Consider the following 57,671-nt stretch of genomic DNA (forward strand, 5'->3'; position numbering starts at 1 on the left):
TTTACGTCATCTTTGTTTGGTAAGCCTAAATGCTCTTTTGGTGTAACATAACATAACATGGCACAACCATACCAGCCTATTTGTGCAGCACCAATTGCACTTGTAATGTGATCATAGCCAGGGGCAAAATCTGTAGTCAGTGGTCCTAATGTATAAAAAGGAGCTTCGTGGCAATGTTTGAGTTGCATATCCATATTTTCTTGAATTAAATGCATTGGGATGTGGCCAGGTCCTTCAACCATCGTCTGCACATCAAATGACCAAGCTTGTTTAGTGAGCTCTCCCAAAGTTTTTAATTCTGCAAATTGTGCTTCGTCGTTAGCATCTGCTATTGAACCAGGGCGCAGTGCATCTCCTAATGAAAATGAAATGTCGTAATATCTCATAATTTCACATAATTCATTGAAATGGGTATATAAGAAATTTTCTTTATGATGTTTTGTCATCCATCTAGCCATAATTGCTCCGCCTCGAGAAACAATTCCTGTCATTCTATTTTTAGTTAAGGAAACATAGGGGAGTAATATTCCTGCGTGAATCGTAAAATAATCTACACCTTGCTCAGCTTGTTCAAGAATTGTTTCTTTAAATACTTCCCAGTTTAAATCTTCTACAATTCCTCCAACTTTTTCTAAAGCTTGATATAAAGGAACAGTACCAATAGGAACTGGTGAATTTCGTAAAATCCATTCTCTAGTTTCTTTAATATTTTTACCTGTTGAAAGATCCATTACTGTATCAGCACCCCAACGTAACGACCAAAGTAACTTTTCAATTTCTCCTTCTATAGAAGATTGAATAGCGGAATTTCCAATATTAGCATTTACTTTTGTATAAAAAGATCTTCCTATTATCATAGGTTCTAGTTCTGGATGATTGATATTCGCAGGAATAATTGCTCTACCTTTTGCTATTTCATCTCGTACAAATTCTGGAGTAATTTTTTTAGGTAAAGGTGAATTTGCTAAATTTTTATTTAATCTATTTTCTCTTTCCAAATTTTCTTCTCTTAAATGCAAATTTTGATTGGATTCACGAATTGCAACAAATTCCATTTCTTCAGTTATAATTCCTTTTTTTGCATAAGCCATTTGTGTAGAACATTGCTGCAAAGGTTTTCTATTTAATAACCATTGCTTTCTAATTGGTAAAAGACCTTCTGAAATATTAATGTTAATATCTTTGTCAGAGTAAGCTCCTGCTGAGTCATAAACAAATAAATGTTGTGGTTTATCTTTTTGTTTATTACCTGTTAAAGAAATTTCACGAAATGGAACTTTAACATCTGAAAATAAATTACTTCTTATATATTCTTTTTTACTTTGGGGTCTATCTTTAAAAAGATCATTAGTGTTAATATTTGCAAATAATTCCATACTAGGATTCCTCTAAAATAAAAAATATTTTGAAATCCAGCAGTAGTAATAGATTTTGAGTGAAAAAAATGTTTAATTAAAAAATTGAACGAGGACATATTCCATAAATAGGTGTGTGCATACATTATGGAATTTTGGAAAAATACGTGTGTTAACAATTCTTATCACTCTTCCTACGCTGGTATAATCCAGATCAGGTTCCAAGAGTCTAGCTCATAAAAGCAATCTCAGTCCGTAAAGGACTCCCCTGGTGATCTCCGATGCACGTATAACTGTTCCTTAGAAGGATGTCCAGATGCGAGAAAAAAATTTTACATTTAAACAATACAAGCGTTTATTAACAATTGCAGGTTCTGATTGTAGCGGAGGTGCAGGAATTCAAGCAGATCTAAAAACATTTCAAAACTTTGAATGCTATGGCATGAGCATTCTTACTGCATTAACAGCGCAAAATACTTTAGGTGTGAGATCAATATATGAAATTCCTCCTGAGTTTATTACTGAACAATTTCATTCAATTTTTAATGATATTGGAACAGATGCAATAAAAATTGGAATGCTTTTTTCAGAAGAAATTATTGAGAGTGTTGCTAAATGCCTTAAAAAATACAAATGTCTAAATGTTATTTTAGATCCAGTAATGTTATCAAAAAATAATTACGAATTAATTTCACCTAAAGCTATTGAAAGTATGAAAAAAAACTTATTTCCTATAGTAAATATTATTACCCCTAATATTCCAGAAGCTGAATATTTATTAGGTTATTCAATTTCAACAAAAAATGATATGGAAAAAGCAGGGGAAGATCTTTTAAGTTTTGGTATGCAAGCTGTGATAATCAAGGGGGGGCATTTTTCTTCAGAATTTTATAGTTCTGATTGTTTAGTTATGAAGGAAAAAAATGTAATTAAAAAGGTTTGGCTTGAAACAGAAAGAATTAAAAGTCAAAATACACATGGTACAGGTTGCACTTTTTCGGCCGCATTAGCTGTTCAATTAGCTAATGAAGCAAATATTGAAAAAGCGTTTATCTTTGCAAAAGAGTATATTTTTCAATGTATAAAAAAAGGCGCTTTATTCCAAATTGGCAATGGAATTGGACCAGTTTGTCATTTTTAATTATTGTTACTTAATTTGTGAGGAATTTATGAGTTTTATATTTAAACAATTTAAAGATGAAGTAAGTTCAACGTATACGTATTTGACCGGAGATAAAAATGAAGTTGCTATTATAGATTCTGTTCGTGAAAATGTAGATGAATATATTCAGTTTATCGAGAAAAATAACTTAATTCTTAAATATATTATAGAAACTCATGTTCACGCTGATCATATCACAGGAATTTATTTACTTCAAAAAAAATACCCAGCAGCGATTGCTGTCATAAGCAATAAAGCTGAGATTCAATATAAAGCTAAAAAAATGCAGGATAATGAAATAATAATGGTGGGAAATACATCAATAAAAATTATTCATACTCCGGGGCATACTAATGATTCTATGTCTTTATTAATTGATGAGAATAGATTGTGTACTGGAGATTGTTTATTTATAGGCTCATGCGGACGTACTGATTTTCAGCAAGGAAGTAATCAAGATATGTTTGATTCGTTAACTAAAATTAGCAAATTATCATTGGATACTTTACTTTATCCTGGACATGATTATAATAATAGGTTTGTATCAAATATAAGAGAAGAATTAATAAGTAATAAAGTTCTAAAGTTACTTCCAGATTTTTCAAAGTTTTGTGCAGAACTTAATTCTTGGAATCTACCCCCTCCTAAAAAAATAAAAGAGTCTGTTCCTGCAAACATAATTGGAGGATATTTGTAATTTTGAAATAAATTAAACAGAATAATATTAATATAAAAATTCATATTTAAAGTTAAAGGTATATTGAAAATTATTTAAAAATGTTAATTTTACGCTTTTTTTCTGGAATAAAATTTATATGATTTTGTTTTTGTCTATCTAGTAATTTGTTTGTTGTTCTTAGAACTAATCCCCTATCAGGAATTGGATTCCAATCTTTTAAGTAATTTAGATTAAAATATTTTTCATTTTTTTCTATTAATTTTGCTATTTTGTATTTATAAATAGTGTTATAAAGATTTTTATTTTCAACAAATATTTTTGGAAGAGAATAAATTACAATTTTTCTTTCTTGCTGAATTTCATAAAAAGTTTTTATTTCATAGATATTAGAATCAAAAAATGTACTCATTATTTTGTAGTTCCAAAGATAACTAGCAAATAATTTATTAAAAACTAAAAAAGTTAAATTTTTTCTTGCATCTGGATAATTTATAATAGTATCATAAAAACCTTTGTATGCTAAATTAGAATTCTTGGGAAGAGATATGGGGTCTTCTAATTTTATTTTTTTATTTAAATTGAAATCATCATTTATTTTTAATGCTTTACTTTCTTTTAATTCATCAAAAAGAAGTTTGATTATTTTTAACTTACTATTGTTAACATTAATTCCAAAAAACGTGTTTTCTAGTATATATCTATCAAAGTTAAATTGCATGTCTATTCCATGAATAGAGCCGCAAATAATAAATACCTTTTTATAATTTCTATTTGATAAAACCTGATTTATACTTACTGAAAAATCATTACTTTTTAGGATTCTTTTAGTCATTATGCTTCTTTTAGTGAATTCATCATCCCTATCATTTAAAACTTGGTTAAAATTTCGATTTGTATTAATAGATTTTTTATGTAACACGGCTTTTTTAGCGGTTTCAATTCTTTCTTTGAGATGATTTTCATGCTCTAATCCATGAATATTTATTCCAAAGTAATAAAATATCCATGAAAAAAATTGATGCGAAGAAATAATTTCAGGCAATTGATTTGGTTTGTTATAATATCTAGGTAAACCTTCTAAAAAAATACAATATTCACTGAAATCAATATTTTCATTTTTTGAAAAAAGATATGAAAAATAATCTATAAGTATATTAAAAGCAGGTGAACTTTCAGAATGATTTTCTCCTAGAATGATAATATCATTATTATTTACATAATGACAAAAATTTGTAAATGATAAATTTCTTTTGATATCAATATTTTTAGTCAAAATAGCCTCCAAAAGTATCATTTTATTTATATTAAAGTATTGAAATTTTCTAGGATTATTTTGCGGAAAAAAATATCAAATTTTATGTAACTATATAGTTGAATTTAGTAGAGACTTAATCTTTTAAGTTAATAGTTAATATAAACCTACTTCATTAATTTGGAAATACTTCGTTCATAATTGGCGCTTTTTTAATAACTCTTTCTCTATCTATCATAGTATGTAATAAAGTAACTGCAGCAGGGGTTATACCACTAATTCTTGAAGCTTGACCTAGAGTGCTAGGGTTATGCTTTTTCAATTTTTCAACAACTTCTCTAGATAATCCGCTTACGGAATGATAGTTGAATTCTTTAGGAATCCAAACATGATCAAAAGTTTTTAATTTATCACTTAAAACTTCTTCCCGTTTAATATAACCATCATATTTAACTTCTATTTCAAGGCATCTAAGTATTCTTAAATCAAAATTAGATACAAGACCTGCTTCTCTTAAGTTACGAATATTTGTTTCTGGACGCTTTAAATAAGCTTCTAAAGTAACATTATTAGATAATTCTGGTAGACCAAATTCTGCTAATTTAGAATTGAATTCAGGTGTGGGATTTAACCAAATATTTTTAATTCGTGTTTTTTCAAATTCAATTTTGTCAATTCTCTCTTTAAATTCAGCATAGATTGAATCAGAAATAAGCCCAAGTTCTTTTCCGTAATTTGTTAGACGTGCTTCTGCATTATCTTCTCTTAATTTTAATCTATTTTCAGCTCGGCTTGTGAACATACGGTATGGTTCGTTTGTGCCTAAAGTAGTAAGGTCATCTATCAAAACTCCAATATAGCTTTCTGCCCGACTTAGTATAAAAGGTTGTTTATTTTGTGCTTTTAACGCAGCATTAATACCAGCAATTAATCCTTGTGCAGCAGCTTCTTCATAGCCTGTCGTACCATTTAATTGTCCAGCAAAATACAAATTACTAATTTTTTTAGTCTCTAATGTAGGATGCAATTCAGTGGGTTGAACATAATCATATTCAATAGCATAACCAGGCTTCATAATGACAACATTTTCAAAACCACGAATGGTTTTCAAAAAAGCTTCCTGAACATGAATTGGAAGACTTGTACTGATTCCATTTGGATATATTTCATGTGTTTGATATCCTTCTGGCTCAATAAAAATTTGATGACTTAATCTATCTGGGAATTTAACTACTTTATCTTCAATACTTGGGCAATAACGTGGTCCAATGCCTGTAATAATTCCACTATATAGTGGAGATAAATGCATATGGTTTTTAATAACTTCATGAGTTTTTTCATTTGTGTGAGTAATGTAACAAGGTACTAATTCTTGCGGCATACTTTTAGTACGCATGCTAAATGGTACAAAATCAGGGTCGCTATCTTGTCTTTCTAGTTTGCTAAAATCAATAGAGCGCGCATCTAGTCTAGGAGTTGTACCAGTTTTCATTCTTCCAACTTGAAAACCATAGTTTTTTAGAGCTTCTGCAAGTTCTATACTGGCAGGTTCACCTGCTCTTCCTGCAGTAATTCTTCTTTCGCCGATGTGAATTAGCCCATTTAGAAAAGTTCCAGTTGTTAATACTACACAATTTGAATGGATAAGTTGGTCTAGATTTGTTTTTACACCTTGAACTTGATCGTTTTCAATAAGTAAAGACGCAACAGTATCTTGTAAAATATCAAGATTATCAGTATCTTCTAAGGTTTTGCGCATATAACTGCGGTATAAATCCATGTCTGCTTGTGCGCGGCTAGACCAAATAGCAGGACCTTTGCTTTTATTTAAAATACGAAATTGGATACCTGTTTTATCAATAGCAGCCCCCATTTCTCCACCTAACGCATCGATTTCTTTAACTAAATGACCTTTTGCTGTACCACCTATAGCGGGATTGCAAGACATTTGGCCAATGCGATCGATACTCATTGTTATGAGAAGTGTTTTTTGCTGCATACGGGCAGCTGCCAAAGCTGCTTCACAGCCAGCATGACCACCACCAACAACGACAACATCATATTTTAATGAACGCATTTTATGAACCTCTTACCAATCATTTGAATAGCTTGTTTCTTAAAAACAGGAAAATGCCTGAGCAGCTCCTTTTCTTACCCGTAAATCTGTTACCGTACAAGGGTTATTCAAAAGAGGGAAAAAGAAATAAAAAAGATTTAATCATATTGAGAAATAAAATAGAAAAAATGAAGAGTAAGAGGGATTGGAGAAATTAATCCATATATTACTTATACTTATCATACACCTTATTTACAAATCCTTCTTTTTTCATTTTATCAAGAGTGTCGTTTAATTTTTTAATTAAAGCAGCGTCAAAATCCTTGTTAAAAGCTGCGTACATTTCAGTCTTTTTGAATGTATAAAGTGGAACAACTTTTCCAGTCTTTTCAGTTTTGGCAATCCAAGGTCCGAGTTGTGAACCAGTGGCCCAAAGATCTATTCTACCAGCTTCAAGTTTTAATGCATTCTGCTTATCATTTGTTGCGAGCTGAAGATTTTTTCCTTTTTCAAACTTTTCTTTTAGTAAAAACTCAGAAGTTGCATCACCATTGTATCCTCCTACAGAATACTTTCTGGCATCATCTAAGCTATTAATTTTTATAGAGCTTCCTTTTTTTGCAAAAAATACCCAGTCATTAGAAACTAAGGGGCCAACCCATTTGAAAAGAGCTTCTCTTTCCGGTGTTCTTGTAGTTGAATAAACAACAGTATCTTTTTCTTCCATGCCCATTTTATATGAACGTGCCCAGGGGAAAAGTTCTAAGCTATATTCAATATTTTCTCTTTTTAACAGTTCTTTTAGAATATCAGTGGACATGCCAACTATTTTTCCACTTTCTTCCATATTGAATGGGGGATAGTTTTCTGTGACTAATTTAATTTTGGTTGCTGCAAAAGTCACAGAATTAATAACCAAAGCTAAAAGAAAACTTAGTGGATAAAAAACAAATTTAGATATCTTCATACCTGTCCTTTCTCTTACTTAAAATTCAGTTTCAACTATTCTATCATTTTTATTTTGAGAATCATGTATGAAAAAAAAATGACAGTTATTTATATTTCTAATATTTAAAACTACAAACTCTGTACTTTTCTTAAATTTAGATTAAAATACGCTTAAACTAAGAAAATTTACTTTTAAATTTATAAATTTATTGTAGCAAGGAATTGCAGTCTTCTAGCAAAGGAAAAATATGTATTTTTACCTTTTCAAATATTTACCAATTGTTCTTGCCTTGAGTGCTAATACTCTAGATATAGATTATTTTTTATTCATGTAATGATACCAAACGAATTGATGTTCCTGTAGAATTAGACGATTTTAGAGGTAAAACTAAAGTTTTTGCCTTTGCGAGTGAGCGAAATTGTTCTCAGATTGGTATATAGACAACGCCATTCACCTTTCTTCCATTCTCCATTACAAACTAATGTATTGCCAATATTAAAATTATGCTATAGGTGTGCTTTCACTTGAATTCTATCTCTAATTCTTCAAACAACTACAAAAGAATGTTACTCTATTCTCACTAAAACTGTTTTTGCAACAGAACCTATCAATCATTTAAAATTAAATGTCTCATTTCAGTACAAAGTGGATGATGTATTTAGATGAAGAAAAATATATATCTCAAGTTACCATTCCTGGCTCTCATGATAGTGCTGCCTTTTTTAAAAAAAGGTATTTTTGTTAAATGGATTACTATCAAAATCTATTCAAACGCAAATTGACATAATTAATTATGAAGAATTAAAAATTAAAAATCTAACAGAATTAAGCGAAAATAAAAAAATGTCGTTATTGAAAAGAAACTTTGAATTACAACTTCGAATTGGAATTAGATATTTTAATATTCGAATAGATTTTCCTACAAATGTTGAACCAACATTGACTCATGGAGCGTTTGATCTCTGAGGTTATTCAGATTTTTAAGGAATTTTTAAATGAATTTATATCTTTAAAATCGATAATCCTCTAGGTTTTAAAACGAAAGATAACCCATCAGTATTTGCTAAAAAATTTAGCGATTATAATCATCCTTTAGGTTGGGTCGAAGATAATGCTCAAAAAATCCTTAATGGAATATAAGAATATTTAACATTTGCAAATAATGCTTTAAAAGCTAATAATCATTTTATATTACTTCGACTAATGGAACAGGTGCTATAAATTTTAGTAAGACTTCTTTACAATTTGCTGAACAGCTTCCTCTATTGATTCATATTTATTTAACATCAATCCAAGATGAAGAAGGACCCTATGGTATTGTAGTATTTGATTTTGTTTTAGGAAAATTATTTTCCAATGAGATTACAACATTATTAATTAATTCAAATTTTAATAATAAAAAAGCTAGCAAAAGAAAATTACTTTTAGATGAAGATTATCAGGAAAATGAAAATCCACTGAAAAGGAAAAAATCCTCAGATGAGGATATTTTAGGAAAAAGTATTAAAACCTCACAAATCAGAGTAAATTATATCCAGAATATAAGATCTTTACCAATATTAAAAGAAAATAATTCAATACCCATGTTTGAACGCTCTATTTCAACAGGAAGCGATGAAGGTAGATTATATCGAAGTAAAAGTTATATTGAAAATATAACTCAAGTATCAAATTATACTGAAAAAATTGATATTTCTATTTTTCAAAAGGAGCACGATATTTAAATATTTTTTCCTTTAATATATTAATAGAACCACAAAAAGTAATATTTTTATCCGTCGTACTAAATGTTTTTGTAAGAAATAGATTATCATTTTTATAAATTTTAAGCTTAAAATAAAGTTCTATTGCAAAATAAAGTTACTTTACTCGCACTATTTTATTACTAGCAGTAAAATAAAATTCTGCGATTCATATTTATTGAAAAAAAAAGAAGCCAAGTTTAACTAATCAACAAAAGTCGTTTCGTCTAATATTTCTTTCGGCAGGTTAATGTTTTTAGCTTTAACTTCAGCTTTACTAAAAATAAATTTTCCTTCTTGTAAAAACAATGGATATATTGAATTAGGTAATTTTTTTGGATCATTTAGCAATTGTAAAGCAATTTCTGCAGCAGCTTTTCCTTGACCAGCACCAGTAAGCACCAAACCTCCAATAGCTTTTTCTTTTCCAACTGCAAAATCCCAAAATGCAAAAATTGGTTTTTTCGAGTTTTTTTCCGACCATTTAATTAATTGTTCATGATCAACATATTTTTTGTTTTCAAAAACTGAGTAATAAATACCAATTATTATTGCATCATATTCGTTATTAACTTTATTAATAATTTTTTTCCATTCACTATATTGATCAATAAGTGCAATATCATATGTAATATCTGATATTGAAATAGATTTTTGATTATTAAAGAAATCTTTATCTATAATTTGAGATGTTCTTGATTTATCAAATAATATTAGCATTTTTTTTGCATTGGGTAATATTTTTTTTATATAAGCGGCTGATCTTTTTATCAACGGTCTTTCAAGCACTCCTGTGACAAATTTAGGTTCTTGGGAAAAGTAAATTCTTGGATTATCATTTATTCCTAAATAAACAGTTCTTATTTGATGTTGTTCTAAAGGGGGACCAACATATTTCAAAGCAGGATCGTCACCAACAATAACTAAAGTAGGCTTAATTTTTTCTATTAATGCCCAAGCTTTGTTTCCCATAGATTCGTGTTCTGTTGGTGGAAGTACTTTAGTATTCATTTCAAAAAAAGTTAACTTGTACTCTTTTCCTAAAATTTTCTTTATCTCATTTGCATAGTCAACATCCCATTTTATATTTTGTGAATAACTTTCCACGATAACAATATCTTTATCACCAGCATAAGCTTTTATATTAATGAAGAAGAGAAAAAAAAGAATAAATAAAAATTTACGCATTCTTAATCCTTAATTAAGTTAAAAGTTTCATTTGCCCATAAATAAAAAGCATGACTCCATGCTAAGGGAACTATCCAAATAGGTTTACCTGTTATTGAATCAACTTGCTCTGGAAAAAAACCAGCTTCATTACAAAGTGCTATTGATTTTTTAAATATTTCTTCTGCTAATTCTTGCATAGAAGGCTGAAGTTTAGTTAATTCAGAAGCAGCAAGAGACATCCAAAAACCAGCTAAAACCCAACTATTGCCCCCCATATAATGATCATTTTCATATCTTAAGGTACCAGCTTTAGTAGTTAGTTTATCATAACAAAATTCGAAAATAGAAAATTTTATGTCATCTTCAATAGGAAAATCATGAAACGGAAATATACAAGATAACAAAGATATATCAGCCTGTAGATCTCTGTTGTTATGAGGATCTACAGTACGGGCAAACCTTTTTTGTTTAGAGACATAGAGATAGTGGTAACAAAAGTTTTTACATATTTTTAAAGATTGTTGAATTTGTTCTGCGAGTTCAGGGAGTAATAAAGTAGATCTGGCTAAGGCGGAATATGCTGCTGTGTGAGCATAAAAATGTAAGCCATAACATTCTTCCCACAAATCAAAGCTATTTTGTAAAGAACCTTTTTCGGAAAAATCATGAATTAATTTTTGAGTTCCTTTTTTAACTAATTCATGAAGTTGTGAATTATTTTCATATTTCAAATATTCTAAAGCAGCACATATTACAAGACCTAATTGATCAGCTTGCAACTCACACCAGCTAGGAGCTTTGTTTCCTTGGATATCATATCTTTGAAAATAGTCAGAATGATGATTTTGTATTTTTGCTAAAAATAAAAGAATATTTTTTGCTAATTCAAATTGTTTACACTTAATTAAAGATAACGCACAAAAAGCAGCATCCCTTGGCCATACAAATCCATAGCCACCGCTATGTTTAAAATCGGGATCACATTCTGGAGCTGCAATAATGCCACCGCTAATATGATCTGTTAATGATTTCAGGACATAAATAGAAATTGATTTAAGATAACTTCTTTTATCATTAAAGCTAAAATTTTTTAATTTTATATCAGTATTTCTTTTTAGCTTTTCAATAGTTTCGTTAACTTCTTTTTCTAAAGCATTATTATCGAAGTATAAGGAAAGTTTATATTCTAATTCTTCTTGGTTTTTCCCAAATCCATAAAAAATTGTTACTTTTCCTTCAAAAAAATTATCGTTTAATTTTGTAAAAATAAATGGTTGTGTACAAGCTGTTGCATAGACATTTCCCATTTCAATTCGGCGAAACTTATTGGGCTCTTGTAAGAAATGTTCTACAATTTCACCGAGTGTTGAAAAAGCACTACTTTGAATAGCTCTGACTGCTTGGAAGTGCGAATAAAAAGAACCATTGCAAGCACCTATTCCAACCCAAATATCTTTTGAATAGGCAAAAATCATATCTTCGCCTGTTTCTGTATACACCGATTGAAATCTTTTTTCTGAACAAATATTCCAAGAAGAAAGTAACCATAAATTAATTTTTGAACTACTCAACTCTTTTGGTACTATCAATTCCCATTTTTCAACAACAGATTCGTGCATAGCTAAAGTTTTTTTCTTAACTATTGCACCAAAAAATTTTGGATGTTTAACTTCCCAACTAGAAATGATAACTTTTTCATTTGGACAAAATTGAATTTGGAGCTGATCTCTTGCTGGATCTAGCCAAATACTTTCACCATTAATAGCAAATCCACAAATTGCAAATTCTAGATGAGAGTGTCTACTATCTTTAAATGGCCAAAAAAGACCTTTTAATTGGCCGTCTTCTCCAAGACAGGCAAGAAGTTTTTCTGAGGCTGTGATACTGGAGTAGTTTTCTCGCATACAGTAATCTCTCCCGCATCATTTCGCTGTTTATTTCTTTCAAAGCTTTTCGTATTGGATTGGAAAAGTTTGTTACATTTGCATTCTAAATCTTCTAATATATTTACATAATCAAGGTAGGCTTCATATGGACTGTCAAAAGGACTGAAGTATTTATGAACATCTCCATCATTCGACCATTTGATACACATGTAATAGAAGTGATCGCTTGTTAAAAGTTTTCTCCATTCTTCCAAAATTTGGGAATCATTAAGCCTATAAACAAGTGTTTTAAGTTTATAAGCTTTCTGAATTGCATCTTCTTGTATTCTGTTACCTAACCAAGCTGAAATATCTCTTTCTGTATCAGCCCAACTTAAAGGTCTATCAACACTCATAGGTGCTCTTGATTGAAATTTAGCAGAAACCTCAGAAACAGTTAAAAATTCAAATCTTTTATCCTGAGTCATATTTGAAATAAAGTGTTCTAAAAATTCAAATATTCCAGTTTCTGCCCATTGATGTTCACCAAATGTTTCATAATCCATAAATAAACCAACAAATTCATGACTACCATCAAGTAATTTTTCAAACCAATTTTTATATTTTTCAGATGTCAAAGGCCACTCAGCCCAAGCTCTATTAGAAAATCGAAAAGCAAGATCGTCAGAAAGTTTGTAACTTTTTGGGAGTAATTTTAAATTATGATTTTCTGGGTGATGAAAAACATGGTGCGGCCCCCAGCCAGCAGGAATAAATGGATCCCAACCTTCTAATAGACAAGTATTAAAACCAGAATTAGATACTAAATCTCCAATTCTATTGGAATAAATTAATTCTGTATTTCTAAAAGTAGTTGGTACTTTAGAAAATAGTTCAAATATTTTTTGTTTTTGTTTGTCTATTTGAGCATAAAATTCTTCTTCATCATATAATGAAGCTAAACTATGATGTGAAGTTTCGCAAATAATTTCAGTATTAGGTAGGCTTAAAATATCCTGATATAATTCAAGTAGTTTTTTATCATATAACTCACATTGTTCAAGAAATGTTCCTGACATAGAAAATGAAATTTTAAAATTTTCAGGAAAGTTTTTTAATAAAGAAGCAAATAATAATCCAGCAGGCCAATAGCATTTTTTTGCAACTTTATGAAAAATTTGTTCATTTGATTCAGAATTAAAATATGCTTTGTGTTTATTAATTTCTTTTATTCTGTAATGATTTATTCTAAAAGGCTGATGTATTTCAAAATAAAAGCAAATTGCAACCATTTAATATTCCTTTCAATTAATTTCTTTATAAGCTTCAAGCAATATTTTTGCAGAATTTAACCAAGTTCTATTATCTAGGTCTTTTAACGAATTTTCTATCATTTCAGATCTAACAGGTTGGTACTTTAGTAAACTAATTATTCTATCAGCAATTAAATCAGTATCCCAAAAATCAACTTTTAAAGCATGATTTAATACCTCTGAAACACCAGATTGTTTTGATATGACTACTGGAATATTTTGAGCAATTGCTTCAAGAGCGACTATTCCAAATGGCTCTGAAACACTTGGCATAATAAAAATATCTGAATCTTGGAGGGTTTTTTGAACACCTTGTGCATTTAAGAAACCTTCAAACTGAAAATGTTTATCTATGCCTAACTCCCAAGTTAGTTGTTTCATTGCTGGCAATAAGTCTCCAGTTCCTACTACTTTAAATATGACATTGGGATTGTGTTTTAAGACTTTTTCTGCAGCAAATACAAAGTAAGAAGGGCCTTTTTGAAAAGTAATTCTTCCAACAAAAGTAACTACAGATAATTTTGTATTTGGCTTTAAATGCAAGTTTTGTTCAGAAAAATTTACTAAACTAAGATGTTGACTATTACTCGCGTTATAAACTACCTTAATCTTATTTGCAGGAGTTTGAAATTTATCAACTATTAAATTTTTAGTAAATTCTGAAACTGTAATTACTAAATCAGATAATTGAATGCCAGTTTGTTCTATTTGTAAAATTTCTTTGTTATTTTCAACTTCACCTGAGCGATCTAATTCAGTTGAATGAATATGGACGACAAGAGGAATATTATATATTTCTTTGATCATTTTTGCAGCAGTAAATGACATCCAGTCATGTGCATGTATGACTTGATAATCAGGATCATTTTCTAAAATATTAATTGCAAGTATACCTAAAATATAACATTTTTCATTTATGGTACAATTAGCAGAAAAGTTAAATGTATTTTTTTCGTTGTTGAAATTGTGGCTAGATTTTCTTGACTTTATTTCTTGAATATAATTCTGGTACTCACTTAGTTTAATTTTTATTATGTTTTTTTCTTTTGTTGTAAGCTCTTTTTTGTTTATTGCGTAATTATAGTGTGAATTAAGGGTCTCAATAGATTTTTTTTCTATAATTTCTGATATTTCTTTGTATGTTTCATTAAGAGAATTTTCTAAATTTATTTGTTGTTCTATTTGGGAATAGTTTATATTATTAAATTCATCTTTTTTTTCAATATCAAAAGGGTTTTCTGGACTAACTATTGTTAGATTTTTTGTATGCAACTGATATGGATAATTTGGTAACACTAAAGTTACTTTATGCCCCATTGATATGAGTGCTTTAATTAAACCTTCAGTTGCAGTTCCTAAACCACCAGAAATTACGGGAGGATATTCCCAACCTAACATTAATATTTTCATAATTCACCACTAATTTTGTCTAAATAAGATATTTGCTTTTACCTTGCGACTAAATCCAAATCAAGATGTTCCGGAAATATTATAGGATTTGGACAAATTCTAATTGTATAAGTTCTTATTTCAGGATTCATAGTTTCTAAATCAATATTGTAAAGAAAATGCTGATTTTTAGGATCACTTTCTATACATTTTAATTTTAAGTCTTTATTATTATGAAATATATGAAAATTATCAGAATTTTCTAAAACTAAATTAACTTCTAACCAATTTTCAGGAAAAGGTGAAAATAGTTCTGCAATTAAAGTAACAGGTTCTCCAACAATAACTGTATCTGATGGTTTTAATTCAATTTTTGAAACAGCAACTTTTTTCCAATTATCTTTTAATAATTGCACATTATTTAAATGCTGCTTAAGAGACTCAATTTGGTCATTAGAATGAATTGACCATTTTTCATGGAATAATGATGCTGGTTTATAAGATTTTTTAATATAATCATTTAACATGCGGTGAGTGCTAAATTTTGGAGTCAAAATAGCAATTGATTTTTTCATTTTATCAATCCATTCAATTGGTATTTTACTACTGTAATATAATGGAGCAATCTCGTTCTCTAATTTATCATACAAACTTTCAGCATCTTTATCATCACGTTGAAATTCATCTTGAATTTCTTCTCTACTTCCAATGCTCCAACCTAATTCAGGTTCATATGCTTCGTCCCACCAACCATCTAAAATTGAAAAATTTAAACCACCATTTATTGCCACTTTTATGCCGCTAGTTCCAGAAGCTTCTAGAGGTCTTATAGGATTATTTAGCCAAATATCAACTCCTCGGACTAATTTTTGGGCGATATGCATATCATAATTTTCAAGAAAAATAATATTTGCTGATAAATTTTCTTTTTGAATTGATTGAACAACTTTTTGAATTATTTCTTTTCCTAAATGATCTGCAGGATGTGCTTTTCCTGAGATGATCAATTGGATAGGGCGTTCAGGATTTTGCAGAATCTTTTTTAGTCTAGTAATATTTCGGAAAATCAGGTGTCCTCTTTTGTAACTGGCAAATCTTCTCGCAAAGCCAATTGTTAAGTATTCACTAGAAAAATTGCAATTTGGAATGTTTGAAAGCAGTCTACTTTTTCTGTTCAAATGTACATTCCAAAGTTCTGTACTTGGAATATTTTCTACTCTTTTCCAAATAACCGGATCTGAAAGTTTAGCATCCCAACCTTTGCCTAAATAAAAGTCAAATAAATCTACTAATTCGTTACAAATCCAAGTTCGAATATGTACACCATTTGTAATGCCTTGGATTGGAACTTCATTTTCTAGCAAACTGGGCCAAAGTTGTTTCCAAATTTTTTTTGATATTTTTTTGTGAAGTTGGCTAACACCGTTACGATATCCGCTAGTTTTTAAAGCAAAAACAGGCATAGAAAATTCAGCAAAATTTTCTGGAAGCCTGCCTAACTGATAGAAGTCTTCATCTGGAATTCCATAAGTTTCTTTTATATTTCCAAGATATTTTGCAAGCAAAGGAATTGGAAAAGCATCATTACCTGCTGGGACAGGAGTATGAATAGTAAATACCTGTGTTCCTTTAGTTGCTAATAATGCTTCCTGCCAGGTGAGACCTTTTTGGGTAAATTGTGCCACTCTTTCTAAAGTTAAAAATGCTGAATGCCCTTCATTTAAATGATAAACGGCTGGATTAATATTTAATTTATTCAAAATTTTGATACCACCAATTCCAAGAACCAGTTCCTGTTGGATTCTAAGATCCTGTCCACCAGAATATAGTCTGGAAGTAATTTGTCTAAATTCAGGAGAGTTTTCTCTTATATTAGTATCAAGTAAATATAACGGAATTCTTCCAACATTTAGTTTCCAAATTTGTGCATAAACTTTCTGTTGATTAATTTGAATATCAATTAATAAAGGATTATTTGAAGATTCAGTAACAATTTGCATCGGTAAATAAAAAGGGTCATTGATATCATATTTTTCTGTTTGCCAACCATCTTTATTTAGGTTTTGGCGAAAATAACCTTCAGAATAAAATAGTCCTACTCCAACTAAAGGCAAGCATAAATCACTCGCTGTTTTTAAATGATCTCCTGATAATATTCCGAGTCCACCTGAGTAAAGCAAAATACTTTCATGCAAACCAAATTCCATTGAAAAATATGCAATTGTGTTTTTCTCATGAAAATCTTGGACTTTAGATACTCCATTTTCTAAGTATTCTTTAAATTCATTATAAACTTCATTTAAATGTTCTAAAAATCCATTGTCATCTTTCAAATTATCCCATGTTGCAGAGGGTAAAGTATTTAAAAGTTTTAAAGGACATGGGCCACTTAATTCATATTCTTGCGGATCTATTCTTCTAAATAAATTAATGGCATTACTATTCCAAGACCACCAGACATTCCTAGCAAGTTCCCAAAGAGCTTCTAGATTTTTAGGTAAAGAAGAACGTATATGTAGTTGTATAGTACGCATGAATATTCCCCTAAGTTTTTGTCCTCTGAATACTTGCTTGAATTTAGGAGAATTGCAACTCTGTTAATTTATTTTGTGGCCTAAAAAAATTCTTGTTAACCATAAATATGTCGATGGATTAAGGTTTTCCGCTTGTTTCCATTCTGTTACATTGGCTAAAATGGATTTGGCTATCATGAGGAAACTATGGTCTTTTTTTAAATTTTCATTTGTAGCTAGCACAATTATATCTTGAATTGTTTGTGGAGAATATTCTTTAGCTATTTTTTCACATAAATCGAGCACATTTTTTAATTCTGAAGCTTGCAAATTTTTGGTAGGTTTTTCGAAAAGTGATTTTGGAAGATTAGGAAAATAATTCTTAAAACTACTAATTAAATTTTTAATTAAATTAAAATCTTCAATATTAATTGTATTTAGAATATTATTTTGTGAAAAGTTATGAAAAGAAATAAAAACTTTTTGACAACGACTAGCAATAGTTGGAATGACTGTATTAATATTTTTGGTTGTTAAAATAAAAACTGTTTTTGCTTGCGGTTCTTCTAGTGCTTTAAGTAAAGCATTTGCAGAATTTAAATTCATTCTATCACAGTTTTCTATATAGATAACTCTTCTTTTTCCTTCAGATGGTTGGTATAAAATTAATTCTTTTATTTTACTTAAATCTTCAAGTCTTAAAATTTTTCTTGTTCTATCGGCAACAAAAATGTCATTATGATGCGCCGCTATTTCAAAAATATTTCCATCTTTTGTGTTTATTAATTCAATGCCAGCCAAATGCTTCAGCAACAAACGAAAATCATTTTCTGGTAATCCATGTGTTTCAAAATGTTTAGACACAAACAAAAAGGCATGATGTCTATAATAAATTGTGTTTTGAATAAACTCTTCAAACGAGATCATATAGAAATACCCAAGTGTTTTTCTAATGCATACTTGATTTGTGAATGTATTAGTTCTTTGCTTTGATTGGCATCAATTAATATTCGGTTTGGTACTTTGCCATTTGGGTACTGATACTGTTCTTGATAAATTTTTGTATATCCTTCTTTTATAATTTGGTGAATTTCTTTTTCTTGGGTATCCATTCTATCTGAGGCGCGTTTTTTTTCTTTTGCTATGCGCTGCAAGGCAACATCAAGGTCTGCAGTAAAAATAAAAGTGAGATCAGGGAGAAGATCTTCTAAAAAAATATGTGAAATTATATCAATTGTTTGTTTTGGAATTTTTCCTAATATGCTTTGATAAACATAAGTACTATCTAGAAAACGATCGCATAAAATTATTTTTTCTTCACAAAGTTCAGGACGAATGACCTTTGCAATATGTTGGGCGCGTGAAGCTGAAACTAATAAAAGCTCTGTTAAAGGAATTGGGGATTCTATACTAGGATCAACTTGTTTGAACAAAGAGCGTATTTGTTCAGCAAATGGAGTTCCTCCAGGTTCTCTAGTTAGAAGGCAATTTCTTCCTTGTTTTTTTAAGGCCTTATGTAGAAACTCTAATTGTGTAGTTTTTCCAACACCTTCTCCGCCTTCAAATACAATAAAAGCCATTTTTGTCAGTCCTAAATTTGTGCAATATGGTTTTTGCCATGGGTAAAAAACCCCTCATCTTAGCTAACATAAAACATGACCGAAAGAGAAAGAAGTGGAAATAAGAAATTCGCAGGAGGATTTCCTATGGAAAAGCTTGAATTAGATTTAACAGGCGTTTCAGCTTATTCCGACCCTTCCCATGCGAGAGATAGGGAGCTTTGGCGCGGGTTTTTGAGCTATGCCCTACCAGTCATAATGGCTAATGAAGTTGAGAACTTAGAGCAACAATTGGCAGATGCTGTAGTCTATTCTTTTGAAGAACTTACCACAAGTGTAGGAGAATCTGCTTCAAAAGAGGAGATCATTAGAAATATTTCAACTTTACTAGCGAAAGAAATTGGTGTTCCCCCTGAATTTGCTTTAGCCTCGTTTTATGAAGGAGAAGTGCCTACAAAACTTTATAAAGTGAAATATAGAACAATGAAAAAAAGTGCAAAAGTTCATCAGGAAGATAAAATGATTGGTACTTGGTTAGCTGACTTGGCTAAAGTTCAAGAAGATAAAAAATTTATTAAAATGGTAGAAAATTGGAAGAAATGGTTGCAGGAAAGCAATCCGTTACCGAACGTAGGGTAACAAAAAAGCAGTAGTTTAAAGGAGTTAAACTACTGCTTCGTTTTTAGTAACGCGTAGGGCGGCCTTGGCGGTCACCACGTGGGCCTCCATTGAAGCCTCCACGGTGATTGCGAGGTTCTGGTGGACGTGCTGGATTAACAACCATAGGGCGATTATTTAATTCACTTCCATTAAACATTTCAATTGCTTTGTCAGCATCTTCTTTTGTTTGCATTTCTACGAAACAAAACCCTTTAAAACGTCCTGTTTCACGATCCATAACTGCTCTTACAGATTCAACTTTCCCAGCTTTTTCAAAAAGGCTAGCAATATCATTCTCTGTAGCAGAAAAAGGCAAATTGCCTACATATAACTTGGTACCCACAGGATCTCCTGATGAATTCTACGTGCCGACCAAACACAAAAGCCCCATGCCACGCGTTGTATCGTACATTATAAAACTTGAGACTTCGGTGGCTCTGAATATTTTCATGACGCACGCACTATTCTCATGGGATAGTGTTTCATGGAACGTGTTTACTTGCAAGAGAAAAATGTTCCTGTAAAAAAATTGGTGAGTCATGGGGGTTAAAAAATTTGAAAAGTTGTTTCTAAACCATAGGCCCACTTAAATCTGTAGTCATTTTGAACCATTACAAATCTTCCAAATGGTTCAATGACAATAAAACCACTCATGATAGGAAATCCAATCCCTAGTTGAAGGTGTGAATAAAAGATATTTTCAGAGCCAGAAACACTATCGTTTACTGATACAATAGGATAATTGGTAACTAAAGTGGTATTTCTATAGGTATAGCCAAAGGCATAAGTAAGGCTAGGGAGAATGACCCAATCAAAAACAAGGCCAGTTTCAAGCATATATCTTAAGTCTGTTTCTTTTATTTGAAAAGCCTGTGGCATGTCAGGCTGAAGCCAAGAATAATTTATTCTAAACCCAGGGCGAAACCAGAAGTGGTGAAAAATTGGGAGATATCCGTATACTACGGCTTCAGGTGCAAATTGAGAAAAAGTTGATTCTCCATAATCTTGTCTAATATAAAATACTCCAGCACCTCCTGCGGCAAGATGAAAACTTGTACCATCAACAGCTAATATTTGAGACTCCGAACAAAAAAAAGTCATCAGAATGAATAAAAACTTTGTGTTTTGTATTATGGACATGTAAAACCTGTTCTATAATTACTTGGGAAACCATAAGTTCCAAAATTATTTTTTAATTGTGAACAAATTTGTGTTTGTGAACTTCCTGTTCCTATTTGGGTTAAAAGAGATTGAAAAAACGAACCTAAAACCTGACCATTATAAGTAGTATTATTACTGTCTCCGTTACTCGGACTACAATAATCTGAAAAATTTGCTGTTGGTAAATTTAACATATTACTTTTTGTTGTTTTTAATGCATTTACAATTAAATTCATCATGATACTTCTACCAGATAGTGTAGTTTGATCTTGTCCTAAATTTGCTTGTGCTTTAAAAATTGCATTTGCAAATAAGGTACCAATACAATAAAAGCTTTGTTGGCATACTGAATTACTTGAATCTGCTACACCATTCGAAATTTGATCATAATTAAAAGTAATAGTAGAGAAGTTTCTTTGTCCACTTGTTCCATTAATATCAATACTATTTTTTAAAATATTTGTACTTCCTGTCATTGTATAGCTTAACAAGTCAGCAAATCCTTCATTTAATCCTCTGATAACATACTCTTGATTGATACGATCACAATCAGGTGAACTTCCATTATCAAATGCCAGTTCCCAAATGGAGTGTCCGGATTCGTGTGCAATAACTTGCAAATTACTTGATAAAGGTATGTTTTCTAAGCTCGATCTTTGGTATAATAAAAATTGATGGGCTCCTGGCATATAGGCTGCATTTAATTTACCGGAAGCTTCTATTGTCGAACCATCTCCAGAAAGTACAATGGATGGTTCAAAGAAAACTTTAATTGTACCGTACTTAGAGTTGATAAAACTTGGGCTATAACCAGTCATTGTTTGAATATTATTCATTACTGTATCAAACTGATAATATGCTGATAACATAGCCGCTGTAGAGTAATCTTTTGGTGATGCAGCGCCATTTACTACTTTGTATCTTAAATTAACATTTTTTGTTTGCTCAAAACTCTTGGCAAAAACAATTGAGCCAGTAACATACTTTGCTGTTAACTTTCCACCTTGAAACATTTGATAATAAGTGCCAGATAAATTATTTAAATTTTGTAAGCTTGGATAAGTTCCAATATCATATTTATAAGTTGGAGCTTCCGATCTTTGTTGTGAACTTATTAATGGAATAAGTTGCAAAACATAAGCTGAATAAGGAGGTCCAGAAATAGAGTCTTGGTTTTGACAACTCATAAAAAAATAAGCAGAAACAAGAACAGATATTATGAAATGTTTATTTAATATCATATTTTTCTCCAGCATATTTCTTAAAACAAAACTTGCCAACCAATCCATGGTCCATAAATAAGATCACTTAAATTAAAAAAACCAAAATTAAGATTTGATTCTTTACCTGTTTTTACATTCATTAAGAACCTTGCAAAATATGGGATAGAATTACTTCCTGCAGTATAATCGAGAGATGTTTGTTGCCCAGGATCATCATAACCAATACGGAAAAAGGGAGCATAGAGAAATTGGCCTTCAATACCCACATAATCATTAAAAAAAAGTTGATAACCAACTCCAAATGCGACAGTGCTTACTGAGAGCTTGAAGTATTTTAAATCTTGTGGTTCACCGGATTGTAAATTTAAATTAAGGGCTGTTAAATGAAATGTAATAATATTATATGAATTAATAAAATAGGAAGTATTATTTGTAAAATTGTAATAGCTTACAGTGGTTTTTAAATTATTTCCTTGGGGAGAGAGATAGACATAACCAGCATAACCTGTAATCACTGAACTAATATCTTTATTACTAAAAAAACGATATCTTGCTTTTAAGTATAAAAAAGGCTGAAAAGTAAATAAAGTCAATACACTTAAAGCTGAATTTGCACCAATTGTAAGGTTCTCACTCACGCCATAATCTAATCCAGTTAAAGGCAGATCAAAAGATAATCGATTTTTCGGAACCATTCCTGTGTCAAAATAACCAGCAAACATACTTAAAGGGGTTGTTGTAGGAGCAGTTTGTTGAATTGAATCTTTCCCTCTTTGAGCATATGCAGAATATGATATAAGGAGAATAAAGAAACAAAGCCAATTTAGTTGTTTCAATTGTTAGCCCTTTATCTGGTTTAAAGATTATTTTACTGAATGAGGAGAATTTAAGAAATGAATTCAAATAGATTTTTTATCATGATTCTGACGTTATTTTGTTCAGTTATGACCACAGCTTGTCTCACTGTAGGGAATCAATTTCCAAGTACAGTGGTTTGGATAAAAGCCAATGAAACAACACGCACTGAAATTGAAAAAGCATATGGCCCACCATTTCGGGTGGGATACGATTCTGGTATGAAAACATATTCTTATGGATATTACAAATATTCAGCTTTTTCGGAAAGTCAAACAAAAGATTTAACAATTCGATTTAATTCTAATGATACTGTTTATAATTATACTTTTAGCAGTTCTTTTCCTGAAGATAAAAAATAGTATTATTTATTTTCTTTGCTAATTCCAGAAAATATAATTATTTTCATCTATTAATTTAAGCCGCAACATTTTGTTTCATATTGGATATTGAGAAAAAACAGGAACAAAATATTTCTAATTTTGTTGTGAAATATTATTTTTACTCAAAGTTAGGAATTTATACGTGAAATTTTCAAAATTATCTTTAACATCTGGGTTAGCTACTTTATCTTTATTGTCATCTTATGCCTATGCATGTTCATCTTGTGGTTCTAGTGCAACTACTCCTTTAGTTTTAAATCCTAATGAAAATTTAAAGGCTTATCTGGGCATTTCACAAAATTTTGGATACATGAACTATAAAAATAGTGATTCACAAGGAGCAATACGAACTACAAATCCAAAATTAATTACAAGAAGAACTTTAACTCTCGCAGTTGGTTATAGATTAACTGATGATGCTTTTGTAACATTAACAGGGACGCTAAATCAGAGTGAAGGACCAATAAATATAAACGATTTAACTCAAGGTAATAAAGTTAAATATGTTTTAGGAGATCCTATTTTATCTGGTCGTTATAATCTGGTAAATATGGGTATAGACAATGTTTACCGGCCACAAGTGCAATTAGTAGCAAGTTATAAACCAAAATTAGCAAAAAATATGGTTGATTTAGATGGTGATGCAATAGATACTGTCGGAAATGGTTTTCATCAAGTTATGGGTGGTATTGATTTTTGGTGGGGAATGAGTTGGTTACAATTTGGAGCAAGCCAATTGCTTACTTATTCATTTGATAGAACTCCAGATAATGTGAATGCAAAAGGAGAAACACAATATAAAAGAACAAGAGATCTACAATATACAACAGTCTTAACATTAGGGCATGTATTAAAAGAATATAAATTAGCATTCCAAACAGGTGTTATCCTTGATTATATTGGTGAAGAAACTACTTATAGGAGAAATGATGCTGCGGGTTATTCAACAAAAAATGTTAACCCTACTCAGCAATCTAACTCTGTTTTCTTTTTAGTGAAGTATAATGTTACAGAACAAGACACACTTAGATTTTCTTATACAATTGGTGGTGCGTATGATGGTAATTTAGGACCTTTTACTAATTCAAATCAAACAACTTCAAACTCTGCATTAGTTGCATATGAAAAAACTTTCTTTTAAGAGTGAATAATGCGAAATATTCTAATTTTACTTTCATGTTTTATTTTACAACCTGTTTTTGCTGAATGTATGGAATTTAATGAAGAAAAATTTGAACATTATCTTAAAAGTAAAAGTAAAATAGAATTAATTTTTTTCTCATCTTGGTGCTCAGATTGTAAAGAAGATTTATTAAAAATTAGAAAAAATCAGAAAAATCTAAAAGATAAAGTGGTTATTATTAATACTTTTGATCGATTAGAAAAAGCTAATACAGCTTTAAAGGCATTAGAAATAGAATTAGATTGTTATTTTGATAGAGATAGAGTTCTTACAAAAAAATATAACATCAAAGCTGTACCTGCGCATGTTTATGTTAATCAATGAAATATTAAATCCTTTTCTTAATTTTATTATCTTCTGTTAGAAAACCTTCTAATCTTGCTAGTTGTAGTAAAGTTGAGGAAAGTAATTTATTTATATTAATGGCTGAATATTTCAGCCATTCATGAGTTGTTTTATCATTTGGGTATTTAAGAATACAATCATCTGTATATGACTCAAATTTATTAATTGATTCAATAATTTCTATTAATTTTGTTGGGCATTGACATTCTAGCATGTCAGCATTTTCTTTTAGCTTATTAATAGTGTCTAAAGTTAATTTACCGTTTTGATCTAATAAAGTATTTTCTTCAAAACTCATAAAATATCCTTTTTATCTTTACTAAAATTTGTAGGTAATAGCCAATAAAGAGTTTGCTGATTTTTTTTGCCGGTTACATGTACTTTTCCTAGTCCGAGAAAATTAAAATAATTTTCGCAGGCTGTGAATGTACTCTCAGATGATATAACATCTACCAAAAAATTCCTTGTTAAATGCTCTATTTTTGATGCGGTATTAACAACATCACCATAAATTGATGAAACTAATTTGTTTCCTACTGTAATATTACCAAATACGACTTCTCCTGTATTAATACCAATGCCAACAGAAATAATTGGTTTTTTTAGGAAATAGTAATTAGCATTAATGATAGAAATTTCTTCTAAAATTTTTAAAGCACATAAGCATGCAAATTTAGCATGTTCATTATTTGGTTCTGTAATTCCAAAATGCGCTAAAATACCATCGCCCATAATTTTATCAACTGTTCCTTTATTTTTAATAATGACTTTACTTAGACTAGATAAAACATAATTGGCAAAGGAAAATGCTTCTTCAGGTGGTTTTTCATCAAATAGAGTAGTAAATTTACGAATATCACAAAATAAAACAGTTGCATTGTATTTTTGCGGTTTACTTATCTTCATAGCAAAACCTATTCCGATATATTGAATATATTCCACTATAGTATAAATATTATATTTGTTAAAAAACAGTCCCATCACTATCAATTTTTATTGGCGGAGAACCATCTTTCCTAAGTTGGGCTGCAATTTTTCGCCCTGCCCACCATGTACCACCTTCAAGAACTCTAGCTAATGGAAATTCAGTTGACTTTTTTCCTAAATTTTCTGTTACTTTTTTAGCTATTTCATCTAATAAAACTATTGTTAATGCTCGCCATTCAACAATGATAGGTGAACCAGGGTGATGTAACTTATCTAAATCATCTTTGTTTTTTAAAGAAATCAATCCTGAGTCAAGCATTAACCCACCGTTTCTGTATTCTGCAAGACCCGTTAAATTATCGATTTGTCCTATTGTAAAACCAGCTTCCATCAAAGGCTCAAACAATGAATAAGAAAGCCATTGCGATAATTTATGAAAAGGAACTAACGATTCTATTCCATCACCTAATAAAGGGTAGCTCCAAACATCTCCTAAATTTATTTTATTAATAGAAATGCGTCCTGGCCAAATTGACCCTAATCCTCTTTGAATAGTGCGAAGAATTTGAGTTGCGGTCATATGTCCAGTAGGAAATTTTTCTTGCAAATAATCTAAAATATTTCCTATTCTTGGTTTATCAGCACCAAACATTTCTGGATCTTTGAGTAATGTTTCTCCTAAATTTTGCAATAATTTTAATCGACCATCTAAGCCAATTAAAAAATTTTTTTCAGAAACTTGCAACCCGTTTGCTAATTCTTCTAGTGTAAGCTGTCTTAATTTTTCTGCATGAACTTGATAAGGTTTATCTTGATCTAGTGAAAAAAAGCCCGAAAGAAATAAACGAAGACTTGCTACTGCTAATCCTTCAGAACGAGAGTATTCTTTCCCTGTAGATTTTTCAAAATATTTCCATCTACTTCCTGCACCTGCATCAAGTAAAACGCTGATGATAACTAAATCTATTTTTGACTTTGTTATTTGATAAGTTGTTAAATCTTTTAATACTAATTTTAGCTCAGATAAACGGTCGAAATGGCCAACATTAAAATGATTCCAGCGCGAATGAAATGGAATATTTAAATTTGGGTAGTTATCTAAAGTAACTGAAGAAACAAAAGTTGATACTTCATCCAATTTATCAGAATTTACTTGGAAAAAAGTTTTATTTGCTAAAGATAAATTAAATATTTCTAAAGCTTTTTTTCTTATAGTAAGTGGAGAAAATATATATTCTATGTCATGAATATCACCACTTAGATCTTTGAGCATATCATTCATCTAATTTGCGTCCTTTTACTTTTTTAAGTTCTGTGACACTTTTTGTTTTTCCTTCAGTATAATAACCAGCAGCTTTTTTAGCTTCCATCTCTACTTGTGCATCAGGTGGTATTAACTCATCAGGTATGGAAACTCTTCTTCCAATTTCAATTCCACTATTTACAATTGCATTGTATTTCATATCACTCATTGAAACTAAATTATCTATTCTTCGAATGCCTAACCAATGTAAAACATCAGGCATGAGTTGTTGAAAACGCATATCTTGGACACCAGCAATACATTCCGTGCGATGAAAATATGTTGCTGCACTATCTCCACCTTCTTGGCGTTTTCTTGCATTATAAACTAAAAATTTTGTTACTTCTCCAAGAGCCCTTCCTTCTTTCCGAAAATAGACAATGACTCCCGCTCCTCCTTCTTGTGCGGTACGAATTGATTCTTCTATTCCATGTGTAAGATAGGGTCTGCAAGTACAAATGTCTGATCCAAAGACATCGGATCCATTGCATTCATCGTGAATTCTTACAGTGAGTTTCTTTGATAAATCACTTACATGATTTACTTCACCAAAAATATAAATACTTGTACTGCCTATTGGTGGTAAAAGTACTTTTAAATCTCGTCTAGTAATGAGTTCTGGGAACATTCCACCTGTTTGATCGAATAAAACACGTCTGAGATCTCCCTCTGAAACTTGAAAGCGTTTTGCAATTCCAGGAAGATACCAAACAGGGTCAATTGCTGCTTTGGTAACAAGCACATCTTTATTTTTTGAAATAATTTTATCATCTATGTGAAGTCTACCAGCATCAATTGCTGAAGATATTTCTGGCATATTAATATGTGCTTTAGTAATAGCAATTGTTGGACGAATATCATATCCTTTGGTGAAAAAGCTTTGAAAAACTTCTCCAACTTTAGCTCCCCAAGGATCTAAGCTCACAATTTTTTCAGGATCTCCCCAAGAAGGAAAAGGTCCAATATCTACAACTGGTGATGTATTCGTTAAATCTGGTCGGTGTTCGACAGTTAGAGCACCTGAGGCATTTGCTAATGCTCTGTATACTGAATAACTTCCACTATGTGTACCAATTGCGTTTCTGTGTTCGCGTTTTGTTAACGAAGCTACTACAGGTCCTCTTAGTAAAGGGTCGGCTTCCCCCCAATTTAAAGGAGCAGCCTGTTTAAAAATACTTGCTGGATGTGAAGTTAACAAAACATGTCCGAAGTTAACCATAGTATTCTCCAATTTGATTTAGGACATCCAATTTTGATTTTTTAATTGAAACCATTTTGTTGTTACTTTTTTCCGGTTGCTCCAGAATTCTAAGCCTCCATCACTAGTTATATCTCCATGCCCAAATTTTGAGTGGTTTATTCCCCCAAATGAAAAAGGTTCTCTAGGTACTGGAATTCCTACATTGACTCCAATCATTCCTGCTTTGGCATTTAAGGTGACAAATTCTGCTATGTCACCTCTAGAAGTAAACACTGAGGCAGCATTTCCATAGGGATTTGCATTTTCAATGTGCATAGCTTCTTCAATACTTTTGCAGCGGATGATAGATAATACAGGGGCAAATAGTTCTTCTTTAGCAAGGATACTATTTGGCAAAACATGATCTACAATTGTTGGATTTAACCAATTACCTTGTGATATTTCTTTTTCAACTTTTGGATTTCGTCCATCAACTAATATCTGTTCTTTACTTAAGCATGCTTCAGAAATTGCTTTTTCTACTTTTTGTAAAGATTGTTTCGTTATTAATGCACCAATATCTTTTCCAGGAGCGAAATTTTTTGCTTTAGAAACAATTTCATCAATAATATTTTGTGTATTGCCAATAGCAAGTAAAACACTTGCCGCCATACATCTTTGACCACAGCAACCTGTAAAAGAAGAAAGAATTCCATCGACAGCGAGCTCACTAATAGCATCTGGCATTAAAAAAATATGATTCTTAGCTCCTCCTAATGTGAGGGCTCTTTTACCAGTTGAAGTTGCTTTTGTATAAACATGTTTCGCTACAGGTGTAGATCCGACAAAGGCTATAGCTTTAATGTCTTCGTGCTCACATAAAATATCAACAGTTTCTTTATCTCCTTGGATAATATTTAAAACACCATCCGGTAATCCTGATTCTTTAAATCCTAGTGCCAAATAATAAGATGTCATAGCTGTTTTTTCTGAGGGTTTCCAAATAAAACTATTTCCAGCCATAATCGCAATTGGAAACATCCACATTGGAACCATTGCTGGGAAATTACTAGGTGTGATGCCTGCAACCACACCCAAGGGCTCACGTCTATACTCACAATGAACACCTTTAGAAACCGTCATTCTAGCAAGTTGATCTAGGTTTTGAATTGAAATGGCATAGTCGAGAATTTCAATTCCTTTTAGTAACCCGTCTTTTGCTTCATTCTGTAACTTTCCACACTCATTACTGATTATTTTTGCTAAATCAATTAGATTTTCAAGTAACCATTTACGATAATTAAGAAATATTGCTGCACGTTCCCGGTAACTGTATTTTTCCCATTCTTGTTGACTTTTACTTGCACTAAGTACAGCTGAATTTACACTTGTTTTTTTGCTACGATAGGTATTTGCTAAAATCTGTCCTGTAAAAGGGCTTATTATTTGGCCTAATTTTTCCTCTGGGAATTCCCATTTACCTGAAATAAAATTAAGACATTCTTGAATATTCTCATTGTTATTGGGCGAGAACATAAAATCCTTATCCTTTTTCTTGGCTTTACTGAACAAAAAGAGTATGCATACTATCCCTAGACTATTGGTGAGAATTTATTGTATGTCAATTTTCCGGTGCGGTAAATTCAACCCACTAATAAAAAGGCGAATTTAGACAATTGATGTTTTAATTTGCATCCAATAAAGTCATACCAACGTTTATTTGAATTGGTATCCGTGTTGTGTAGGAGAACAGAAAACGATGCCGCCTAAAATGCCTTCTCAACCACAGGAATTGACCCGTGAAGAAGTCGGTCAATTAAAAGCACTCCTTACGAAATTGCGAGATGAACTCTACGCAAAAGAACAGGCACGTAAGAATGAAGGAGCTTATGAAATCAGTCGGGATGATATTTCAGATGAAACTGACCTTGCTTCTGTGGAAACCGATCAAGAAGTAAATATGAAACTTGCTGAAGCTGATAGAAATAAAATTGCTCTTATTGAAAAAGCTCTACGCAAGATAGATGCAAATGATGGAACTTATGGCCTTTGTGAAGGAACTGGTGATCCTATTGGTTTCAAACGTTTGCAGATTCAACCATGGGCTCTTTATTCTTTACGTCATCAAGAAGATCTTGAAAGGGGTAAACGGGCAACATAATTTATTATTTTTCTTAAAAGCCTTACTAGTTTTTTAGTAAGGCTTTTTTTTTATTCCTACTATTATGAATAAATAGCTGTTGTAATAGTAAATAATTAATTTCTTTTCTGCTTTATTTCTTTAAAAAATATTTTTCTAACTTTGATTGAATTTATATAAAAATGTATAAAATTAACTTAACTAAAAAATTATAATTCTAAATGAATTTCTATTTAGTAGATATTTTATTTTTAAAACTAGCCAAAAAATAATTTATTATGTAATTAATTTTTAAGAAATAAATTTAAATTAAATTGACAATAAATAATATTGGGAATATATAAAAGTAAACAAATAAAGAAGGTGTAATATGCAATTCATAAATTTTGAAATTTCTAAAGAAATATTTCATGAAGAATTCGATAAAATATTTACAAATCAGCCTTACACTAAAATGTTTCATGTAGGTGACGCATTTGATAAAAAGTATTATACTAGACATATGATAGAATGTGTGAATAGAATTAATTTAAATAATGAATTAGATTCTTTCGCAATTCAAAAATGTATTAATAAAGATAATATTCTTGCAAAAGAGTTTACTTATTATTTATACGATGAAATGTGCCACGATGATTTGTTTTTACATGACTTAAAAGAATTAGGATCAAATAAAGAAGATGTTTTATCTACGCCATTATTTTTTTCGACAGAGTTACTCATGGGCTATTTAAATTTCAAAGTAATGCAGAATGGAGCATTACCTGCGGTTGTTTGGGACTGGGTACTTGAATATTATGGGAAAATGTATAATGGTTTGATTACAAATAAAGCGTTGTTACATTTAGGAAAAGATAGAACTAAAGGTGCTAAAAGTCATTTAAATACTGATGAAGTCGAAGATCATCCTGCACTTATGTTTCGAATAGTTTCAAGAGCCATTAAGAGTGAAAATGATGCAAAATTATGTGAAGAAGTAATTAGAAATTCTATTTTCTTAATTGGAAAATATTTTGAAGAACTTGCCCAATCAGTAGGTTTAAAAGCATAGCGGGGTGTCCATATGAAAAATATTTTACTTGTTGAGCCTCAATCATCAGGAATTCTTTTTATTCAAGAGGCTCTAAATTGCGGATTTCATATTTGGGTTGCAACTGCTGATAAGGGTGAGAGAGTTCTAGATGAACAGATCAATAATAAGTTAAATGGAAAATTAATTTGTGAAACTGGCTCAGAAAATGCTATTCTAGAAAAAGTAAATGAGTTTACTAAAGAAACAAACAAGAAATTTGATCTCATTATACCCGGATTTGAATATTATGTTGCAATTTGTGCAAAAGTTTCAAAAATTTTAGGTTTACTTAGTATTACTCCTGAAAATGCTGAATGTTGTCGATTAAAAAATTTAATGCGATTACGTTTGCAAGAAAAAAATGTTGAAGTTCCAAAATTTCATATTATTCCAGCCACCCAAAATTTAGATACAATAGCTCTAAATTCTGAATTTCCTATCATTGTTAAAGCCGTGAATATGTCTGGCAGTATGCATGTCTATAAAGTTTCTAGTAAAGAAGAATTAAAAGAAAAAGTCTTAAATATCAGGAACACTAATGATAGTGATTTAGAAGTCTTTGTTGCAAAAGATGTTCTTCTTGAAGAATACATTGCAGGAGATGAATTTAGTGTTGAAGGAATTATAGATTATTATTCCAAAAGAATTGATTTTTGGTCAGTGACTAAAAAAATTCTAGGTGGAAAAAATGGTTTTACTGAAGTTGGTCACATTGTAGAAATGTTCCACGTAAATGATCGTGAAAAACAAATTTTTGAATATTGCACAGAAATTATTCATGCTCTTAATATTCCGTCTGGTCCTTTTCATGCAGAAATGCGCTGGTGCTCTAAAAGAAATAGGCCAATTTTAATGGAAATAGCAGCTAGATTAGCTGGTGATACTATTCCATTGTTAATTTCTGAAGCAAGAAATAAGTCTTTTGTAAAACAAGCATTACTCTCATTACTAGGGAAAGAAATTTCCCAACCACTTGAGTGGCAAGGAACATCTGCAGTTGCATTTTTACTAAATGCAAAAAATTTAGATTATTCTGAATTAAAAAGAAAATTTTCAAAAATTGACTGGCAGTGTTTAAAGCAAATGAAATGGAGTATTCCAGAAAAATATGTTGAATTTAATGACTTTCGAGACAGAATATGTACGGCACATTTTTTCTCAAGCAATCAGCAATTATTAAAGAATGAACTAAATATTTTTTATAATTTAGGGCAAAATATATAAAATTAGCTTATAAGAGAATTTTATGAAGAAAAAAATTTTAATTTTGAATAGATGGGATGATGAGTTTTCAGATTATCGTCAAGTTCTTTCAAAAAATGATTTTGAAATTCACATGATATGTAAAAAGGGATGTGAGAGAGTTATTGAGTTAAATCAGTGTGAAAGCTATGTTATAGTAGATAATTTATCATATGAAGAATGTTATTCAAAATTAGAAGAAAAATATTCAACTAAATTTCAATTTGATTTGTTAATTTCATTATCTGAATTTGATATGATAGAGTCAGCAAAATTAAGAGAAAAATTAAATATACCAGGACCTAAATTAGCAGAAGTTATTTGTTGGCGTGACAAAAATATTATGAAAAAAGTGGTTGCAGAGAATTCTTTAAAAGTTCCTGATTGGAAATTAGTTTCATCAAAACAAAATATCATTGATTTTTTTCTTAGGCATGAAAATGGAATAGTTTTAAAGCCATTAAGCGAAGCTGCAAGTAATGGTGTATTTATCTGTAAATCTTTCAAGGATATTGATGAAATTTTTTCAAAAATAGAAAATAATATAGATAACTATGAGATGGAAGAATTTTTAGCAAATAAAATAGGTCACATTGACGGAATAATGAGAAATGGCGAAATTATTTTTGGGATAGTAAGTGAATATATTGGAGATTGTCTTTCTTTTAGAGAGGGTAATTCTTTAGGATCTGTAACAATTGATAATCTAGAAGAAAAAAGTAAATATTTAAACTTTGCTCAGAGTTGTTTGAATGCTTTGAAAGTAGAAAATAGCGTTTTCCATTTGGAATTTTTCTTTGCTCAAAACCCCATATTTTTAGAAGTTGGAGTTCGAATGGGTGGAGGTGAAATTCCATTTGTTGTAAAAGAAGTATTTGGAGTTAATTTATTTACAGAATGGTTAAAATTATTAACAGGACAAGATCTCTTTTTACATGCATATCAAACTAATAAGCAAGAAAATAAAATAGCTGGATTTTTAATGTTGCCTGAAGTTATAGGAAAAAAATTAATTAAAATAAATTTTGAAAGCTATTTAATTTCGGAGTTATATTTTAAATATTATGCAAAATTAGGTCAAGTTTTTGATGGAAACGGCGGTTATGAAAAAATATTAGCAAGATTTAGATACAAAGGACAAACTTCACAGCAAATTAAAATGGCAATTCAATTAACTCAAAAACATTTTCAAGCTCAATTTGAGTTGGTTTAATTATGAAAAGTCTTTTTCCAATTTTTCTTATAAGATTTTTTAGTTCTTTAGGAGATCAATCACTTGTATATGGTATTCCTATTTTAGTATATCAAAAAACAGGAAGTATTAGTGCTTCAGGATTTGCTTTTGCAATTGAGTGGATTCCGAGATTGGTTGCTATGCCTTTTAGTGGAGTAGCAACAGATTTTTTTGGTCCTAAAAAAATGCTTATCCTTGCAGATTTTTCAAGATTTTTTATAACCATGTTAGTTGGACTACTACTGCTTTTAGAATTGAGTAATACACAAATTATTATTATATTTGGCATTCTAGGTGGTGCAATTGGTTTTTTTCACGAAATGGCTTTTGTTTCCTTTGAAACACTGGCCCCAAAAATAATTTCGCAAAATAAATTAGCTCAATTACAAAGTTATTTACAAGGAATCGATCTTGGCACACAAATTTTAGCCCCTGGATTTGCAGCAATTGTTTTAGCTAAAATGACAGCAATCCCATTTTTAGGAATATTATCATTTCTGTTTCTTTTTGGTCTACTTGGAACAGTTTTAAGTAAATTGATAGGAAGAAATATTTCTGAGATAAATAATGTACCAAAGGTATCAAAGAAAAAACTTTTTAATGACATAACTAGTCAATTCTATCTTGGAATTAAATTTGTATTAAAATCTAAAGAATTAATTTATCTTTGCGCTATTGCTATTAGTATGAATTTTAGTATTGGATTTTTACTTTCAGGAAGTGCTGGATATTTAAAAGAAGGTCTTCATAGTAGTGCTTATATGGCAGGTTATTTAGGAACCATTGCTGGATGTATAGGAGTACTTGGATTTTTGCTTATACCGTTTTTTCTGAAAATATTTACATTGCAAAAATTAGGTATGTTCGGTGTAATTTTATTTTTTATAGCTAATATAAGTATTGTTTTTTCTAAAAATTTTATTTTATTTGCAATTTTTTATGCAATAATATTTTTATCCGACGGATTTTATAGTGTATATATGCGAACTTTGCGCGCAAAAATTATACCCCAACATATATTTTCAAGTGTTATAGGAATTTTATTGTGCATTAATTTTATTTTTATGCCATTATCAGGAGTTATTTTAGGAATATTTGGAAATTCTATTGAACATTTTAAATTTGTACTATTATTAGCAAGTTTGCTATTTGGGATAATTTCATTTTTATCATTTAAATTTTTAAATAAAAATACTTAATTATACATTCTACATTTTTTAATAAATTATTTTACTATTAAATAGATTTTTTTTTAAATCAATGATACATTACTTTAGTTAATTTTTGAAAGGAAAATAAAAAATGGGTCTGAAATTCAAAGTAATACTTAAATATTTCTTGTTATTTTACACTTTTCTGTTCTCATCACAATTAATAGCTGCTGATTTAGAAAATAATCAAAAAGCTGCTAAAGTACAAAAGCTAAATATTTCTAATGGAACAGAAATTGCCACTTTAGATCCACAAAAATCTGAAGATGCTCCAACTACAAACGTTGTTCAAGATCTTTTTGAAGGACTTATACGGAATGATATTAATGGAGTTTTGCAACCAGCAGGTGCAACCAGTTGGAAAATAAGTAAAGATGGTCTTACTTATGTTTTTCATCTTAGAAAAAATGCAAAGTGGTCAAATGGTGACATCATAACAGCAGATGATTATGTCTATGGATTTCAAAGATTAGTTGATCCGAAGGTAGCTTCTTCTTATTCTTTTTTAATATTTCCGATAAAAAACAGTGAAGCAATAACACAAAATAAGTTATCTGTGGATCATTTAGGTGTTCGTGCCATTGATAAAGAAACTTTGGAAATTACTCTTACAAGCCCAGTACCTTATTTTTTAGAAATTTTAGCAATGGTGAATTGTTCGCCAGCAAAAAAAGATGTTTTAAATAAACAGAAAGATGATTTTTTCCAAGTGGGAAAAATCATCAATAATGGTCCATTTTTAATAAAGTATTGGAAAGTCGGTGATAAAATAACTTTGGTAAAAAATCCAAATTACTGGAATGCCAAAAAAACGATTTTGGAAGAGGTTAATTATTTTCCTACCCAGAGTCTAAATACTGTGATTCAAATGTATGAAACTGGACAGATTGACTTTACTAATGAAATTCCAACTGATTTATTTGAACACTTAAAGAAAAAGTTGCCGCAAGAAGTAAAAATTAATCCATATCTTGCTGCTTATTGGTTGTCATTCAATCTGAAAAAAAAGCCATTTAAAGATAATTTAAAATTAAGACAAGCTCTTTCTATGGTAGTTGATAGAGATGTTTTAACAAAACAGGTTACAAGAAGAGGTGAAATACCAACTTACGATATTGTTGCTCTTGGAACTAAAAATTATTCGCAACAAAAATACGAATGGACGAACTTGCCATTTAAAGACAGGGTAACAAAAGCTAAAAAATTATATGAAGAAGCGGGATATGGTGATAAAAATCCCTTAAAAATAAAAATAACTTATAGTACAAATGAAAATAATAAAAAACTTGTACTCGCAGTGGCTTCAATGTGGAAACAACATTTAAACATTGATGTAACTTTGGAAAATCAAGAATGGAAAGTATTTTTGGATACAAGACATAAAGGTGAGTATGAAGTCGCTTGGGACAGATGGATTGCTGATTACAATGACGCAAATACATTTCTAGATATTGTTCGTTCAGATAGTGAAATGAATAGCCCAAAATATAGTAACAAAAAATTTGATCAACTTTTGAAATTATCAGCATTTGAAACGGATTTAAAGAAAAGAAGAAAGTTGCTAGAAGACGCTTCTACTATATTCATGCAAGATTATGCTATAGTACCTTTGTATTCAGCTGTAACTACGCATTTGGTGAAAAGTTATGTAGGCGGCTATTCTGGAAAAAATCCGCAAGATTTTAATCCTAGTTTTGATTTGTATATCAAGGAACATTAATTATTGCGGTTGTTTATTTATTTTTAGTCATTTTCATGACTCTTTATTAAAATGAATACTCTCCGAAATTTAAAAGGGAGAGTGTTATGGGTGCATTACTTAAATACATATCAATTTTTTTGATCATTGGATTGGTTTGGTTTGGCATTTTTTCCATTCAAGTATCTAAAAAAACAACATTATTTGCTGCTCTCCAAAAAGAATTAAAAATTGCTCCTGAAGAAGACGATGAGAATTCAAATAAAAAACAAATTGATAGACAAAAAGTCATAGATGCTATTTCAAGAGCTTTTGATAACTAAAAATGTCGCATTACATTTTTGTATACAAAAATAGTTCTATGCACTGAAATAACATAAGGATCATCATATTTTAAATCAAATGGAATACCTAAATCATCATCAAAGCAACAGGGCATTGAGATAGCATGGATTTGTGTAGTCTCATTTTTGTTTGTAATTGCTTGAATTGAAGCTTTTAAACTAGCATGTGAATGAACAAATAATAAAACAACGGAACTAAAACTACTTAAATCTAACTTACATTCTTCTATTTTTTGAGGTAGAATACTTAAGTTTTTTTTGTCATTTATTTTGTTTATTAACTCTTCGTAATTTCTTTGCATTTCAGGATCAATAGAAAAAATATGCCATTTAGTCATGTTTGCTATATAATAACCAGTTCGTGGATTAATACCATCTCCAACTATAACAATAGCTACTTTTTCATCTGAATAATTTAGTTTTAATTTATGCCTTATCGCTTCAAAAGCGCCTTGTGTTTCTGATATTTCTTTAGCATTAGGATAAAAACCAGTACTGAGAAGTTTAGGACCCGCTTTTAATTTCAAAAAAAAGTCAACATATCTTAAACTCGGCTTTGTAATTTTTATAGTGTAATGTTCATTTGTTTCAAAGTGATCGATAACGGGTCTTGGCATTGTTGTCCTCTAATTATGGGGAAAAACCTAATTGCCCGTCAGAATAGCTATATTTTAAAATTGGTCAACATTCTGAATTAAAATTGTGTCTGTTAATACTTTATGAAATGGTTTAATAATTTTTAAACCATTATCGCTTAGACCAAAAGAATATGATTTATTTCCATTTGGTATTTTAAAAAATATGCCATTTTCAACACCAGAATTTAGTAAAAATTCTATTTCTTTTTTAATATTTTCTTGATTTTTTGGATTTAGCCAGTTTTTAATAATGTTTACTTGAAATTTATCAGATTTAAATTCTTCAGAAAAAATTCTTGCTATTTGTGAAACCGATATTGGTGAATCTGGCAGCAGCAAGTTTCCATTTTGATCTCTATGCGGAACTAACAATGAGATAATCGACATTATTTTCTTAGGATCGTTTATTCTAATTGTTTTTTCATCCTTTAACAAAAAAAGATTACTACTTTTTTGTGATACACAAACAAATGATTCCAGTCTCCAAGAAAGAAGAGAAAGTGGATCTTCTTGTAATTTATTTAAGAAATTGAAGATTGAAATTTTTAAGGTTTCAAACTCATCGAGGAAAAACTCATTTTCATCAAAAATTGAGTCATCATGATTTATATTGCTATTTAATGTAATTTTACTAATTTTATTTCTACTATAATTTCTTATGTTATCAATGAAATCACTAGGAAAAATAGACATTCCTGTTAAATAATCTTCTTCTTGTTCTGTGCAAAATATTCTTTTAATAAATTCTTGTGCAAATATTTCTTCTAATAAATTATTTGTATTATCAAATATTCTTTCTTTTTCTTCAGGCTCTAATTCTTGTAATAATAAATCTCCTACAATCATAAGCCATTTTTTAATATAAACTGGATTTATATTTGATAACCTTGATATTTCTTTAATTATAAAATTTATACTTGTTTGACAGAACAAACTAAATCCAAAATGTTTGTATGAAAATGCTATTTCTGTAATTAAAAAGTCTTTCTGTAAGCTTGAAATTTGTTCTTCTTGATTATTAATAATCGAAGCTGCAGATAGTAAATCAATCAATCTCGTATTTCTTTCTATTGATTTAAGATGATAGTGAACTTCTTTGAAAATATGCAACATAATAATTCCTGAGATTATGGTGAACTTGGGCTATTAACATTGATAGTAATATTTTTATTGATTATGTAACTTGTATTTGTCTGTATGATTTGACTTATTTGGCGATTTAGCTGAGATGTTATATCAGATATTTGTTGCAAAGAATTTTTAATTGGATCATAATCAGCGTAGCTTCTTGGGCGTAAAGAGTTATTTCCTTGTGAAACTAATAAATCATTTAATGCACTATTCGTACTTACAACTGAATTTGATCCATCAGGATTAAAAATTATTTTTCTTTGTTCAGTTACTCCACTATTAATTTCTGGAGACACATTAGCACTTTTATCGTTCCCTAACTTGTTACCCGGGGTGTTTGTAGAACCAGATTCTTTGCCTGGAGGAGTATTATTGTTTCTTTTATCATCTAGTCTAAAATTTGGATCTAGAGCCTTAGCATCTGAGTTCAATTTGTTTAAAATAGCAGGTGGTATTGCTTTTGGAAGTGTTGGTGCTTTATTGCCGACAATTTCTGTATACAAATTAGCCGCAACCACTACAGATTTACTAGGATCTGCCAAACTTGTCACTTGAACAGTCCCAGTTGTAACAATTACCTGAGTATTTCCTGGAATAGATGCGTCTATAAAACCACTTGTTCCTCTTATTCCCATGACTGAATTAGATGTTTTAAATTTTGCATCTACTTTGCCAGTTTCATTCTCACTTTCTTGAGGTTTTACAAAAAAACGAACTTTTCCTTTTACAACATCTATTGCGGATTTAACATCATTAACAGCTTCCGCCTTCTGCTTTATTTTATACTCAATTAATTTTAAATGTGCATTTTGGAAAGCCATGATATTACTTCCATCATTAAACAGAAGTTTTACCGCAGTTTTGTCATAGGTTTGAATTTCATCTGTTTCATACAAAATGGAATCTTTTTCGCCTGGCATGTTCTTGCCACTTCTGATGATATCAATTTTTCCTATAATATTTGCAATTTTTCCTATTCCAGCAGGAGCACTTTGGGATTGGGAGTATGAAAATTTTGGATTTATAAGTGTTGCAAAAGCTAGGAACAGTAATATAACCCTAATGATCTTGATGTAAATATTGTTAAGCACTGGATTATCTACATTTATGAGCATATTTTTCCTTTGCCCCAGAATCTGACTGTAATTAGAGCATAACGAGTATTGCTTCAGAGTGGTTAGTTTAGTGCCAAAAAGGACGACACTTAATAATGCAAAATCAAACAAATTTTCTTATTGAGAAAATAGAAAATTTTTCGCTTTTCTTTGAAAAAGCCAGAAAAATCAAAACAAATTCTTTCCTGTTCTATTTTCAAATCAATAATTCACCTACGCAGTGTAGTGTCTTGAAATATGCAATTATTTCATCTAAAAAGGGTGTGCATAAAAGGGCTGTAAAACGGAACAAAGCAAGAAGAAGAATTCGGCATGCATTGTTCTCTGTATTAAAAACTTTTGATTTACCTTCTGAAGTTGCCCTAGATATTGTATTTATGGCAAACAGAAGTGTTCTATCAGTAAATTGGGAGCAGTTGTTAGAAGAAATTTCATTGATACTAAAAAAATCGCTAAGAGAGAAAGATAAAGGTTTTGAAAGGGAATAGAATTTTAAGATTATTGAATGAATATACAACTTTACTTTTTGTGCTGTTGATCAAGTTTTATAAGAAGTGTATTTCTCCAGCACTTGGGTCGAATTGCCGGTTTTATCCAAGCTGTTCGCAATACAGTATTGAGGTATTTCAGAAGTACGGTGCTGTTAAAGGCCTAGGCAAAACAACTATTCGAGTATGTAAGTGTCATCCTTTTCATAAAGGCGGAGTAGATTTGCCTTAATGTTTTAACTAAATTTAGAATGGGATTTGGAAGTGAAAAAAGAATCAATTGGTTTTATGTTAGGTTTATTTTTGTTAATTGGTGGATATATTGCAATTAACCAGTATTATATCCAAAAACAACAACAAGAAATCGATGCACATCAGAAAAATTTACAGGCAGTCCAAGCAAAAAATTCTGAGTCAACTAACACAACTCAGACAACTATAAATCCTACTGCACCAGTTGAAAATCCAAAAGCAATTGATGAAAATGTAGCACCTTTAACTATAGCAAATCCTAGTGATCTCATCATTAAAAAATCTTATGCCACATTTGAATTTACCTCAATAGGTGGTTGCTTAGGAAGTAATATTTTAACTGGTGAAAAATTAGCTTACAATGACCCTACACCTGTTTCTGTAATAGAAAATTACAATATCTGTAAAGCTTTTGGCTTTCGGGTGGGTTCCTTTGATTTAAGAAAAGAACCTGCAGGAATTTCAAAAAATTCTCAAGGAGATTTGCAAATTGTTCAAAGGGTAAACGGTTTGGAAATCACTCGTGTTTTTAAATTTGCTGATGTTAATTATTCTGGTGAAATGCAAGTAATTGTGAAAAACATAGCGCAAAACGCCCAAAGTACTAGCGTTGATTTTGAAATTGGAGCGACATCGGACAATAAAAATAATGGAGGCTTTTTGTCTTCAGTTATGCCTCAGTATCATGCAACTGCTGTCCGTTTACCAGATGGAACAGTAAAAAGAGAGATGACTCCTTTTGAAGAATCAGCAGGTCAAAAGCTTTTACTGAGCGAGTCTGGCAGCTTTTTCTCATGGCTAACAGCTGATTCATTATACTGGATGAATGCAGTTATTCCGCAAAATCAATCGCCTATAGCCTTTGAAGTCGTTAGAACAGGATTTAATCTAAGTAAAGCAGTAGGTCTTCCCTATGACCAAACTGTTTATGAAGCGTGGGTAAAACAACCTGTTAATTTAGCACCTGGTCAATCAATTGCTCTAAATTACAAACTTTATATTGGTCCTAAAAAAGAAACAATTTTAAAAGACTTTGATCAATATCATTTAAGTGAAACCATTGATTATGGCTTTTTCAAAATAATTGCTCGCCCAATGTACCATATCATATTTTTTATTCATGGATTGGTGAATAATTGGGGTGTGGCAATCATTCTATTGACTATATTAATAAATATAGTTTTTTTACCGCTGCAAGTTAAAGGCTATTTGTCTGCACAAAAAATGCAGAAAATTCAGCCACAGATGAAGGCTTTGCAAGAAAAATATAAAGAAGATAAACAAGCGCTTCAAAGAGAAACTATGGCATTAATGTCTAAAAGTGGTGTCAATCCATTAAGCGGATGTCTACCTTTGTTACCTCAAATACCTGTATTTTTTGCCTTAGACTCATGTCTGAGACACACATTTGATTTACGTCAATCACCTTTCTTCTTTTGGATTAAGGATCTTACTCAACACGATCCCTATTTCATTTTGCCAATCTTAATGGCTATTTTAATGCTTGGTTATCAGAAAATGATTCCGTTGCCATCTATGGATCCAACTCAAGCTAAAATGATGAAAATATTACCATTGGTATTTTCCGTTTTTATGGTTTTTTATCCTTCAGGGTTGGCACTTTATGTAATTACAAATACTATCATTTCTATGGTTAGGCAGGCGTTCCTGACACGTCGCTATAAGAACGTTCTTGAAAAATAAAGTAAACTAATATTAGGAGTCTACCCTTAGATTCTAAAAACAGCTAAGGCATTGCAGTAGCTGTTTAAACTTTTTTAAAAATGGAGTATTCATGGACAAAAGGCAATTTACTGGAAAAACTCTTGACGATGCTTTAAGTGAAGCGGCAAGAGCATTTTCTACTGATAAAGATTTGCTTTGTTATAATGTAATCCAACAACCTACTAGCGGTATTCTATCTCGATTATTTTCTCGTACAGTGAAAATTGAAGCTTGGGTTGAAACTGTAAAACAAGATTTACAAGCTGCAGCACGTGAGGTTGTAAGGCAAACATTAGGAAAAAGCGGTACAACAAAAAATAATTTGTCACCGGTAGGGAAACCTAAAAAAGAAACAACACATATCTCAAATGAGATTAAATCTTTTGAAAGAAAACCAGAAAGACAAATTAGTCATACCACAAATCAACACGATTATCCTCCAAGAACTTTCTTGACGATGGAAAGTGAAGGAGTACAAGAGTTATTTGAAAATTATAATCAACTTTTTTTCTCTGCATTTGGTGTATCAAATGAGCAAGTAGAAATTATTATTCAAGAAAATGAAGCTGTTGTAAAAGTATTAGATACAGAAATAGAAAAATATCTTAGCAAAAGTGATAAATTATCATTGGCATTTGAACATGTCTTTAAAAGAATTGCGCAAAAAAAATTAGGTGATATTTCTTCCCGTATTTCAGTTGAAGCTGGAGATTCTTCTGAGAAAAGAGAAGAAAGACTGGTTGGAATGGCAAAATCTCTCGCTGAAAAAGTAAAAAAGACAGGAAAAAGTGTTATTTTATCTTCAAAAAGTAGTCAAGAACGTAGAATCATTCATCTTGCATTAGATGGAATGGTAGGTATAGCAACCCGCAGTGTTGGAACTGGTGATAAAAGAAGATTGGTTATTTATTCAACTGAAAAAAAACCAAGAAATAACACAAATAATCCACCAAAAAATCAAGAGAAAAATTTCCAAAACCCAAATAATCAATCTCGTTTTAAAAAGAAAATACCTAAAAAAAGAAACCCAAATTATACGCACCAAAATAAACAAAGTTCTGAAAGGGTTGGAGCTGTTTCTTCAATAGAAAATGGTAAGGATGATCAAGAAGATCTTCCACTAACGCACCAGAAACATTTGTAAATTTCAACTAATAAAATAAGCTCTTGCATTATTTTATTAAAGAAGGAAAGATGATTTGACCTCAAGTAATGATCCTATTTTTGCTCTTTCTTCAGCTAATGCAAGAAGCGCTATTCATATTCATAGAATATCTGGAATAAATTTACTGCCCTATTTCCAAGGCTATTTGTTCAAAATTAAGTCTAATGAAGTGTTAAATGTTTCAATGATACAAGAACAAATTTCATCTAAACCTTATCTTCAATATCTTTATATTAAAGATGCTGAAGGTAACATTCTTGACGACGTTTTATTTACATTTTTTAAAGCACCTAAAAGCTATACTGGTGAAGATATTATTGAGATTAGTTCGCATGGTAACCCTTTAATCAGTAGTTTATTACAAAGGTTATTTAGACATCTTGGGTTGCGTGATGCTTTACCAGGAGAATTTACTCAACGCGCTTATTTAAATGGCAAAATAGATTTGGTGCAAGCAGAAGGAATAAATCAATTAATACATGCTGAAACCATGGGCGGAATACAATTAGCTAGAGATTCTGTCGCAGGAGAATTATCTAAAGAAACAGAAGAAGTAAAAAATGTCTTAATTGAAATTATGGCTTATTTAGAAGCGCATATAGATTTTGCCCCAGATGAAGTTGGTGATTATCAACCAGAGTCCTTAATGCCTTTAATGAAACAAGCATTAGCAAAATTGCAAAACTTATTAAATTCATATTCTTCAGGATTAAGGGCTCGTGAGGGAGTAAAAATAGCATTGGTTGGTAAACCAAATGCTGGAAAATCTAGCTTATATAATGCATTATTAAAGTTTGAAAGAGCAATTGTAACACATATTCCTGGAACAACTAGAGATATTTTAGAAGATAGATTAATTATCCGAAACAAAGATTTTGTTTTGATTGATACTGCTGGTATTAGAGAAACAGAAGATACTGTTGAAAAAATTGGAGTGGAAAGAAGTATTAAAACTCTAAGTAAAGCAGATGTAATCTGTCTTATTATTAGTTTGGAGAATGTTTATATTAAAAATATAAAAAAATTTCTTGAGGAAACATTAGTTCAGTTCCTTTTACATTCAGACTTTTCTCCTGAGCAAATTATTCTTCCTGTGTTTAGTAAAATGGATTTGATGCCAAAAGAAATTTTTGAAAATATACTTAACTTTTATAGTGAAGTTATCAACGATAAAAAATTTCTTCATTTAGAGAATATTCTAAGTAAAAAATGTATATTTTGCTCGCATAATGATACTGAAAGTCTATCTTCTCAATTAGTAAAATTACATGATCAATTAACTGGTTTGTTAGGACATAAGAATAATCCTACATTAATTTCTGAAAGACAAAGAAATAAAATTGAAATTGCTGTCAAAAATTTAAAGGAAGGCATAGATTTAATCTATAAAAAAGATTATCCTGAGAAAATATCTTCTGTGATTAATCAAGGAAGACAGTCATTACAGGAAGTTGTTGGCGAAATTCAATTAGATCAGGTTTTAGAAAAAATATTTTCTACTTTTTGTATTGGAAAATAGGTTCTAGTATATATTGAATTTTAACTATTATTAGGAAATATAGTAACTTGGATTTTTATGTTTACTTACATCACTAGAAAAATCAATATCATTAGTCTAACAAAGAATGTTGTTTTTTTTAAATATATACTTTTCTTTTCTGTTTTTTTTCTTTTTGTTCAACATAATTCTTCTGCTATTGAATTAAAAATCTGCGCAAATGATATAAGACTTGAAGATCCTAGTGCACCTAATACAAATGTAAGTATAGATATTTTGAAACAAGCTGTTAGTAATATGAAAAAAAAATTAGATGTAAATCTAAAAATTGACTATATGCCTTGGAGTAGATGCTTATTTTTACTTGAAAAGGGCGAAATGGATGCCGCATTGATTGCATCATTTAAGGAAGAACGAGCAAAGTATCTAGACTATCCACCAGATGCAGGTGGAAAAGAAGGACGGCCTTGCGCATCTCTATATAAAATTGCATGCTCCGGATATGTTGTTGTGACCCTTAAATCAAATCCGTTTGAATATAAAGGAGATGTCAAGTTACTTCCTAGGCCAGTGCGAGTGGCAAGAGGTTATTCTATTGTTTCAGATCTTGAAGATATTTTTAAAAACGATTTAGAAGTTAGTAAAAGTGATATGATAAATTTACAAAAACTTCTTAGAGATAAACAAGGGAGTGTCATTACTCATTTTGCTTATATTCTTGATCTAAAAAAATTTCAAAAGCTATCTGAACAACTAAAAATACATAAGAAATTTTATGTTCAAAAATCATATTATATTCCATTTGCAAAAAAATCAGCTTTTCCTAAGCAGTATCGTTTGAGTTTATGGAATGAAATTAGAAATGTGTATAATAATAAAGAATTAATTTCAAATCTGATCTCAAAATACTACAGTAATCAATAAATTTTTTTAAATAAAAATAACTTATATATTAATAATTGAAATCATTGAATTATTTTTATTCTTATGCTAGTAACCTAAATGAATTAGTTTAGTTACAATGCAAGGAGAATTTATGAATCTAGTTGATGCTTATGCTGCAATGAAGCCAAAAGAACCTTTGCGCCATTTTCAATTTGAGTTACGGGATTTAACAGCAACTGATGTGCAAATTGAAGTGTTTTATTGTGGGATTTGTCACTCGGATATTCATCAAGTGCGTGATGAATGGAGCCCAGGTATTTTTCCTATGGTTCCAGGTCATGAAATAACTGGTAAAGTAACTAAAGTTGGTTCAGCTGTAAATAAATTTAAAGTCGGTGATACTGTCGGCGTTGGTTGTATGATAAATTCTTGTAAGGACTGTTCTTCTTGCTCGGAAAATTTAGAGCAATATTGTGAAAAAGGAGCTACATTAACTTACAATGATAAATTTAGAGATACTGGTTTACCTATTTATGGTGGCTATGCAAAGCATGTTGTAGTTAATGAAGATTTTGTGTTAAGAATTCCAAGTAACCTCCCACTTGATAAAGCAGCTCCTCTTTTATGCGCAGGAATAACAACATATTCTCCCTTAAGTAATTGGAAAGTAACAAAGGGAAATAGAGTTGGAGTGATTGGAATGGGAGGACTTGGTCACATGGCTGTTAAAATTGCAGTCGCAATGGGAGCAGATGTCTTTGTTATTAGCCATTCTGAAAATAAAAAAGAAGATGCAAAAAAATTTGGAGCGAAAGGTTATATAAATTCGACAATTTCTGAACAAATGCAAAAAGAAATGAATACATTTGATTTTATAGTCAATACTGTCTCAGCAAATCTTGATTTAACGAATTTTCTATTTTTATTGAAAAGAGATGGGACTATGGTTCAAGTTGGTGCTCCGGATAAACCTAATACTTTAAATATGTTTTCTATGATTATTAAAAGAAGACGACTTGCTGGATCTTTAATTGGAGGAATTAAAGAAACTCAAGAAATGTTAGATTTTTGTGGAAAACATAATATTACAGCAGAAGTTGAAGTGATATCAGCAGAAAAAATTAATGAAGCCTATGAAAGAGTTGTTAAGAGTGATGTTAAATATCGCTTTGTCATTGATTTAAAATCTTTCTAATCAAAAAAATCATAAAACATTAAAAAGGTTTTTGATGGAAGAAAATTTAATACCAAATATACCACCTTGCATAAAAAAAAAAGAATTAGAAAACAATTATAAAGATATTTTAAAAGAATTATATCCCAATATATTTACTAAAGAAAATGAAATTAATTATGCCTATCTGCTACAGGTTATAATAAATGAAAAAAATAATTATCAATTAAATTGGAGTGAAAAAGAAAATTGTTTGAATTCTTTAAAATTAAATATAGATAAAGTAATAATTCCAAAATTTGACTATGGCATTAATGATAATAACGCGAAACATTTTCTTATCGAAGGGGATAATTTAGAAGTTCTAAAAATACTCCAAACATCATATTCCAATAAAATTAGAGTTATTTACATAGATCCTCCTTATAATACAGGCCAGATATTTATATATAATGATAATTTTCAAGTTAAAAAGAAAAAAATATCAAAAAAAATAAATTATAAGTTTGAGAAAAATAATAAAATAAATAATTACCATGATAATTGGTTAAGTATGATATATCCTAGGTTGATACTAGCAAAAAATTTACTAACCACAGATGGTGTTATTTTTGTTTCAATTGATGACAACGAAATTCATAATTTAAGAATTTTACTTGATGAAATTTTTGGTGCTGGAAATTTTTGTGGGACAATTAAAAGAAGAGCTGCTAGAAAAAATACTTTTCTTTCAAAATGTATGTCAGATTTATTTGACTATATTGTAATTTATTCTAAAAATCCTAAACTTCCATTTTTGGGTAATCAAACAAATACTGAAGTAACTAGACCTGTTTTTAATGAAGGAAATAAAATTTCAATTCGAGAAATACAAAAAGGTACTATTGCCAAATGTGCAGATGGAATTTATAAGGCTGGGATATATAAAACTCGAAGTATTCATTTTGAATTGTTGAATGATATGATAATTAAAAAAGGCGTTTTAGATAAAGCAATCAAAGTAAAAGGACCTTGGAGAATAAATCAAAACATTTTAAATTCGTCCATTTTTATTACTAAAAATAATGGATTTAGAAGACGTGTGCTCCAAGCCGAATTATTGAAGAAATCTGTTATGAATGATTTTTTGGACAACTCTGAGTGTTATAATGAAAAAGGGTCTGAGGAATTAAAATTTCTTTTTAATAATCAAAAAGGCATTTTTAACAATCCAAAACCTACAGGACTAATAGAATATTTATTAAAATCAGTACAATTAAAAGAGAATGATTATATTTTAGATTTTTTTGCAGGGTCTGGATCAACTTTGCATTCTGTCTTAAAAATGAATGCAACTGGGAATTATAAATTGAATTCTATATCAATTCAAAATTCTGAAAAAAATGCGCAATTAAAAAGTAAATTTAATTTTAATTCTATATTTGAATTGGCTGTTGAAAGAAATAAAAGAGCTATAGAAAAAATATTAAAAGAAAATAGTAAAATTAAAAATATTGATAATTTAGGATTTAAGTGCTTTAAACTTGTGGAACAGAAATTATTTAAATTGTTTAACTACAAGGAAATCATAAATAAAAAAGGGAATTTTCAAGTTAATAAAATTTTTGATCATAAAAGATTAATCTGGGATATTGTATTTTTAGAAAAATTATCGTTAGAATTTAAAGTTTCTATGGATTCTGCTTACATAAATAATGATATTTTTTTAGTTATCGATGAATATACTAATAAAGTACTTTTAATATTTTATGGTGAAAAAATTATAGAAAATTCTCAAAAAATTATAAAAAATATTTATGAAAAATATAGTTCTTGGAATAAGGTAGTTATTTTTCCAGTACATTCTGTTAATTTACAGCAGAGCTTAATTGAAAAAATAGTTTATTTATATAATGTTAAATTTTATGAAGATTAGAATAATTGAAAATAGTTTTAATATTTAATTTTTATTTATTGAATATCCTTAAAAATTAGCAATAATAGTCAAACTAAAAAATAAGTATGTCGGTAAAAGTTTAGAAGGTGTATTTAGAAAAAGAACATGCATGTTTTTTGGTAAGAATCCCTCTTCCTAAGAAATTCAGAAAGAGCGATATAATTTTTAAAGCTAGACATTCATTTGGCAGTAAAATTGTTAATGTGGCTTAATAGGACTGATAAGGAGATTTGTTATTTATAAAAAACTTATTTTGTTCTTGTATTTTTCTTGTGGCAGGAGACAAAATAAGAATTCAATTACAAATTAAAACCCCCACCTGCTAAAAACATTTCTTGCTTGATTAGCAATGCGCTCGGTCTCTTCTTTTATGCGTTGCGCGGTACGATCAGCTTCTTCTTTTATGCGCTGTGCGGTACGATCAGCTTCTTCTTTTATGCGCTGTGCGGCACGATCTGCTTTAATTTTTTCATCAATTTGAGTAATAATTTTATTATATTCTTTATTTAGATCATTGAGTAATGGTTGTATTTTTTCAGAATCAAATTTTACTAGTTCTTTATCGCTTTTTATTTTGAATGAATTTAATTTACTAAGAAAAATTTGTAGTTGTTTTTCAGTTGTTAATGCTCTGAATTGAGAATCCAAATTAGCCAACTCTTCCCGAATTTTTGCTTCTTGAGTTGCTAATTCAGAACTAATTTCATCTAAATAATTTTTTGTTTTCCCAGAATTTTCTGCAGTTGGAGAAATTTTTACAAATTTAATTTTAGTTAATATTTGCTCTGTTCCTGGATTTTTTTCGACAATAAAACATAACTGTGGATTAAGGAAATTTTCACAAGATAAGTAGTAGCCATTTTCTTTATTTACAAGAAAATAAGTGTTGTTATTATCGTTAGTTTTAATTAAATTAAATAATGAAGGATTTAAATCAATATTATTCTCAAGAACTAAAAATTGAGTTTGAGCTCTGTTTATTAATTTTCCTAAAGAATTATTATTGTCCTTATTAAAAAACAATATTTCAAAATTATCGGAAGCTTGAAGTGATTTTTTATGCTCAGTCTGATTTTCAGTTTTAATTTCCACTGCAGCTGCTTCTATATCGTTATTTGATTTTACAATAAACCCATCTTTAGGATAGATAACAAAATCCGTCGTTGTTTTTAGAATATATTTTTCATGAGAAACAACGGGTTCTCCACTAATATCTCTTATATTTTCGGCATAAGCAGATGATGCTAATGCAAAAGTAGATGTTAAAAATATGGTTTTTTTCATTGTAAGCCCTTAATTTTGATAAGAATTCAATAAATTCTTTTTGTTCAGAAGAAAATATATTTCATTTGTAATCTATTTTGTCAAGAAAATATTAGACTAAGTGAAATTTTAAGATAAGATATATTTATAAAAAAAATATAATATTAGATAAATATAACGATAATTTAAAATCAAATTTAGCTAAGTGATTAGAGTGAAAAATTGCTTATAAGTATTATTTAAATTAAGAACTGAAAAGATTTCTAATTCAAATTATGTTATTTAGATAAAGCGTTTATTTGATCTAAAACAACTGGTAAGAAGAAAAATTCTTGCGCTGACTGCTTTGCGGTACTGATACATGAAAAATTGTATTTAAAACATTATTTAAATATATTTGATTTTAAATTGATTGCAAATAAAAATTTTGATTTAAATTTGAATATAAATAGTATATATTTTTAACTATTTTAAGGTGAAAATAAAAATTTAAATGGTGTGCCAATACTTATAATTAAAGTCAAAGTAATAGCAGGAAGATCTCTGCTTGTAATAAAAAAAACAGAGTAAATAATTGTTAAAATTAACATAAATATATAAACAAGTATATTAGAAATAGCAAATTTTTTCAAATTATCAATGTTGTTATTTTTGGTTTTTTATAGGCAATAATTCATTACTTCTTTCTTTTAGAGTTATTCATTGATTTTTTAGGTCTACAACTTTTCTTCTTTTATAAAGAAAATAAGCATCAATTGACCAAAAAATAGTGGTCATAGTGCTATAAGTAATTTATAGAAAAAATTGTTATCATGAATTTATTTAAATGATTTAACGTAAAAATAAACACAAGAAATTATAACAAAAACAACAATAAATTTTATAAATAAGTATTAGTAATAATTATCTTTATTATTTTCAATTTGTTTGAAGGGTTATTGTTGTTCATTTTGAAAACCTGTAATTTATTACGTACTAGTTACAAATTAACACTTTTAAAAAAATTTTCCATTTTTTCTCCAAAAAGAAGCTGAAAATCAAAAATAGGATTAATTTTCATCAAATTTATTAATTTGTGAAATTTTAAAAAAACAATAATTATTTAATGTAATTTTAAATTTGAATTAATAGATTTTTTTTGAAATAGGGGGAGATTTGATACTGAACTTTATTGTATTCAAATAAATGTAGAAATGAAAAATGCAATCTTTTTTCTGAAGTAAATAATCAAAATATCAGATAGCTATTGGGTAGAAGTTTTTTAATTCGAGCTAGAAATAATGAATTTACTACTCGACCAGTTTTCGTAATAATTGTCCATAGGCTTACTAACGACCGTAATCGTGAAGGAGTTAAACGTGCTTGTGGTGAAATTGATAGAGCAGTGTCTTCATTTTAACCAAATTTAAAGCAAGGAGAAGCAGTAATTCTTGGAGCTAACTTTCCTATCCCGCTTACCATTAAAATAAACAAGCCAAAAGAAAAACCAAAGTCAGATGGTCCTGATTATCAAAAATGTTAGATTTAAAGTGCTTAAAATAACAATTTAACATTTTAAATTATTTCTGTTTGTTAGAAAAGAAATTAATTTCTACAATGAGGCCTATTTTTTATAAAATCATAATGTATCTATATTATATGAAAAAATAAAAAACTACTCCTTCGAATTATTCAAAGCCTTAATAAAGTGATCTTTAAATACATCCCCATCTACTTTGAAACATATCTCATGCTCTAATTTTTTATCTTTATCCACTTTTTCAATTGTTCTGCCGCTTTCAATTTGTTCATAGGGATGTCTATTTTGCATATTACCTTCGAATTGTGAAAATACCAAACTAAAATTTTTTCCAAAACTTTTCATTTGTTCTTCCCCAGATTTACTAAGATCGAATTTGGTGACGACATCGAGATTTACTTTTTTTTCTGTACAAAAAGGCATATACATACTAGCTGCTGATAGAACATCCCAAAAATAGTACTCACCAGAATCAATAAAATCTAAATTTCTATCTAAAATATCTGCATAAAACTTTGCGGATTTTGAATGAATTTGACTTTTTAATTGCTTCAAAAAATCACGAGTTACTCTTACTTGATTAGTTGCATCTAATGGAACAATAGATAAAGGAATACTTGAGTTGAAAACAATTTTAGCTGAAAGGGGATCTATCCAAATATTCCATTCAGCATATTTATTTTTTAAGTTTTCAGTAATATTTGGTACATTTAAGTTTCCTTTGACTTTCAATGCCCCACCCATAATATAAATACGTTTTATTTTTTTAATATCATCAGGGTATTTTTTAATTAATTGACCAACGTTGGTGAGGGGGCCAATTGTTAAAAAAACTATAGGTTTTTTACTATTATTTAATGTTTCATGCATCCATTCTACAGAGTGCTTAGTTAATATATGCGGAGTAGGATTAGAAGGGATTTTAACACCAAATAAACTATCAGAAGTGATCCGCCATTCATTAGGAAAGGTATGAAAACCATCGAGAGGTACAGAATCTCCACAGGTAACAGGGATAAATTCTTTTTCACGACCCGACAAATAGATTAAATCTGCAATATTTTTTTGTGCGGGTTTGCAATGCGCTTCTCCAGTAGCGCTAATTGTGATTCCTAATAAATCTGACTGAGTTTTTTGATTAAGCGCATACAAAACTGCAGGCCAATCATCGATTGCTGCATCTGTATCTATAATTAGCGGAAATGGTACTTTTTCGTATGCAAAAATAAAATTAAAAATAAATAGTGAATTTAGAAAGTAGATAAATTTTCTATATTTTGAAGATATCATAATAAAATACCTTTCTTAAGTTTACAGTGTTTTTCTTTTTTTAACTCAAAAAAGTTGTAAATGCTATGCTCTTTTACATTTAAATGATTCTTAATATTAAGAGATGAAAATAAAAATTTTATATATTATTTAAAATTTAACGCTAAAAATAGAAACCAATTATGTTAACTTTGCAGATTAAGCATGAAAGAATTGATCTTGAATTACTCTTTTAAAATAAAATTAAGAAAGACCTGGATAACTAGGAAAATGATAATTTTCTTGTAAATTTTTCCAAGGAATATGTACATGCGAAGGCCAATTTAATAAAGCTGCTAATGCAAAATCTATTTTGAGAACAACAGCTAAAACGCCTATATGTATTTGCTGAAATGAACTTTTTACAGCTAAAAGTTCATTTTTTACTAAATCATCAGAGCAGGTTTCACCCCAAAAATCAGGAGTACTTTTTTGCAGCTCTTCATTAGTAAACAGAAAAATACTTTTTCTTAGTTCTAATTGATTTGAAAACCATTTAGGATACCAAACTGCTTTAAAATCAGAAAAATCGTTCCAAGATTCCACCTTATCTTTTCCAGCAACACGAATTAAAAAGAGTTCAGGATTTTTAATATGCAAAGCTCCGCATGTGATGGAATAAGCAGATTTATAATAATCAATAAGTTGTTTATTGCGATCTTTTGCAAGAGTGGCTTGTGTTAGTAAGAGTCCTAAGGAGAAAACATCTGAAATAGTAAAATCAGATTCTTCGTCCAAAAAATTTAAATAATTTCCAGAAATTCTATCAAGTGATCTTCTTTGGGCGGCAGTAAAAATAAATGGCATTAGAACCTCAACAATTACATTCTAAATAAAAACTGAATTTTTATTTAGAATGTAACTTCCCTGAGAAGCTCAGGATTGTCAAGAACTCGGCCAGAGCCTAAAACAACAGCAGTAAGAGGGTTTTCTGCTACAACTATAGGTAACCCCGTTTCTTCTCGTAATAAAACATCTAAATTACGAATCAATGCTCCACCACCAACTAATACAATTCCTTTATCAACAATATCTGCTGCAAGTTCAGGTGGAGTTTTTTCAAGTGCCAGACGGACGGCTTCCACAATTGCATTAACAGGTTCTTGCATTGCTTCACGAATTTCTTCGCTTGTTACTTCAATTGTTTTTGGGATACCAGCAACAAGGTCTCTTCCTTTAACTTGCATTGTCCTAATTTCTTCTTCGGGATAAGCAGAACCAATTGCTATTTTTATTTGCTCAGCTGTTCTTTCACCTATTAGTACATTAAAACGGCGTTTTAAATAATTAACGATGGATTCATCCATTTTGTCACCGCCAACACGCACACTTTTTGAATAAACAATTCCAAGCAAAGAAATAACGGCAACCTCAGTTGTTCCACCACCAATATCAACAATCATATTTCCACTAGCTTCATGAATTGGTAAATCAGCACCAATTGAAGCAGCCATAGGTTCTTCAATGAGATAAACAGAAGAACATCCAGCAGATTCAGCAGATTCTCGAACGGCTCTTTTTTCAACTTCAGTAATGCCATAAGGGATACAAATAACTGCCCGTGGTCTAACAAGTGACCGATGATTGTGTGCAACACCAATAAAGTAACTTAGCATTTTTTCAGTAAGTTCAAAATCAGCAATGACTCCATCTTTCATCGGTCGAACAGCTTCAATAGTACCTGGTGTTCTACCTAGCATTTCTTTTGCTGCTCTTCCCACTGCTTTCACAGTTCTTAAGCCACGTGAATCTCTTTGCACAGCAACAACAGAGGGTTCATTAGCAACTATTCCTCTATTTTTTACATACACAAGTGTATTTGCTGTCCCAAGGTCAATGGCTAAATCATGGGATAGAAGTCTAAAAAACCAATCGAACATGGATCCTCCCTAAGGAAAATTGAGAGAATGAACAGTTAAAGTGCATTCAAAGTTTAATTCATGCTTATAACAAAAAAGGTATCACTTTGAGAATGGTTATTCTATAAAATTAAAACACTTTTTCACCTATTGAAACGAATATTGGACAGGACTATTCCTTCCTACCACTTGAATTGCTATTATTTCGGTCACAATGTTATTTGCAAACCTTCCTGGTAAAGCAAGTGGAAAAACTTTAGATACTACTTCATCGAGCATTTTATCAACAGCTAAAAAATCTTTTTGTGGAAATCTTTTTTGTGTTAAGTTCTCATACTTCTCTAATGAACCATTTCCATTTATATAAAGCTTATAATAAATAATATCTCCAGGTCTTAGCGGAGAGGTGGGTGGAACTACTCTATCTTTTGAGTTCCAAATCCCTGCAAATTTTTCTTTAAATTGCTGACTGAATTGGTACAAGCTTAAATCTTTGACTGAATAGCGTTCTTTCACTTTTGGTTCACTTAATGGTGTATATTCATCTCCCATTATGGGAATATCTCCACTATCTCCTTCAATATTTTGTTCTTGTTTGTATTGCTTTCTCAAATTATCAATATAAGCAGAGTCTGCATTTGGTAGAAATTTATCTAACTCTGATTTTTTATTTTTTTCAGATTTATCAACAATTGTTGGAGGAATTTCTTTCTTTTTATAATTTGGAAGTCGTTTAGATATAAATGGATTTGAATTAGCTTTTAAGTTTTTAGCAGCAAGTTCTTCTGGTACGTTAATTTTACTTTTTGAGTTTGGATTTTTATCAGTTAAAACTCCACCCGCAATATTTTCCGGAATATTTTCTGAAAGATGTTTTTCTTTTTGTTTATTTTTTGGTAAATTAGACTGTAGTTTCCCGTCTGTAAATTGAATATGAATGGGTTTATTTTGATGACTTGTTGTTGTTATTTCTTTTGTGTCTTTTGAATTATTTAAATTTTCAAGTATGAAAGCAAAAAAAACATGAAGAACTACAGAATAAATAAGGATAAAACTGAAAACGTCTTTTTTCTCAGGATAAAGCCATATAGCAAAGTTAATCTCGGTTTCTCTATAACTCAAAAAAATGACCTCAGTTTTGTTAGATTTTTACTAATTATCAAGAGTATCAACCATCTGTCAGTATCACTTTTTCCTCCCATTGTCACAACAAAAAATTAAGTGTAACACAAACTAAATCCATATTTGGAGGAGTATTTTTTATGGATATCGCTCTCATTTCGCAGTTTCCTATATTTACCAATCTATCAGAGAATGATCTGCAAATTTTAACTAACTACCTAGAAACATTGTCTGTTAAGAAAGATGTAACTCTTTACTCTCCAGGATTAATTAGAGACAGACTTCGTTTGATTGTCAAAGGTCGAATAGAAGTTTCGGCAGAAACCTTTGATTTTGAAGAACCTTCTACAATATACGGTCCTGGGCAATTTTTAGGTGAGGCTGCGTTATTGGAGGAAGGTACTCTCCACAAAGCTAAAGCTCAAACAGTAACTGATGTTGATTTAATTATTCTGACCAGAGCTCATTTTTTAAAATTAATGCAAGAACAACAAGAAATTTCTTGTAAAATTCAAATGAATATTGGCTCATACGTTTTTAGTAAATTAGCAAGAGGGGCAAGCCAGGGGAAAGTTCAATATTCTGGATATAGTTCCGGAAAAAAACGTCTTGAGCACGATTTATTAGGCGATAGAGAGATTTCTGATGAAGCCTATTATGGCGTTCAAACACTCCGTGCAATTGAGAATTTTAATATTACAGGAGTTCTTTTAAGGGATTTTCCAATTTTTATCAAAGGGTTATCTCAGGTTAAAAAAGCAGCTGCACTAGCAAATTGTGAAATTGGAATTTTAGATCAAGAAGTTTGTAATTACATTTGTATGGCTTGTGATGAAATAATCGCTGGACATTGGCACGATCAATTTCTAGTGGATATGATTCAGGGAGGTGCAGGAACTTCAACAAATATGAATGCCAATGAAGTTATTGCAAATCGGGCATTAGAATTATGGGGAAAGAAAAAAGGGGAATATAAATTTATTCACCCAAATAACCATGTTAATTTAGGACAGTCCACTAACGATGCCTACCCTACAGCTATCCGTTTAGCTGCTCTGCAATCAATCCCCTATCTTATAGAAGCATTGGAAGAACTTTGCCAAACATTTTCTGAGAAAGCCAAAGAGTTTTCAGATGTAATTAAAATGGGCAGAACCCAATTACAAGATGCTGTCCCTATGACATTAGGGCAAGAATTTGAAGCATTTTCAGTCATGCTTAGTGAAGATATTGAGCGTATTCGTGAAGGTGCAAAGTTATTTTTGGAATTAAGCATAGGTGGGACTGCAATTGGAACAGGAATCAATGCGCATCCAAAATATCCAGCGACAGCTATTAAAAAAATAAGAGAAATTACAGGTTTAAATGTGATTTCATCGCCAAATCTAATTGAAGCTACACCTGATACAGGGGCATTTGTTCTTTTT

Annotated in this window: 52 protein-coding genes, 1 pseudogene and 1 riboswitch (2 of these 54 running past the window's edge); of the genes and pseudogenes, 25 read left to right on the forward strand and 28 right to left on the reverse strand. The window is 30.2% G+C overall.

Going from position 1 to position 57,671, the window contains the following annotated elements:
- Positions 1-1,376 carry the 5' portion of a phosphomethylpyrimidine synthase ThiC gene (gene thiC / locus GOY08_RS14465; protein ID WP_158999638.1) on the reverse strand. The gene continues 280 nt to the left of window position 1, outside the view, so only the first 1,376 of its 1,656 coding nucleotides appear in the window; the start codon lies at positions 1,374-1,376; its stop codon lies off the left edge, out of view.
- Positions 1,377-1,528: 152 nt separating this feature from the next.
- Positions 1,529-1,635, reverse strand: a riboswitch (TPP riboswitch).
- 36 nt (positions 1,636-1,671) lie between these two features.
- Here thiC and thiD point away from each other — a divergent pair.
- A complete protein-coding gene (gene thiD / locus GOY08_RS14470) occupies positions 1,672-2,496 on the forward strand; it encodes a bifunctional hydroxymethylpyrimidine kinase/phosphomethylpyrimidine kinase (protein ID WP_158999639.1) in 825 nt (274 codons plus the stop codon).
- Positions 2,497-2,524: 28 nt separating this feature from the next.
- Positions 2,525-3,214 carry an MBL fold metallo-hydrolase gene (locus GOY08_RS14475; RefSeq protein ID WP_158999640.1) on the forward strand — a complete coding sequence of 230 codons (690 nt, stop codon included), beginning with the start codon at positions 2,525-2,527 and terminating at the stop codon, positions 3,212-3,214.
- Between the two features lie 70 nt (positions 3,215-3,284).
- Here GOY08_RS14475 and GOY08_RS14480 read toward each other — a convergent pair whose 3' ends face one another.
- From GOY08_RS14480 to GOY08_RS14490, 3 genes are all read right to left on the reverse strand, one after another.
- Positions 3,285-4,469 (reverse strand): hypothetical protein, encoded by a 1,185-nt coding sequence (locus GOY08_RS14480; protein ID WP_158999641.1) that lies wholly within the window; start codon positions 4,467-4,469, stop codon positions 3,285-3,287.
- A gap of 154 nt (positions 4,470-4,623) precedes the next feature.
- A complete protein-coding gene (gene mnmG / locus GOY08_RS14485; protein ID WP_158999642.1) occupies positions 4,624-6,525 on the reverse strand; it encodes a tRNA uridine-5-carboxymethylaminomethyl(34) synthesis enzyme MnmG in 1,902 nt (633 codons plus the stop codon).
- 205 nt (positions 6,526-6,730) lie between these two features.
- Positions 6,731-7,471 (reverse strand): substrate-binding periplasmic protein, encoded by a 741-nt coding sequence (locus GOY08_RS14490; protein WP_158999643.1) that lies wholly within the window; start codon positions 7,469-7,471, stop codon positions 6,731-6,733.
- 720 nt (positions 7,472-8,191) lie between these two features.
- On the opposite strand from GOY08_RS14490, the gene GOY08_RS14495 reads away from it, so the two are divergent.
- Together GOY08_RS14495 and GOY08_RS14500 are read left to right on the forward strand one after the other, a co-directional pair.
- Positions 8,192-8,419 carry a hypothetical protein gene (locus GOY08_RS14495; protein ID WP_158999644.1) on the forward strand — a complete coding sequence of 76 codons (228 nt, stop codon included), beginning with the start codon at positions 8,192-8,194 and terminating at the stop codon, positions 8,417-8,419.
- A 299-nt stretch (positions 8,420-8,718) separates the two neighbouring features.
- Positions 8,719-9,177, forward strand: coding sequence for a hypothetical protein (locus GOY08_RS14500; RefSeq protein ID WP_158999645.1), 459 nt, complete (start codon positions 8,719-8,721; stop codon positions 9,175-9,177).
- A 222-nt stretch (positions 9,178-9,399) separates the two neighbouring features.
- Here the strand turns inward: GOY08_RS14500 and GOY08_RS14505 are convergent, their stop codons facing one another.
- From GOY08_RS14505 to tmk, 7 genes are all read right to left on the reverse strand, one after another.
- Positions 9,400-10,383, reverse strand: a complete 984-nt coding sequence (locus GOY08_RS14505) for an ABC transporter substrate-binding protein (protein WP_158999646.1) — start codon at positions 10,381-10,383, stop codon at positions 9,400-9,402.
- 2 nt (positions 10,384-10,385) lie between these two features.
- On the reverse strand, positions 10,386-12,269 hold the full coding sequence (locus tag GOY08_RS14510; protein ID WP_158999647.1) for a glycoside hydrolase family 15 protein: 1,884 nt from the start codon (positions 12,267-12,269) through the stop codon (positions 10,386-10,388).
- Positions 12,197-13,522, reverse strand: a complete 1,326-nt coding sequence (locus GOY08_RS14515) for a glycoside hydrolase family 57 protein (protein WP_158999648.1) — start codon at positions 13,520-13,522, stop codon at positions 12,197-12,199. Before GOY08_RS14515 ends, GOY08_RS14510 begins: the two co-directional genes overlap by 73 nt.
- Positions 13,523-13,534: 12 nt before the next feature.
- Complete coding sequence (locus GOY08_RS14520; RefSeq protein WP_158999649.1) at positions 13,535-14,953, reverse strand: glycosyltransferase; 1,419 nt, start codon at positions 14,951-14,953, stop codon at positions 13,535-13,537.
- A gap of 38 nt (positions 14,954-14,991) precedes the next feature.
- On the reverse strand, positions 14,992-17,466 hold the full coding sequence (glgP, locus tag GOY08_RS14525) for an alpha-glucan family phosphorylase (RefSeq protein ID WP_158999650.1): 2,475 nt from the start codon (positions 17,464-17,466) through the stop codon (positions 14,992-14,994).
- Between the two features lie 63 nt (positions 17,467-17,529).
- Positions 17,530-18,372 (reverse strand): AAA family ATPase, encoded by an 843-nt coding sequence (locus GOY08_RS14530; RefSeq protein ID WP_158999651.1) that lies wholly within the window; start codon positions 18,370-18,372, stop codon positions 17,530-17,532.
- The gene (gene tmk / locus GOY08_RS14535) at positions 18,369-19,025 is read right to left on the reverse strand and encodes a dTMP kinase (protein WP_158999652.1); all 657 of its coding nucleotides are present in this window, start codon (positions 19,023-19,025) and stop codon (positions 18,369-18,371) included. The genes GOY08_RS14530 and tmk overlap by 4 nt, the downstream gene beginning before the upstream one ends.
- A 75-nt stretch (positions 19,026-19,100) precedes the next feature.
- Between tmk and GOY08_RS14540 the strand changes: the two genes are divergently transcribed.
- Positions 19,101-19,643 (forward strand): hypothetical protein, encoded by a 543-nt coding sequence (locus tag GOY08_RS14540; RefSeq protein WP_158999653.1) that lies wholly within the window; start codon positions 19,101-19,103, stop codon positions 19,641-19,643.
- 43 nt (positions 19,644-19,686) lie between these two features.
- Here GOY08_RS14540 and GOY08_RS14545 read toward each other — a convergent pair whose 3' ends face one another.
- The 4 genes from GOY08_RS14545 to GOY08_RS14560 form a co-directional block, all read right to left on the reverse strand.
- Positions 19,687-20,007 (reverse strand): RNA recognition motif domain-containing protein, encoded by a 321-nt coding sequence (locus tag GOY08_RS14545; RefSeq protein WP_158999654.1) that lies wholly within the window; start codon positions 20,005-20,007, stop codon positions 19,687-19,689.
- A 203-nt stretch (positions 20,008-20,210) separates the two neighbouring features.
- Positions 20,211-20,804 carry a hypothetical protein gene (locus tag GOY08_RS14550; protein ID WP_158999655.1) on the reverse strand — a complete coding sequence of 198 codons (594 nt, stop codon included), beginning with the start codon at positions 20,802-20,804 and terminating at the stop codon, positions 20,211-20,213.
- Positions 20,795-22,066 carry a hypothetical protein gene (locus tag GOY08_RS14555; RefSeq protein WP_158999656.1) on the reverse strand — a complete coding sequence of 424 codons (1,272 nt, stop codon included), beginning with the start codon at positions 22,064-22,066 and terminating at the stop codon, positions 20,795-20,797. Before GOY08_RS14555 ends, GOY08_RS14550 begins: the two co-directional genes overlap by 10 nt.
- Positions 22,067-22,086: 20 nt before the next feature.
- Entirely contained in the window at positions 22,087-22,884 is a 798-nt protein-coding gene (locus GOY08_RS14560; protein WP_158999657.1) for a hypothetical protein, read from the reverse strand.
- Between the two features lie 57 nt (positions 22,885-22,941).
- Between GOY08_RS14560 and GOY08_RS14565 the strand changes: the two genes are divergently transcribed.
- The 3 genes from GOY08_RS14565 to GOY08_RS14575 all read left to right on the forward strand — a co-directional run bounded on the left by GOY08_RS14565 (position 22,942) and on the right by GOY08_RS14575 (position 24,793).
- Positions 22,942-23,265, forward strand: a complete 324-nt coding sequence (locus GOY08_RS14565; RefSeq protein ID WP_158999658.1) for a hypothetical protein — start codon at positions 22,942-22,944, stop codon at positions 23,263-23,265.
- A 163-nt stretch (positions 23,266-23,428) separates the two neighbouring features.
- Positions 23,429-24,427 carry a hypothetical protein gene (locus GOY08_RS14570; RefSeq protein WP_158999659.1) on the forward strand — a complete coding sequence of 333 codons (999 nt, stop codon included), beginning with the start codon at positions 23,429-23,431 and terminating at the stop codon, positions 24,425-24,427.
- Positions 24,428-24,436: 9 nt separating this feature from the next.
- Positions 24,437-24,793, forward strand: a complete 357-nt coding sequence (locus GOY08_RS14575; protein ID WP_158999660.1) for a TlpA family protein disulfide reductase — start codon at positions 24,437-24,439, stop codon at positions 24,791-24,793.
- Between the two features lie 4 nt (positions 24,794-24,797).
- On the opposite strand, the gene GOY08_RS14580 is transcribed toward GOY08_RS14575, so the two are convergent.
- The 5 genes from GOY08_RS14580 to GOY08_RS14600 are packed head-to-tail and all read right to left on the reverse strand — an operon-like array spanning position 24,798 to position 29,760.
- Entirely contained in the window at positions 24,798-25,112 is a 315-nt protein-coding gene (locus tag GOY08_RS14580) for a hypothetical protein (RefSeq protein WP_158999661.1), read from the reverse strand.
- Positions 25,109-25,720, reverse strand: coding sequence for an adenylate/guanylate cyclase domain-containing protein (locus GOY08_RS14585; protein ID WP_158999662.1), 612 nt, complete (start codon positions 25,718-25,720; stop codon positions 25,109-25,111). The genes GOY08_RS14580 and GOY08_RS14585 overlap by 4 nt, the downstream gene beginning before the upstream one ends.
- A gap of 58 nt (positions 25,721-25,778) precedes the next feature.
- Positions 25,779-27,023 (reverse strand): URC4/urg3 family protein, encoded by a 1,245-nt coding sequence (locus tag GOY08_RS14590; protein ID WP_202914073.1) that lies wholly within the window; start codon positions 27,021-27,023, stop codon positions 25,779-25,781.
- A complete protein-coding gene (locus GOY08_RS14595; RefSeq protein ID WP_202914074.1) occupies positions 27,016-28,263 on the reverse strand; it encodes a GTP cyclohydrolase II in 1,248 nt (415 codons plus the stop codon). Before GOY08_RS14595 ends, GOY08_RS14590 begins: the two co-directional genes overlap by 8 nt.
- 18 nt (positions 28,264-28,281) lie before the next feature.
- On the reverse strand, positions 28,282-29,760 hold the full coding sequence (locus GOY08_RS14600; protein WP_158999663.1) for an aldehyde dehydrogenase family protein: 1,479 nt from the start codon (positions 29,758-29,760) through the stop codon (positions 28,282-28,284).
- A gap of 301 nt (positions 29,761-30,061) precedes the next feature.
- Here GOY08_RS14600 and GOY08_RS14605 point away from each other — a divergent pair, with 301 nt between their 5' ends.
- From GOY08_RS14605 to GOY08_RS14635, 7 genes are all read left to right on the forward strand, one after another.
- Complete coding sequence (locus GOY08_RS14605; protein WP_158999664.1) at positions 30,062-30,385, forward strand: TraR/DksA family transcriptional regulator; 324 nt, start codon at positions 30,062-30,064, stop codon at positions 30,383-30,385.
- Positions 30,386-30,734: 349 nt separating this feature from the next.
- The gene (locus GOY08_RS14610; protein WP_158999665.1) at positions 30,735-31,415 is read left to right on the forward strand and encodes a hypothetical protein; all 681 of its coding nucleotides are present in this window, start codon (positions 30,735-30,737) and stop codon (positions 31,413-31,415) included.
- A 12-nt stretch (positions 31,416-31,427) separates the two neighbouring features.
- A complete protein-coding gene (locus GOY08_RS14615; protein ID WP_158999666.1) occupies positions 31,428-32,660 on the forward strand; it encodes an ATP-grasp domain-containing protein in 1,233 nt (410 codons plus the stop codon).
- Positions 32,661-32,682: 22 nt separating this feature from the next.
- Positions 32,683-33,891, forward strand: a complete 1,209-nt coding sequence (locus GOY08_RS14620) for an ATP-grasp domain-containing protein (RefSeq protein ID WP_158999667.1) — start codon at positions 32,683-32,685, stop codon at positions 33,889-33,891.
- A gap of 2 nt (positions 33,892-33,893) precedes the next feature.
- The gene (locus GOY08_RS14625) at positions 33,894-35,111 is read left to right on the forward strand and encodes an MFS transporter (RefSeq protein WP_158999668.1); all 1,218 of its coding nucleotides are present in this window, start codon (positions 33,894-33,896) and stop codon (positions 35,109-35,111) included.
- A 103-nt stretch (positions 35,112-35,214) separates the two neighbouring features.
- On the forward strand, positions 35,215-36,843 hold the full coding sequence (locus tag GOY08_RS14630; protein WP_158999669.1) for a peptide ABC transporter substrate-binding protein: 1,629 nt from the start codon (positions 35,215-35,217) through the stop codon (positions 36,841-36,843).
- Positions 36,844-36,929: 86 nt separating this feature from the next.
- Positions 36,930-37,145, forward strand: coding sequence for a hypothetical protein (locus GOY08_RS14635; protein WP_158999670.1), 216 nt, complete (start codon positions 36,930-36,932; stop codon positions 37,143-37,145).
- On the opposite strand, the gene GOY08_RS14640 is transcribed toward GOY08_RS14635, so the two are convergent.
- The 3 genes from GOY08_RS14640 to GOY08_RS14650 are packed head-to-tail and all read right to left on the reverse strand — an operon-like array spanning position 37,142 to position 40,050.
- Positions 37,142-37,783, reverse strand: a complete 642-nt coding sequence (locus GOY08_RS14640) for a hypothetical protein (protein ID WP_158999671.1) — start codon at positions 37,781-37,783, stop codon at positions 37,142-37,144. The genes GOY08_RS14635 and GOY08_RS14640 overlap by 4 nt on opposite strands.
- A gap of 54 nt (positions 37,784-37,837) precedes the next feature.
- The gene (locus tag GOY08_RS14645) at positions 37,838-38,917 is read right to left on the reverse strand and encodes a hypothetical protein (protein ID WP_158999672.1); all 1,080 of its coding nucleotides are present in this window, start codon (positions 38,915-38,917) and stop codon (positions 37,838-37,840) included.
- A gap of 14 nt (positions 38,918-38,931) precedes the next feature.
- Positions 38,932-40,050 carry a FecR family protein gene (locus tag GOY08_RS14650; protein ID WP_158999673.1) on the reverse strand — a complete coding sequence of 373 codons (1,119 nt, stop codon included), beginning with the start codon at positions 40,048-40,050 and terminating at the stop codon, positions 38,932-38,934.
- 95 nt (positions 40,051-40,145) lie between these two features.
- Here GOY08_RS14650 and GOY08_RS14655 point away from each other — a divergent pair, with 95 nt between their 5' ends.
- The 8 genes from GOY08_RS14655 (at position 40,146) to GOY08_RS14690 (ending at position 49,152) form a co-directional block, all read left to right on the forward strand.
- Positions 40,146-40,538 (forward strand): ribonuclease P protein component, encoded by a 393-nt coding sequence (locus tag GOY08_RS14655; protein WP_158999674.1) that lies wholly within the window; start codon positions 40,146-40,148, stop codon positions 40,536-40,538.
- Positions 40,525-40,770, forward strand: a complete 246-nt coding sequence (yidD, locus tag GOY08_RS15655) for a membrane protein insertion efficiency factor YidD (protein ID WP_407947680.1) — start codon at positions 40,525-40,527, stop codon at positions 40,768-40,770. Before GOY08_RS14655 ends, yidD begins: the two co-directional genes overlap by 14 nt.
- 32 nt (positions 40,771-40,802) lie before the next feature.
- Positions 40,803-42,494: a membrane protein insertase YidC gene (gene yidC, locus GOY08_RS14665; RefSeq protein ID WP_158999675.1), complete on the forward strand. Its 1,692-nt coding sequence runs from the start codon at positions 40,803-40,805 to the stop codon at positions 42,492-42,494.
- Between the two features lie 91 nt (positions 42,495-42,585).
- Entirely contained in the window at positions 42,586-43,659 is a 1,074-nt protein-coding gene (locus GOY08_RS14670) for a Jag family protein (RefSeq protein ID WP_158999676.1), read from the forward strand.
- 55 nt (positions 43,660-43,714) lie between these two features.
- Positions 43,715-45,199 (forward strand): tRNA uridine-5-carboxymethylaminomethyl(34) synthesis GTPase MnmE, encoded by a 1,485-nt coding sequence (mnmE, locus tag GOY08_RS14675; RefSeq protein ID WP_158999677.1) that lies wholly within the window; start codon positions 43,715-43,717, stop codon positions 45,197-45,199.
- 57 nt (positions 45,200-45,256) lie between these two features.
- Positions 45,257-46,102 carry a type 2 periplasmic-binding domain-containing protein gene (locus tag GOY08_RS14680; RefSeq protein WP_158999678.1) on the forward strand — a complete coding sequence of 282 codons (846 nt, stop codon included), beginning with the start codon at positions 45,257-45,259 and terminating at the stop codon, positions 46,100-46,102.
- Positions 46,103-46,214: 112 nt separating this feature from the next.
- Positions 46,215-47,258, forward strand: a complete 1,044-nt coding sequence (locus tag GOY08_RS14685) for an NAD(P)-dependent alcohol dehydrogenase (protein ID WP_158999679.1) — start codon at positions 46,215-46,217, stop codon at positions 47,256-47,258.
- A gap of 34 nt (positions 47,259-47,292) precedes the next feature.
- Positions 47,293-49,152 (forward strand): site-specific DNA-methyltransferase, encoded by a 1,860-nt coding sequence (locus tag GOY08_RS14690; protein ID WP_158999680.1) that lies wholly within the window; start codon positions 47,293-47,295, stop codon positions 49,150-49,152.
- A 327-nt stretch (positions 49,153-49,479) separates the two neighbouring features.
- On the opposite strand, the gene GOY08_RS14695 is transcribed toward GOY08_RS14690, so the two are convergent.
- On the reverse strand, positions 49,480-50,457 hold the full coding sequence (locus tag GOY08_RS14695; protein WP_158999681.1) for a hypothetical protein: 978 nt from the start codon (positions 50,455-50,457) through the stop codon (positions 49,480-49,482).
- A 1,288-nt stretch (positions 50,458-51,745) separates the two neighbouring features.
- Between GOY08_RS14695 and GOY08_RS15770 the strand changes: the two are divergent.
- Positions 51,746-51,958 (forward strand): annotated as a pseudogene (locus GOY08_RS15770) (ATP-binding protein); the annotation flags it as partial.
- Positions 51,959-52,090: 132 nt separating this feature from the next.
- Here the strand turns inward: GOY08_RS15770 and GOY08_RS14700 are convergent.
- From GOY08_RS14700 to GOY08_RS14715, 4 genes are all read right to left on the reverse strand, one after another.
- A complete protein-coding gene (locus GOY08_RS14700) occupies positions 52,091-53,245 on the reverse strand; it encodes a nucleoside hydrolase (protein WP_158999682.1) in 1,155 nt (384 codons plus the stop codon).
- Between the two features lie 222 nt (positions 53,246-53,467).
- Complete coding sequence (locus GOY08_RS14705; RefSeq protein ID WP_158999683.1) at positions 53,468-54,070, reverse strand: hypothetical protein; 603 nt, start codon at positions 54,068-54,070, stop codon at positions 53,468-53,470.
- 44 nt (positions 54,071-54,114) lie between these two features.
- Positions 54,115-55,143 carry a rod shape-determining protein gene (locus GOY08_RS14710; protein ID WP_148697668.1) on the reverse strand — a complete coding sequence of 343 codons (1,029 nt, stop codon included), beginning with the start codon at positions 55,141-55,143 and terminating at the stop codon, positions 54,115-54,117.
- A gap of 126 nt (positions 55,144-55,269) precedes the next feature.
- Complete coding sequence (locus GOY08_RS14715) at positions 55,270-56,244, reverse strand: hypothetical protein (protein ID WP_158999684.1); 975 nt, start codon at positions 56,242-56,244, stop codon at positions 55,270-55,272.
- A 140-nt stretch (positions 56,245-56,384) separates the two neighbouring features.
- Between GOY08_RS14715 and aspA the strand changes: the two genes are divergently transcribed.
- Positions 56,385-57,671: the 5' portion of an aspartate ammonia-lyase gene (gene aspA, locus GOY08_RS14720; protein ID WP_158999685.1), read on the forward strand. Its footprint extends 561 nt past the window's final position; 1,287 of the gene's 1,848 nt are visible here — the first part of the coding sequence; its start codon is at positions 56,385-56,387; its stop codon lies beyond the right edge, outside the window.

It is taken from the genome of Pigmentibacter ruber (genome assembly GCF_009792895.1).
Taxonomy (GTDB): Bacteria; Bdellovibrionota_B; Oligoflexia; order Silvanigrellales; family Silvanigrellaceae; genus Silvanigrella; species Silvanigrella rubra.

Excerpts from the sequence above, each read along its gene's own strand:
- GOY08_RS14555 (WP_158999656.1), bottom strand. The coding sequence starts at position 22,066 with ATGATATTAAATAAACATTTCATAATATCTGTTCTTGTTTCTGCTTAT.
- GOY08_RS14705 (WP_158999683.1), bottom strand. The coding sequence starts at position 54,070 with ATGCCATTTATTTTTACTGCCGCCCAAAGAAGATCACTTGATAGAATT.
- GOY08_RS14610 (WP_158999665.1), top strand. The coding sequence starts at position 30,735 with ATGCAATTCATAAATTTTGAAATTTCTAAAGAAATATTTCATGAAGAA.
- GOY08_RS14685 (WP_158999679.1), top strand. The coding sequence starts at position 46,215 with ATGAATCTAGTTGATGCTTATGCTGCAATGAAGCCAAAAGAACCTTTG.
- GOY08_RS14625 (WP_158999668.1), top strand. The coding sequence starts at position 33,894 with ATGAAAAGTCTTTTTCCAATTTTTCTTATAAGATTTTTTAGTTCTTTA.
- GOY08_RS14695 (WP_158999681.1), bottom strand. The coding sequence starts at position 50,457 with ATGAAAAAAACCATATTTTTAACATCTACTTTTGCATTAGCATCATCT.
- GOY08_RS14520 (WP_158999649.1), bottom strand. The coding sequence starts at position 14,953 with ATGAAAATATTAATGTTAGGTTGGGAATATCCTCCCGTAATTTCTGGT.
- GOY08_RS14530 (WP_158999651.1), bottom strand. The coding sequence starts at position 18,372 with ATGATCTCGTTTGAAGAGTTTATTCAAAACACAATTTATTATAGACAT.
- GOY08_RS14595 (WP_202914074.1), bottom strand. The coding sequence starts at position 28,263 with ATGGTTAACTTCGGACATGTTTTGTTAACTTCACATCCAGCAAGTATT.
- GOY08_RS14550 (WP_158999655.1), bottom strand. The coding sequence starts at position 20,804 with ATGTCCATAATACAAAACACAAAGTTTTTATTCATTCTGATGACTTTT.
- GOY08_RS14635 (WP_158999670.1), top strand. The coding sequence starts at position 36,930 with ATGGGTGCATTACTTAAATACATATCAATTTTTTTGATCATTGGATTG.
- GOY08_RS14710 (WP_148697668.1), bottom strand. The coding sequence starts at position 55,143 with ATGTTCGATTGGTTTTTTAGACTTCTATCCCATGATTTAGCCATTGAC.
- GOY08_RS14655 (WP_158999674.1), top strand. The coding sequence starts at position 40,146 with ATGCAAAATCAAACAAATTTTCTTATTGAGAAAATAGAAAATTTTTCG.
- tmk (WP_158999652.1), bottom strand. The coding sequence starts at position 19,025 with ATGGCTTTTATTGTATTTGAAGGCGGAGAAGGTGTTGGAAAAACTACA.
- GOY08_RS14580 (WP_158999661.1), bottom strand. The coding sequence starts at position 25,112 with ATGAGTTTTGAAGAAAATACTTTATTAGATCAAAACGGTAAATTAACT.
- thiD (WP_158999639.1), top strand. The coding sequence starts at position 1,672 with ATGCGAGAAAAAAATTTTACATTTAAACAATACAAGCGTTTATTAACA.
- GOY08_RS14700 (WP_158999682.1), bottom strand. The coding sequence starts at position 53,245 with ATGATATCTTCAAAATATAGAAAATTTATCTACTTTCTAAATTCACTA.
- GOY08_RS14640 (WP_158999671.1), bottom strand. The coding sequence starts at position 37,783 with ATGCCAAGACCCGTTATCGATCACTTTGAAACAAATGAACATTACACT.
- GOY08_RS14600 (WP_158999663.1), bottom strand. The coding sequence starts at position 29,760 with ATGTTCTCGCCCAATAACAATGAGAATATTCAAGAATGTCTTAATTTT.
- GOY08_RS14620 (WP_158999667.1), top strand. The coding sequence starts at position 32,683 with ATGAAGAAAAAAATTTTAATTTTGAATAGATGGGATGATGAGTTTTCA.
- GOY08_RS14475 (WP_158999640.1), top strand. The coding sequence starts at position 2,525 with ATGAGTTTTATATTTAAACAATTTAAAGATGAAGTAAGTTCAACGTAT.
- glgP (WP_158999650.1), bottom strand. The coding sequence starts at position 17,466 with ATGCGTACTATACAACTACATATACGTTCTTCTTTACCTAAAAATCTA.
- GOY08_RS14490 (WP_158999643.1), bottom strand. The coding sequence starts at position 7,471 with ATGAAGATATCTAAATTTGTTTTTTATCCACTAAGTTTTCTTTTAGCT.
- GOY08_RS14645 (WP_158999672.1), bottom strand. The coding sequence starts at position 38,917 with ATGTTGCATATTTTCAAAGAAGTTCACTATCATCTTAAATCAATAGAA.
- mnmG (WP_158999642.1), bottom strand. The coding sequence starts at position 6,525 with ATGCGTTCATTAAAATATGATGTTGTCGTTGTTGGTGGTGGTCATGCT.
- GOY08_RS14670 (WP_158999676.1), top strand. The coding sequence starts at position 42,586 with ATGGACAAAAGGCAATTTACTGGAAAAACTCTTGACGATGCTTTAAGT.
- GOY08_RS14615 (WP_158999666.1), top strand. The coding sequence starts at position 31,428 with ATGAAAAATATTTTACTTGTTGAGCCTCAATCATCAGGAATTCTTTTT.
- GOY08_RS14565 (WP_158999658.1), top strand. The coding sequence starts at position 22,942 with ATGAATTCAAATAGATTTTTTATCATGATTCTGACGTTATTTTGTTCA.
- GOY08_RS14575 (WP_158999660.1), top strand. The coding sequence starts at position 24,437 with ATGCGAAATATTCTAATTTTACTTTCATGTTTTATTTTACAACCTGTT.
- GOY08_RS14650 (WP_158999673.1), bottom strand. The coding sequence starts at position 40,050 with ATGCTCATAAATGTAGATAATCCAGTGCTTAACAATATTTACATCAAG.
- GOY08_RS14590 (WP_202914073.1), bottom strand. The coding sequence starts at position 27,023 with ATGAATGATATGCTCAAAGATCTAAGTGGTGATATTCATGACATAGAA.
- GOY08_RS14690 (WP_158999680.1), top strand. The coding sequence starts at position 47,293 with ATGGAAGAAAATTTAATACCAAATATACCACCTTGCATAAAAAAAAAA.
- GOY08_RS14510 (WP_158999647.1), bottom strand. The coding sequence starts at position 12,269 with ATGCGAGAAAACTACTCCAGTATCACAGCCTCAGAAAAACTTCTTGCC.
- GOY08_RS14540 (WP_158999653.1), top strand. The coding sequence starts at position 19,101 with ATGACCGAAAGAGAAAGAAGTGGAAATAAGAAATTCGCAGGAGGATTT.
- GOY08_RS14515 (WP_158999648.1), bottom strand. The coding sequence starts at position 13,522 with ATGGTTGCAATTTGCTTTTATTTTGAAATACATCAGCCTTTTAGAATA.
- GOY08_RS14680 (WP_158999678.1), top strand. The coding sequence starts at position 45,257 with ATGTTTACTTACATCACTAGAAAAATCAATATCATTAGTCTAACAAAG.
- GOY08_RS14630 (WP_158999669.1), top strand. The coding sequence starts at position 35,215 with ATGGGTCTGAAATTCAAAGTAATACTTAAATATTTCTTGTTATTTTAC.
- GOY08_RS14585 (WP_158999662.1), bottom strand. The coding sequence starts at position 25,720 with ATGAAGATAAGTAAACCGCAAAAATACAATGCAACTGTTTTATTTTGT.
- GOY08_RS14505 (WP_158999646.1), bottom strand. The coding sequence starts at position 10,383 with ATGCGTAAATTTTTATTTATTCTTTTTTTTCTCTTCTTCATTAATATA.